At 64.5% G+C, this 56,132-nt stretch carries 48 protein-coding genes (2 of these 48 cut by a window edge); 19 read left to right on the forward strand and 29 right to left on the reverse strand.

Annotated elements, in window-relative coordinates; translation table 11 throughout:
• From ACFY9W_RS15510 to ACFY9W_RS15545, 8 genes are all read right to left on the reverse strand, one after another.
• On the reverse strand, positions 1–1,798 hold the 5' portion of the coding sequence (locus ACFY9W_RS15510; protein ID WP_391131722.1) for a TonB-dependent receptor domain-containing protein. 650 nt of this gene lie to the left of the window's left edge; 1,798 of the gene's 2,448 nt are visible here — the first part of the coding sequence; its start codon is at positions 1,796–1,798; its stop codon lies off the left edge, out of view.
• 140 nt (positions 1,799–1,938) lie between these two features.
• Positions 1,939–4,182, reverse strand: coding sequence for a TonB-dependent receptor domain-containing protein (locus ACFY9W_RS15515; RefSeq protein WP_391131724.1), 2,244 nt, complete (start codon positions 4,180–4,182; stop codon positions 1,939–1,941).
• A 303-nt stretch (positions 4,183–4,485) separates the two neighbouring features.
• Positions 4,486–5,544 carry an ABC transporter substrate-binding protein gene (locus ACFY9W_RS15520; protein ID WP_391131726.1) on the reverse strand — a complete coding sequence of 353 codons (1,059 nt, stop codon included), beginning with the start codon at positions 5,542–5,544 and terminating at the stop codon, positions 4,486–4,488.
• Positions 5,541–6,605, reverse strand: coding sequence for an ABC transporter substrate-binding protein (locus tag ACFY9W_RS15525; RefSeq protein WP_391131727.1), 1,065 nt, complete (start codon positions 6,603–6,605; stop codon positions 5,541–5,543). Before ACFY9W_RS15525 ends, ACFY9W_RS15520 begins: the two co-directional genes overlap by 4 nt.
• A gap of 14 nt (positions 6,606–6,619) precedes the next feature.
• A complete protein-coding gene (locus ACFY9W_RS15530) occupies positions 6,620–7,771 on the reverse strand; it encodes an LLM class flavin-dependent oxidoreductase (RefSeq protein WP_391131729.1) in 1,152 nt (383 codons plus the stop codon).
• 264 nt (positions 7,772–8,035) lie between these two features.
• A complete protein-coding gene (locus ACFY9W_RS15535) occupies positions 8,036–9,886 on the reverse strand; it encodes an ABC transporter transmembrane domain-containing protein (protein WP_391131731.1) in 1,851 nt (616 codons plus the stop codon).
• Positions 9,879–11,654, reverse strand: a complete 1,776-nt coding sequence (locus ACFY9W_RS15540) for an ABC transporter transmembrane domain-containing protein (RefSeq protein WP_391131733.1) — start codon at positions 11,652–11,654, stop codon at positions 9,879–9,881. The genes ACFY9W_RS15535 and ACFY9W_RS15540 overlap by 8 nt, the downstream gene beginning before the upstream one ends.
• Positions 11,655–11,746: 92 nt before the next feature.
• Positions 11,747–12,979, reverse strand: coding sequence for an acyl-CoA dehydrogenase family protein (locus tag ACFY9W_RS15545; protein ID WP_391131735.1), 1,233 nt, complete (start codon positions 12,977–12,979; stop codon positions 11,747–11,749).
• Between the two features lie 366 nt (positions 12,980–13,345).
• Between ACFY9W_RS15545 and ACFY9W_RS15550 the strand changes: the two genes are divergently transcribed.
• The 7 genes from ACFY9W_RS15550 to ACFY9W_RS15580 all read left to right on the forward strand — a co-directional run bounded on the left by ACFY9W_RS15550 (position 13,346) and on the right by ACFY9W_RS15580 (position 21,788).
• Complete coding sequence (locus ACFY9W_RS15550; RefSeq protein ID WP_391131737.1) at positions 13,346–14,407, forward strand: ABC transporter substrate-binding protein; 1,062 nt, start codon at positions 13,346–13,348, stop codon at positions 14,405–14,407.
• Between the two features lie 18 nt (positions 14,408–14,425).
• Positions 14,426–15,157 carry a class II aldolase/adducin family protein gene (locus tag ACFY9W_RS15555; RefSeq protein WP_391131739.1) on the forward strand — a complete coding sequence of 244 codons (732 nt, stop codon included), beginning with the start codon at positions 14,426–14,428 and terminating at the stop codon, positions 15,155–15,157.
• A gap of 167 nt (positions 15,158–15,324) precedes the next feature.
• On the forward strand, positions 15,325–16,512 hold the full coding sequence (locus ACFY9W_RS15560; protein ID WP_391131741.1) for an LLM class flavin-dependent oxidoreductase: 1,188 nt from the start codon (positions 15,325–15,327) through the stop codon (positions 16,510–16,512).
• Positions 16,513–16,522: 10 nt separating this feature from the next.
• Positions 16,523–18,097 (forward strand): ABC transporter substrate-binding protein, encoded by a 1,575-nt coding sequence (locus ACFY9W_RS15565; RefSeq protein ID WP_391131743.1) that lies wholly within the window; start codon positions 16,523–16,525, stop codon positions 18,095–18,097.
• On the forward strand, positions 18,090–19,166 hold the full coding sequence (locus ACFY9W_RS15570) for an ABC transporter permease subunit (RefSeq protein ID WP_391131745.1): 1,077 nt from the start codon (positions 18,090–18,092) through the stop codon (positions 19,164–19,166). Before ACFY9W_RS15565 ends, ACFY9W_RS15570 begins: the two co-directional genes overlap by 8 nt.
• Positions 19,159–19,986 (forward strand): ABC transporter permease subunit, encoded by an 828-nt coding sequence (locus ACFY9W_RS15575; protein WP_391131747.1) that lies wholly within the window; start codon positions 19,159–19,161, stop codon positions 19,984–19,986. The genes ACFY9W_RS15570 and ACFY9W_RS15575 overlap by 8 nt, the downstream gene beginning before the upstream one ends.
• Positions 19,983–21,788, forward strand: a complete 1,806-nt coding sequence (locus ACFY9W_RS15580; RefSeq protein ID WP_391131748.1) for a dipeptide ABC transporter ATP-binding protein — start codon at positions 19,983–19,985, stop codon at positions 21,786–21,788. The genes ACFY9W_RS15575 and ACFY9W_RS15580 overlap by 4 nt, the downstream gene beginning before the upstream one ends.
• 126 nt (positions 21,789–21,914) lie before the next feature.
• Here the strand turns inward: ACFY9W_RS15580 and ACFY9W_RS15585 are convergent, their stop codons facing one another.
• The 9 genes from ACFY9W_RS15585 to ACFY9W_RS15625 all read right to left on the reverse strand — a co-directional run bounded on the left by ACFY9W_RS15585 (position 21,915) and on the right by ACFY9W_RS15625 (position 29,315).
• On the reverse strand, positions 21,915–22,478 hold the full coding sequence (locus ACFY9W_RS15585; RefSeq protein WP_391131750.1) for an NUDIX domain-containing protein: 564 nt from the start codon (positions 22,476–22,478) through the stop codon (positions 21,915–21,917).
• Positions 22,479–22,499: 21 nt separating this feature from the next.
• Positions 22,500–23,246, reverse strand: coding sequence for a GntR family transcriptional regulator (locus tag ACFY9W_RS15590; protein ID WP_016715705.1), 747 nt, complete (start codon positions 23,244–23,246; stop codon positions 22,500–22,502).
• 88 nt (positions 23,247–23,334) lie between these two features.
• Positions 23,335–23,724 (reverse strand): carboxymuconolactone decarboxylase family protein, encoded by a 390-nt coding sequence (locus ACFY9W_RS15595; RefSeq protein WP_023535056.1) that lies wholly within the window; start codon positions 23,722–23,724, stop codon positions 23,335–23,337.
• A gap of 188 nt (positions 23,725–23,912) precedes the next feature.
• The gene (locus ACFY9W_RS15600; RefSeq protein ID WP_391131752.1) at positions 23,913–24,398 is read right to left on the reverse strand and encodes a flavin reductase; all 486 of its coding nucleotides are present in this window, start codon (positions 24,396–24,398) and stop codon (positions 23,913–23,915) included.
• Positions 24,399–24,410: 12 nt separating this feature from the next.
• Positions 24,411–25,892: an aldehyde dehydrogenase family protein gene (locus tag ACFY9W_RS15605; RefSeq protein ID WP_391131754.1), complete on the reverse strand. Its 1,482-nt coding sequence runs from the start codon at positions 25,890–25,892 to the stop codon at positions 24,411–24,413.
• Positions 25,889–26,722 (reverse strand): alpha/beta fold hydrolase, encoded by an 834-nt coding sequence (locus tag ACFY9W_RS15610; protein ID WP_391131756.1) that lies wholly within the window; start codon positions 26,720–26,722, stop codon positions 25,889–25,891. The genes ACFY9W_RS15605 and ACFY9W_RS15610 overlap by 4 nt, the downstream gene beginning before the upstream one ends.
• Before the next feature lie 68 nt (positions 26,723–26,790).
• A complete protein-coding gene (locus ACFY9W_RS15615) occupies positions 26,791–27,387 on the reverse strand; it encodes an amino acid synthesis family protein (protein WP_003256068.1) in 597 nt (198 codons plus the stop codon).
• A gap of 326 nt (positions 27,388–27,713) precedes the next feature.
• Positions 27,714–28,754 carry an LLM class flavin-dependent oxidoreductase gene (locus ACFY9W_RS15620; protein ID WP_172232850.1) on the reverse strand — a complete coding sequence of 347 codons (1,041 nt, stop codon included), beginning with the start codon at positions 28,752–28,754 and terminating at the stop codon, positions 27,714–27,716.
• 75 nt (positions 28,755–28,829) lie between these two features.
• The gene (locus tag ACFY9W_RS15625) at positions 28,830–29,315 is read right to left on the reverse strand and encodes a flavin reductase family protein (protein WP_110743159.1); all 486 of its coding nucleotides are present in this window, start codon (positions 29,313–29,315) and stop codon (positions 28,830–28,832) included.
• Between the two features lie 317 nt (positions 29,316–29,632).
• Here ACFY9W_RS15625 and ACFY9W_RS15630 point away from each other — a divergent pair, with 317 nt between their 5' ends.
• Positions 29,633–31,039, forward strand: coding sequence for a cytosine permease (locus ACFY9W_RS15630; protein WP_391131759.1), 1,407 nt, complete (start codon positions 29,633–29,635; stop codon positions 31,037–31,039).
• A gap of 149 nt (positions 31,040–31,188) precedes the next feature.
• On the opposite strand, the gene ACFY9W_RS15635 is transcribed toward ACFY9W_RS15630, so the two are convergent.
• The 3 genes from ACFY9W_RS15635 to ACFY9W_RS15645 all read right to left on the reverse strand — a co-directional run bounded on the left by ACFY9W_RS15635 (position 31,189) and on the right by ACFY9W_RS15645 (position 36,036).
• A complete protein-coding gene (locus tag ACFY9W_RS15635) occupies positions 31,189–32,814 on the reverse strand; it encodes a methyl-accepting chemotaxis protein (RefSeq protein WP_391131761.1) in 1,626 nt (541 codons plus the stop codon).
• Between the two features lie 161 nt (positions 32,815–32,975).
• On the reverse strand, positions 32,976–34,601 hold the full coding sequence (locus ACFY9W_RS15640) for a methyl-accepting chemotaxis protein (protein WP_391131763.1): 1,626 nt from the start codon (positions 34,599–34,601) through the stop codon (positions 32,976–32,978).
• Positions 34,602–34,833: 232 nt separating this feature from the next.
• Entirely contained in the window at positions 34,834–36,036 is a 1,203-nt protein-coding gene (locus ACFY9W_RS15645; protein WP_391131765.1) for an FAD-dependent oxidoreductase, read from the reverse strand.
• 257 nt (positions 36,037–36,293) lie between these two features.
• Here ACFY9W_RS15645 and ACFY9W_RS15650 point away from each other — a divergent pair, with 257 nt between their 5' ends.
• Positions 36,294–36,833 carry an Rrf2 family transcriptional regulator gene (locus ACFY9W_RS15650; protein WP_391131767.1) on the forward strand — a complete coding sequence of 180 codons (540 nt, stop codon included), beginning with the start codon at positions 36,294–36,296 and terminating at the stop codon, positions 36,831–36,833.
• A gap of 257 nt (positions 36,834–37,090) precedes the next feature.
• On the opposite strand, the gene ACFY9W_RS15655 is transcribed toward ACFY9W_RS15650, so the two are convergent.
• Positions 37,091–38,002, reverse strand: coding sequence for a cupin domain-containing protein (locus tag ACFY9W_RS15655; protein WP_391131769.1), 912 nt, complete (start codon positions 38,000–38,002; stop codon positions 37,091–37,093).
• A gap of 102 nt (positions 38,003–38,104) precedes the next feature.
• On the opposite strand from ACFY9W_RS15655, the gene ACFY9W_RS15660 reads away from it, so the two are divergent.
• The 5 genes from ACFY9W_RS15660 (at position 38,105) to ACFY9W_RS15680 (ending at position 42,594) form a co-directional block, all read left to right on the forward strand.
• A complete protein-coding gene (locus ACFY9W_RS15660) occupies positions 38,105–38,665 on the forward strand; it encodes a carboxymuconolactone decarboxylase family protein (RefSeq protein ID WP_391131771.1) in 561 nt (186 codons plus the stop codon).
• Positions 38,666–38,764: 99 nt separating this feature from the next.
• Positions 38,765–39,829 (forward strand): acyl-CoA dehydrogenase family protein, encoded by a 1,065-nt coding sequence (locus ACFY9W_RS15665; protein WP_391131773.1) that lies wholly within the window; start codon positions 38,765–38,767, stop codon positions 39,827–39,829.
• On the forward strand, positions 39,826–40,647 hold the full coding sequence (locus ACFY9W_RS15670) for an ATP-binding cassette domain-containing protein (protein WP_391131775.1): 822 nt from the start codon (positions 39,826–39,828) through the stop codon (positions 40,645–40,647). The genes ACFY9W_RS15665 and ACFY9W_RS15670 overlap by 4 nt, the downstream gene beginning before the upstream one ends.
• A complete protein-coding gene (locus tag ACFY9W_RS15675; protein WP_391131777.1) occupies positions 40,634–41,839 on the forward strand; it encodes an ABC transporter substrate-binding protein in 1,206 nt (401 codons plus the stop codon). The genes ACFY9W_RS15670 and ACFY9W_RS15675 overlap by 14 nt, the downstream gene beginning before the upstream one ends.
• Positions 41,839–42,594: an ABC transporter permease subunit gene (locus ACFY9W_RS15680; RefSeq protein WP_391131779.1), complete on the forward strand. Its 756-nt coding sequence runs from the start codon at positions 41,839–41,841 to the stop codon at positions 42,592–42,594. Before ACFY9W_RS15675 ends, ACFY9W_RS15680 begins: the two co-directional genes overlap by 1 nt.
• A gap of 111 nt (positions 42,595–42,705) precedes the next feature.
• On the opposite strand, the gene ACFY9W_RS15685 is transcribed toward ACFY9W_RS15680, so the two are convergent.
• Positions 42,706–43,392, reverse strand: coding sequence for a GNAT family N-acetyltransferase (locus tag ACFY9W_RS15685; RefSeq protein WP_391131781.1), 687 nt, complete (start codon positions 43,390–43,392; stop codon positions 42,706–42,708).
• Positions 43,393–43,471: 79 nt separating this feature from the next.
• Positions 43,472–44,413, reverse strand: a complete 942-nt coding sequence (gene argC, locus ACFY9W_RS15690; protein WP_391131783.1) for an N-acetyl-gamma-glutamyl-phosphate reductase — start codon at positions 44,411–44,413, stop codon at positions 43,472–43,474.
• A 216-nt stretch (positions 44,414–44,629) separates the two neighbouring features.
• Between argC and ACFY9W_RS15695 the strand changes: the two genes are divergently transcribed.
• A complete protein-coding gene (locus ACFY9W_RS15695; RefSeq protein WP_391131786.1) occupies positions 44,630–45,511 on the forward strand; it encodes a LysR substrate-binding domain-containing protein in 882 nt (293 codons plus the stop codon).
• 122 nt (positions 45,512–45,633) lie between these two features.
• On the opposite strand, the gene ACFY9W_RS15700 is transcribed toward ACFY9W_RS15695, so the two are convergent.
• A complete protein-coding gene (locus tag ACFY9W_RS15700; protein WP_105948820.1) occupies positions 45,634–45,840 on the reverse strand; it encodes a 4-oxalocrotonate tautomerase family protein in 207 nt (68 codons plus the stop codon).
• Positions 45,841–45,858: 18 nt separating this feature from the next.
• Positions 45,859–46,593 (reverse strand): SDR family oxidoreductase, encoded by a 735-nt coding sequence (locus ACFY9W_RS15705; RefSeq protein WP_391131788.1) that lies wholly within the window; start codon positions 46,591–46,593, stop codon positions 45,859–45,861.
• 124 nt (positions 46,594–46,717) lie between these two features.
• Between ACFY9W_RS15705 and ACFY9W_RS15710 the strand changes: the two genes are divergently transcribed.
• Entirely contained in the window at positions 46,718–47,638 is a 921-nt protein-coding gene (locus ACFY9W_RS15710; protein WP_391131790.1) for a LysR substrate-binding domain-containing protein, read from the forward strand.
• 94 nt (positions 47,639–47,732) lie between these two features.
• On the forward strand, positions 47,733–47,996 hold the full coding sequence (locus ACFY9W_RS15715; protein ID WP_391131792.1) for a hypothetical protein: 264 nt from the start codon (positions 47,733–47,735) through the stop codon (positions 47,994–47,996).
• Positions 47,997–48,309: 313 nt separating this feature from the next.
• On the opposite strand, the gene ACFY9W_RS15720 is transcribed toward ACFY9W_RS15715, so the two are convergent.
• Entirely contained in the window at positions 48,310–48,960 is a 651-nt protein-coding gene (locus ACFY9W_RS15720) for a TIGR04211 family SH3 domain-containing protein (protein WP_391131794.1), read from the reverse strand.
• A 261-nt stretch (positions 48,961–49,221) separates the two neighbouring features.
• On the opposite strand from ACFY9W_RS15720, the gene ACFY9W_RS15725 reads away from it, so the two are divergent.
• A complete protein-coding gene (locus ACFY9W_RS15725) occupies positions 49,222–49,701 on the forward strand; it encodes a VOC family protein (protein WP_391131795.1) in 480 nt (159 codons plus the stop codon).
• 158 nt (positions 49,702–49,859) lie between these two features.
• Entirely contained in the window at positions 49,860–51,206 is a 1,347-nt protein-coding gene (gene dddP / locus ACFY9W_RS15730) for a dimethylsulfonioproprionate lyase DddP (protein WP_391131797.1), read from the forward strand.
• A gap of 157 nt (positions 51,207–51,363) precedes the next feature.
• Here the strand turns inward: dddP and ACFY9W_RS15735 are convergent, their stop codons facing one another.
• The 3 genes in view from ACFY9W_RS15735 to ACFY9W_RS15745 are tightly spaced (at most 1 nt apart) and all read right to left on the reverse strand, a layout consistent with a single transcriptional unit that may run on beyond the window.
• Positions 51,364–52,743: an efflux transporter outer membrane subunit gene (locus tag ACFY9W_RS15735; protein WP_391131799.1), complete on the reverse strand. Its 1,380-nt coding sequence runs from the start codon at positions 52,741–52,743 to the stop codon at positions 51,364–51,366.
• Positions 52,743–55,877: an efflux RND transporter permease subunit gene (locus tag ACFY9W_RS15740; RefSeq protein ID WP_391131801.1), complete on the reverse strand. Its 3,135-nt coding sequence runs from the start codon at positions 55,875–55,877 to the stop codon at positions 52,743–52,745. Before ACFY9W_RS15740 ends, ACFY9W_RS15735 begins: the two co-directional genes overlap by 1 nt.
• A gap of 1 nt (position 55,878) precedes the next feature.
• A protein-coding gene (locus tag ACFY9W_RS15745; protein ID WP_391131803.1) for an efflux RND transporter periplasmic adaptor subunit crosses the window boundary here: on the reverse strand, positions 55,879–56,132 show its 3' portion. It continues 940 nt past the right edge of the window; only the last 254 of its 1,194 coding nucleotides appear in the window; its start codon lies off the right edge, out of view; the stop codon is at positions 55,879–55,881.

A 56,132-nucleotide genomic window follows, 5' to 3' on the forward strand; every position in this document is an offset into this window, starting at 1 on the left:
CGAGGGTGACCGAGGCATTGGGCAGTGGCCGCCACACCAGGCCTACCGAGAAGTTGGTCGATTCTTCAGGCTTCAGTGCCTTGCCGCCAAGCAGCGCCGCTTCCGGGCTGTCGGCGCGCAGGGTGCGTTGCTGAACCTCGACCCAGTTGCCACTGCCCGGCGGTTGCTCCACCACCTGCACGCTGAATGACGACAGCCCGCTCTGCACCAGCGATGGCGCACGATAGCCGGTGCTGGCGCTGGCCCGGGCGGCGATCTGCGGGGTGAAGTCGTAGCGCAGCGACAGCTTGCCGTTGGTGGTGTCGCCAAAGTCCGAATAGTGCTCGCTACGCACTGCCACGCCTGCCTGGAATTTCTCGGTCAGCTGGGCTTCGACATCGAAGTAGGCACCGATCACGCGGCGGTCCAGTGACACGGCATCGACCTGGGTAATGCCCGAGTAGTAGCCAGGGATGCGACGGCCAGTAATGGGATCGATCGTGTTGAACAGTGGGCCGTTGGACCAGCCGGCGGCGTCACCCTGGCTGAGGTCGTAGTTTTCCTGGCGCCAGGCCAGCCCGGCGGAAACGGTCAGCGGCTTGAACAGCCAGTCATTGGCAAAATCGCGGGTCCAGTCCAGGGTCAGGTTGGTCTGGTCGGCTTCGCGGCGGCCGGTGTAGATGGTCGAAGGGCTGGCGGCGCCCCAGCTCGGGTTGATGGCGTCGCGGTCGGTTGAGTCGACGCGGTTGTCGCCGTAGTTCAATGCCAGGTCGAAGTTGCCCAGGGTCTGGTCTTCGAAGCGCAGGCCGCCGGTAACGGCAAAGTCTTCCAGGCCGTAGCGTGTGACTGGCAAGCGGCCGTCCGGGTAGCGCGCCAGGGCCACGCTGCCGTAGTTGTTGCGCAGGGTAGTGGGCGGGTCGAAGAAGTTCTCGGCGTCGGTGTTCTTGTGCGCGTAGGTGGCAAAGCCGTAGGCACTCAGCCCCTCGCTCAAACCCATTTCGGCGTTGGCGGTGAAGTTGTACTGGTCCGAGACATTGCCTGAGCCCCAGCGCCAGTTGCGGTAGCGGTTGTTCTGCTCGCGCGCGGTGTCGATGCTGGTGGAACCGGGGTAGAAAATGCGGTTGTCGTCGCGGGTGTCGCTGGCCGGGTCCTGGCTGCCGGCGTCGAAGGCCAGGGTCAGGAAGCCGTCGTTGGGCAGGGCAAAGCCCTTCCAGCCGCTGAGTTTGCGTTGCAGGCCGTCGCCTTTCTTGTAACCGCCGAAGCGGTAGCCGGCGTTACCGCCTTCGTCGCGTTCCTTGAGCACGATGTTGATCACCCCGGCGATGGCGTCCGAGCCGTACTGGGCGGCGGCGCCGTCGCGCAGGATTTCCACCCGTTCGATGGCCGACAGCGGGATCAGGCTGAGGTCCACGGCTGCCGCGCCGCGGGCGTTGACCAGGCCCTGGCGGGTGACGTTGGCGCTGGTGTGGCGGCGCTTGCCGTTGACCAGTACCAGTACCTGGTCGGATGCCAGGCCGCGCAGCGAAGCACCCTGGGCAATGGAGCCGGCGAAGGCGCCTTGCGGTGACTGCGGGAAGCTGAACGAGGGCGACAGCGCGGTGAGTGCGGCGGACAGGTCACTGGCGCCGGTTTCCTGAAGTTTTTCACCGCTCAGTACGTCGACCGGGGCGGCGCTTTGCAAGGCGGTGACGTCGCTGCGGTGGGTGCCGACCACGACCACCGTGTCCAGGCGGTCGTTGGGTTCGGCGGCGAAGGCGGGCACGGCGAGGCCGGCGATGGCCAGGGCGATGGCGCTGGCCAAGGGGGTGTGGTGGGGCATGGGATGTTCCTGCTGAATGATGTATTGGCAGTGCAGGCCTCATCGCCGGCAAGCCAGCTCCCACAGGTCCCCGAACGTTTCAGGCCTTGTGCTGTACCTGTGGGAGCTGGCTTGCCGGCGATGAGGCCCTGAAGGGCAACTCAGAACCGGCTGGTAACGCTGAGCCCGACGGTGCGCGGGTCGCCGTAGGTGATCACGTACTGCCCGGCGGTGCCGTTGGGCCGGCCATGCACCTGGTAGCGGCGGTCGGTAAGGTTATTGACGAAGCCGGTCACGCTCAGCTTGTCGTCGTGGCTGAACCAGCTCAGGCGGGCGTTGGCCAGGGTGTAGTGAGGCTGGCTGAGGGTGGCGTCGGCGCTGCTCTGGCGGTCGGCCAGGAAGTACTCCTTGTCACGGAAACTCACGTCGCCCCCTGCCACCAGCTTGCCGCCCACTTCCAGCGGGATGGTGTAGTCGGCACCCAGCGACACCACGTTGCGTGGAGAACGCACGAAGCTGTTGCCGCTGTAGTCGCCGGTCACCGCGCCGGTGGTGGGGTTGGTGTTCTTGAAGTCGGTGTACTCGGTGTCCAGGAACGACACCGCCGCACGCAGGTGCAGGCGATCGGTCGGCTGGCCTTCGATCTCCAGCTCCGCGCCCTTGACCTTGCCTTTGGCGCCGTTGGTCAGGGCGGTGGTGAGTACGCCGTTGTTTACCGTCAGCAGGTTTACCTGGATGTCGGAGTAGTCGTAGTAGAAGAGGTTGGCGTTGACGGTGAGGCGGCGGTCGAACCACTCCGACTTCAGCCCCAGCTCGTAGGCATCCAGCTCTTCCGGGTCGACCGTGGTCAGCTGCGCCAGGCTGGTCGACAGCCCGGTGTTGAAGCCGCCCGAGCGGAAGCCGTGGGCGTAGCGGAAGAACACCCGCAGGTTGTCGTTGATGCGGTACTCGGGCGTCAGGTCGTAGGTCCAGGCTTCCCAGGTCTTGTCTTCCTGGCGGTTGCCGTTGGTGCCCACGCCGCCCAGCGGGATCAGCGGGCCATTGGCGGTGGCGCGGGTCAGTTGCACCAGGTCCAGGTCGATGTCCTTTTTCTCCTGGGTCCAGCGCAGGCCCCCGGTGACGCTGAAGGCATCGGTGAAGTCATAGGTCAGGTTGCCGAACAGCGCGTAGCTGTCGGTGCGGTGGTCGTAGCCCATATCGCGCAACGCCGTGGTACCCACCTGGTTCGAGCCGGTGCCGTTTGGCGTCGGCCCTGGGGTGACGATGCGTTGTGCCGAGCTGTCGAGGTCTTCATGGAAGTAATGCGCACCCGCCAGCCAGTGCAGCGGGCGGTCTTCCGGCGAGGCCAGGCGCAGCTCTTGCGACCACTGGCGGTAGCTGTTGTCGGTGATCGACGCGCCGTTGACCTCGTAGGGGGTGTAGTCGGCGTCGCTGGTGGACTTGTTGCGGATGTAGTCGTAGGCGCTGATCGAAGTCAGCGTGTAGTCGCCCAGGTACCAGTTGAAGGTCAGCGAGGCGCCGTCGTGGTCCAGGCGATAGTCCTCGTTGACGTTCAGCGAGATGTCACGGCCATGCGGGCGTTCGTAGCCCACGTTGTAGTAACGGCCCACTGGGAGCGATCCATTGCTGCCGTCACCCTTGAACTGGCGGCTGTGCAATTTGAGCAGAGCGTCCAGGTCGGGGTTGAGCTGGGCCAGGAACTGCAGGCGGATGGCCTTCTTGTTCACGTCGCCATAGGTGTTGCCGTCGAAGTCATTGTTCTGGAAACCATCACGCTCTTCGGAATACAACGCGACGCGCCCGGCCAGCTTTTCATCGACCAGCGCGCCGCCGACAGCGCCGGTGACAATACGCTCGTTCTTGCTGCCAAAGCCGACGGTGCCGTAGCCGTCGGTGTCGAAGGTCGGCTTCTTCGAGATCACGTTCACTGCGCCGGCCGTGGTGTTCTTGCCATACAGGGTGCCTTGCGGCCCACGCAGGATTTCGATGCGTTCCAGGTCGAACAGCGGCCCGCCACCGGCGACAGGGGCGTTGAGGTAGACGTCGTCTGCATAGATGCCTACCGGGAATACCGTTGCCGCGCCGGTGTCGCCGGTGCCCAGGCCGCGGATATACCAACGCGGGCGACCGTCGCCGTCGGGGTTCTTGGCCGAGGCGTTGGGCACGAAGGTGGTGATATCGCCCATCGAGCGCACGCCATCGGCGGTGATGCTGGTGCCTTTGATGGCCGATACGGCTACCGGTACTTCCTGCAAGGTCTGCTCGCGGTGCTGGGCGGTGACGGTGACGGTTTCCAGGGCCGGTTCGTTTTTAGTGTCTTCGTTGGCGGCGATGGCCTGGCTGCCGGTGCCGGCCAGCAGCAGCGCGAGGCTGACCTGGCGGGCGAGTGGATTGAGCTGGTGCATGGTGGATCTCCCCGTATGTAAAGCAGTGTTGGGGAGAGCTAGAGCAGGGACTGTGCCATGTTGTTAACTTATTGAATTAGAACGATTTAATTGGGATTTTGAGAGGGTGTTGCAGATTGCGCAGCAGTGGGTTGCTGGGCGGGTGCTGCTGGGGCAGCAGTGGTTGGGCTGAAATTCTTGGGGCCGCGTTGCGGCCCTTCGCGGGCTTGCCCGCTCCCACAGGTATGGCGCTGGATCAAGGGTATGCACGGTTTCTGTGGGAGCGGGCAAGCCCGCGAAGGGCTGCAGAGCAGCCCCTGTAATTCAAACGGCCAACCGGGAGGTCGAACCGATCACACTCTCCAACACCCGAAAATCAATCCACTCGCGCACATCAAAACGCCCTGGTATGAACCCCCACCTGAACAGGAACTCGGTAAAGTCCTGCAGCGCCTCGATCGAGCGGCTATCCAGCGTCGTGCGCAAGCGGCGGTGTGCATCGTCGCCATAGGCTGCCGCCACCCAGTACTCGCTGGTGTTCAGCTCACGCGCCAGAAAGCGCCGGGTTTCCTCGGGGTTGGCCCAGGCCCATTGCTCGGTGCGCAGCACCGTGTCCACCAGCGTACGGCTGGCATCGAAGTGGTTCTCCAGCAAGTGCCGGTCCACGGTCAGCGTGCGCGGGGTGCCGTTGTTGCTGCGGATCAGCGGGTCCGGGTGGCTGCCGGTGTCGACTACCACGCGCAGGCCGAACTCGTGGGCCAGGTGTACCGCATGCGCGCCCTTGAGGAAGATAGCGTCGATGTCGCCGCGCAGCAGGCCGATCAGCTCGTTGTTGCGGCGGCTGACGCGGCTGGTGTCCAGGCTGACTTCGGCGCCGTACAGGTGCTGCTTGGCATCGTCGCTGTAGGTGCCGCCATAGGGGTAGTCGACCAACTCGACATCGGCCACCGCCAGGCCTTCGAGTTTCAGGGCATTCTCCAGCCCGCGCAGGGCCTGGGCACGGGTGAAGTCGATCTGGACGTTGGCCCACTTGGGTATGCCGAAGCGGCGGTTTTTCAGGTCGCGAATGCTGCGTACGCCGCTTTCTTCGGTGGTGAGGATCAACTGCACCTCGTCGCTCCACGACAGCCCCAGCACGCGTGTTTCGACGCCGCTGGCGTAGGCCCAGATTGCCGGGATGTTGCCGCCATGGCGCACCGAGTTCTGCAGGTGATGGTCGTAATGGGCCTCGCGCACCTCGCGTTCGCTGGACTCGCGTAGCGACTGGATATTGGTGCCGAACGGTGTAAAGGCCTCAGCCAGGCGCCCCGACTGCACGGCAATGCCGAGGCCGGTGGGCACCGGGCTGTGGGTGTACCAGAGGGTTTCCAGGGGCTTGGTCATGGGGTTACGGGTTTCCTTTCCATGGGAATGGGGGCCAGCAGCTGGTCCAGTGGTTGGCGGGTGATCCAGTCGCGTACCTCGAAGCGGTGCGGGATGAAGCGCCAGCGTTTGAGGAAGTCGACAAAGTCCTGCAACGCATCGATGGCCTGTTCGTCCAGGCGCGTGCTCAGGCGCAGGTGGGCGTCTGCGCCATAGGCCACTTGCACCCAGTATTCGCTGCTGTTGGTTTCCCGCGCCAGGTAGCGGCGGGTTTCGTCGGGGTGCTGGTGGGCCCAGCGTTCGGCGCGCAGCACCGAACCGAGCAGCGTGCGCACCACCTGGGGGTGCTGCGCCAGCAGGTGGCTGTCCACCGCCAGGGTGCGTGGCGTGCCGTTGTTGCTGCGGATGAGCGGGTCGGGGTGGCTGCCGGTGTCGATCACCGTGTGCAAGGCAAAAGCGTGGGCCAGTTGCACGGCACTGGCGCCTTTGAGGAAAATCGCATCGACCTCGCCGCGCAGCAGGCCGGCCAGTTCCAGGTTGCGGCCTTCGCTCTGGGTGCTGGACACCGGTGTGCCGGCCACGTTGCGCACCGGGCGGTCGCTGAAGGTGCCGTCGTAGCGGTAGTTGACCAAGTCCATGTCGCCCACTTGCAGCCCTTCGAGCTTGAGGGCATTTTCCAGCCCGCGCAGCGCCTGGGCGCGGGTGAAATCGATCTGTGCCGCAGCCCAGTCGGGCAGGCCAAAGCGGCGGCCCTTGAGGTCTTTCACGGTGTGGATGCCGCTTTCTGGCCGGGTCAGGATCAACTGCGCCTCATCTGCCCACGACAGGCCGATCACCCGGGTGTCACGGCCTTGGGCGCGGGCCCAGATGGCCGGGATGCTGCCGCCGTGGCGTACCGAATTGAGCAGGCTGTGGTCGAAGTGCGATTCGCGCACCGCCTGCTGGTCGGCTTCACGCAGGGACTGTACCTGGGTGCCGAGGCCGGCCAGGTCTTCCTGCAGCCAGCCTTGCTGCACGGCAATGCCCAGGCCGGTGGGCACCGGACAGCGGGTGTACCACAGGGTATCGAGGGGTTGGCTCATGTTCTGGCTCCGGGTCAGGCACTGGCTTGCAAAGGGGTAGGGGTGGCGGCCTTCTGCACCAGCGGCAGCACTTCCTGGCCGATGCGCAGGGCCTCTTCCAGGTGCGGGTTGGCGGCAAGGATGAAGGTGCTGAAACCGGCATCGCGGTATTCGGCCAGGCGTTCGGCAATGTTCTGGTGGCTGCCCACCAGGCCTACGGTGGGGCCGGGTTTGGCCTTGGCGAAACCGGCCCACAGGTTGCGCGCCAGGACCAGTTCATCGAAGCCTTGCAGGCCTTGGTGATAGGCGGCCTGGCGTGCACCACCAACGGAATCCGAACCGGTGATGAAGCCCTTGGCCGAGGCGCTGGCCTTGCCTTCCAGCCGATCGAACTGTTGGCGCAGCTCACGCCAGGCTTGCTCTTCGGTTTCGCGGGCGAACAGGTCGACACGCAAGCCGAAACGCACGGTGCGGCCTTGCTTGTCGGCCAGCTCGCGCACGCGTTCGATGTGCGGCTTGAGCTTGTCGATAGGCTCGGCCCAGTTCAGGTACACATCGGCATGGCGTGCAGCCACGTCCAGCGCGGCATCGGAAAAGCCGGAGAAGTACACGCCCGGTTTGCGTTCGTGTTGCAGGCCCGGCGGCAGGCTGCCGTTTTCCAGCCGGTAGATATCGCCTTCGTAGGAGAACCTGTCCTGCGTCCACAGGCCCTGGATCACATCCAGAAATTCGCCAGTGCGCTTGTAGCGCAGGTCATGTTCCAGGAAGTCGCCATTGGCCCGCTGGCTGGCCGGGTTGCCGCCGGTGATGATGTTCCAGTCCAGCCGGCCACCGCTGAGGTTCTGCAGGATGGCCGCCTGCTGGGCGGCATAGGCGGGCAAGGTCCAGGTGGCCTGGAACGCGATCAGAAAACGGATACGCCGGGTTTCGCGGGCCAGCGCAGCAGCGGCGATCCATGGCTCCGGGCCGGTGGGCAGCAGCGCGCCTTCGAAGCCAGCCAACTCGGCGGCCTTGGCCACCTGGGCGATGTAGTCGATGTAGGTGAAGCCATCGGCCTGGCCATCGGGCAGGCGGCCGGGGGCGATGTTGCCGGGGCGGTGCGCGGGGTTGCCGCGGTTATGGCGGTCGGTGGACAGCTGCGGGCCGTCGGTGCCCAGGGGCAGGCGCCAGAAGAATTCGGTGGTCATGGGGGCTCCTGAAGGGTGTGCAAGTGGGGAGGTAGGTGCAACGGCTGTGCCATGCGTGGCGTAGGGCCTGTGGGCTGGGGTTTTCAGGGTGGGCTTGGGATAGGGTGCTGCTGTGGCAGCAATCGGGCAGCAGTGGATGCTGGGAGAGCAGCATGAGCAGGCCCGGCCCTTTCGCGGGCGAGCCCGCTCCCACAGGTCATGCGCTGCCTGTCAGGCCTGCGCTGTACCTGTGGGAGCGGGCTTGCCCGCGAAGAGGCCGGCAAGTCAGACCTCGATTTCCTCGGGTGCAACCTCACCGGCACTGCGCAGATACGCGTCGTACAGCGCCGCATAAGCCCCACCGCGCCCGATCAGCTCGGCATGCGCCCCTTGCTCCACCACTTTCCCGTGCCGTACCACTGCAATCCGGTCGGCATCGCGAATGGTCGCCAGCCGGTGCGCAATGATGATCGCCGTACGCCCCTGACACAGCCGGCGCAGCGCACGCTGGATGCGCCGCTCGGTATGCACGTCCACCGCCGAGGTGGCTTCGTCCAGCACCAGCACTGCCGGGTCGGCCAGATAGGCCCGCACCAGGCACACCAGTTGGCGCTGGCCATGGCTGAGGTGCGCGCCCAGCGGGCCGACTTCGGTGTGATAGCGTTGCGGCAGGCGCTCCAGCACCTCGTCGGCACCCAGTTCACGGGCGGCGGCTACCAGCTGTGCATCGCTGGCGCCGGGCGCGGCCAGGCGCAGGTTGTCGAGGATGCTGCCGCTGAACAGCACGTTGTCCTGCAACACCACACCCACGTTGCGCCGCAAGTCATGCTGGGCCAGCGCACGCAGGTCGATACCGTCCAGCTTTACAGCGCCTTGCTGCACTTCATAGAAGCGCGTCAGCAACTGCACCAGCGTGCTCTTGCCATGCCCCGAGGGGCCGACGATGGCCAGTACTTCACCGGCACGAATATGCAGGTCGAGCCCGTCGATCACCGGCCGTGGGCTGTTCGGCGCATAGGCGAAACCGACCGCTTCGAAGTCCACCTGGCCTCGCGCCCTGGCCAGGGTATGCGGTGTGGGCGGGTCAAGTACCTGCGCACGGGTGTCGAGCAACAGGAAGATGCGCTGGGCCGAGGCACTGCCGGTGGCGTAGCGTTCAAACAGGTCCGATAGCTCCTGTAGCGGGCCAAGGAACAGGAACACATAGAACAGGCTCTCGGCCACCTGGCCAACGCTCACCTTGCCCTCGGCCAGGCCATGGGCTCCGACCAGCAACAGCACGGCCATGCCGGCGGTGCTGAGCAGTGCGGTGAAAGGGGCGAACCAGCCAGCGCGCAGGCTGCCGCGGATCAGCGCCTGGTTGAAGTCCTCGAGCAGGCGCCGGTAGCGTGCCTGGTTACGCTGTTCCTGCCCGCATTGCTGGATCAGCCGCACCCCGCTCACACTTTCCACCAGGTGCGCGGTGAAGCGGCTGCGTTGCTCGGCCACCTTGGCCCAGTTGCGCTGCGACACCCGCTTGAAACGCCAGGTGGCCAGGGCCAGCAGGGGGACCGTGGCGGCCAGGCTGTAGAAAAAACCGGGCTCGATGCGCCACAGCATTACCGCTGCCAGGCCGCAGCGAAGCAGGGCGCCCAGCAATTCGGGCGGGCCTTGTACCAACAGCGGTTCCAGTGCATCCACATCGCGGTCGGCACGGGAAATGATGCGCCCGGCACGGGTCTGGTCGAAGTAGCTCACCGACAACGCCTGCACATGGGCGAACACCTTGACCCGCAGGTCGTTGAGCACGCCGATTGCCGCGCGCCCGGCCATGAACTGCGACACCCCGGCCAGTAGAAAGCGCGCCAGCCAGCTTGCTGCCAGCCCAACGCCAAGCCATAGCACCAGGCGCTCGTCGAGCAGCCAGTGGTCGGCGCTGGGCACCAGGCCCTTGTCCAGCAGTTCGCGCACGAACCACGGGCGCAGGAATACCGTGAATACCAACAGCAGTTCGATGCCTATTACCGCCAGGATCTGCCCGCGAATGGGCCGCAACAGCGGCAGCAGGCGGTGGAACATGCCCCGGTCCAGCGCCTGGCGGGCCAGTCGTTGCTCGATGTCGATATCGCTGGCGGGGGTGTGCGGCACATCAGTCATGGTCGATCCCCAGCAAGTCACGGTAATGGGCGTTGCTCGCGCACAGTTCGGCATGGCTGCCGCTGGCGCTGATGTGGCCGTTTTCCAGCATCAGCACGCGGTCGGCCTGCAGCAGGGTGGACAGGCGGCTGGTGATCAGCAGCAAGGTCGGGCCCTGGCCGCCTGCACTGTGCAGGTGGCGGATGCTGTGCAGCACCTGGCGTTCGCCCAGGGCATCCAGGGCGCTGGTGGCGTCATCCAGGCAGAGGATGTCGGGTGCACCGAGCAACGAGCGAGCCAGGCACAGGCGTTGGCGCTGCCCGCCGGACAAGGTCACGCCGCGGTCACCCAGCGGTGTGTCGAGACCGTGGGGCAAGCGTTCCAGCACATCTTCGGCAGCAGCCAGGCGTAAACCTTCGCGCAACCGGGCGTCGCTGGCCTGCGGTGCGGCCAGGCGCAAATTGGCGGCCAGGCTGTCGGAGAACAGGAAGCTCTCCTGCGGCAGTACCTGCACCCGGCGGCGCAGGTCGGCCAGGTCGAGGTCGCGGACGTCGTACCAACCGCTGGCGTCGCTGCCAACCTGCACGCTGCCGTGCTCTACCTCGGTCAGGCGTGGCAACAGGCTGGCCAGCAGGCTTTTGCCGGTGCCGGTAGCGCCCACCAGGGCCACGACCTCACCGGGCAACAGGGTCAGCGAGCACCCCTGCAAGACAGGCCGACCAGCCTCCGCTGCACTGACCTGCACCTGGTTCAGCTTCAGCCCCAGCGGCCCGGCAGGCAGGGTGGAATGGCCGGTGAGGATCGCCGGGCGTTCGTCCAGCAGTTGCCAGATGCGTTCGGCACTGGCGCGGGCATCGGCGAAGGTCTGCATCACCCGGCCAATGCCTTCGATACGGAACACCAACGTGGTCGCCACCAGCAGCGAGGTGACCAGCTCGCCTATACCCAGCGCCCCAGCTTCCACGCGGTGGGCGCCGTAGACCAGGATCCACACATGCCCCAACGCCACCACGGCCTGTGGCAGTGGGATGCGTGAACTGGCGTAGGCGAGGGCGGCGCGGGCGTGGCCGGTGAACACCTCAACCTGGCTGGCGAACCGTGCGATGCGCTGGTTTTCCAGGCCAAAGGCCTTGATCACCCGCACCCCGCCGATGCCTTCGGCCAGGTCCTGGCTGACCTGGTCATAGGCAGCGCCCACGGCGCGGTCCAGGCTGACCAGCCGATCGGTCTGAACCACGAACAGCCACAACCCGGCGCCAGTCAGCAGCAGCGGCACCAGGCCCAGCAGTGGGTCGTACCAGCTCAACAAACCCACGGCGGCGATTACCACCAGCGGCGTTTCGATGATTTGCCGCCAGAAAGTGATCAGCGCGTCGCGCACCTTGTCGGCATCGCGGGTGGTGCGGGTGACCAGTTCGCCCATGCCGTGGCGCCAGTGGTAGTCCAAGTGCAGGCGCTGCACCTGGCTCAGTATGCGTTCACGCAGCCGCGTGAGCAGGGCCTGGCTTAGCACCAGCGACAGCACGGCAGCAGCGTATTGCAACAGGCCGCGGCCCAGGGCGATGGCCAGCAGCAGCCACAACCAGTGCCAGGCCACGCTAGCGTCCAGGCTGCCATCGGCCAGGCGCAGCACGGCGCGGCCGGCGCTGACATCATCGACCGCATGGCCGATCAGCCACTGCTGCCAGGCCAGGCCGAGGTTGCCGGCAATGTACAAGGCTGTGACCAACGCGAAGCGCCAGGGCATTTCGCGATAAATGACCAAAGCCCGAAGAAGCGGGTGGTTCATGTGGATGCTCGATCAGAATGCGACACCGCCCCTTGTGGGAGCGGCCTTGCGTCGCGAAAGGGGCGCAAAGCGCCCCCCGTCCAAACGCCGTTTCAACGGCGGGTAGCGCCCTGGTTTTCCTTGGCATTGAGCACCGCCGTGTACTCCCCCGGGTCAGCCCCGTTCAGGTAGTAGTTGCCCACGTTGTGCAGCCGCCAGCGGATCGGGTCGTGGGTGGTGTGTACCCGGGCATTGCGCCAGAAGCGGTCGAGGTTCCATTTGCTCAGTGAAGCGCTGGCCCCCAGCAGCGAGAACAGGTCGCTGGAAATCTTCAGCGATGCCGCATCGGAATGCGCGCGGGCAGTGGCCACCGACAGGATCAGCTCATCCTGCAGGGCCTTGTTCTCCGGGTCGCGCTCATGGTCGTCGAATACCCGCGCCGCCTCACGCAGCACCGACTCGGCACCGCGCAGCGCCACGGCGTATTCGCCGATCTGGCGAATCACATGGGGTTCGTCACTGGCGCGCTCGACACCGCTTTCCACCCAGGCCCGGGCATGCTCGCGCAGGTACTCGACAGCCGCTTGCAATGCGCCTGCGGCGATGCCGGTGTCGATGGCGGCGTGGAGGATCTGCGGGAAGGTCAGGCCAGTGCGTTTCATCGGCCCGCTGCGGCGGGTGAGGTAGCGTTCGTCGAGTACGATGTTGTCGAAGTTGACCGTGCCGCTCACCGAATTCTGCTGGCCGAAGGCCTGCCAGTCATCGACCAGGGTCAGCCCAGGGGTGTCGCGGTGCAGCAGTACGCCGACGCCGCCGTCTTCGCTGGCGGCGGTCAGCGAGATCCACTCGGCCAGGTAGGAGCCGGTGGAGTAGAACTTGCTGCCGTTGAGCACCCACTGGCCATCGGCGCGGCGCTCGACACGGGTCTTGAGGGCGAACTTGTTCTTGCCGCCGACTTCGGCCAGGGCGTTGCCGAAGCGCTTGCCGGCCAGCACGTCGGCGATCAGGCGGTCGCGTACATCATCCGGGTAGCCAGTGAAGATGCCGCGCAACATCACATTGTGAATCTGCAGCAACTGACCGACGCCGCCGTCGGCGGTAGACACCAGGCGCACGGTTTCGACAACGGTCTGCACCGAGGCACCGAGGCCGCCGAACCGGACAGGTACCGCGATGGCGGTCAGGCCGCTGCTGGACAACAGTTCGGCCTGGCGGTGGGGGAGTTGGCCATTGTTGCGCGGGTCGGCGGCCAGTTCGGCGATTTGCGCGGCGACCTGGCGGGCGGTTTCGATGGCTTCGGTTTCGCTGGTCAAGCGGCGGGCGGGGGAGGGTTCTATGGCGCTCATGTGGGGTCTCGGTCTTGTCTGAAAGGGCCAGTGCGCCTGCTTCGCGGGCTCGCCCGCTCCCACAGGAACCAGGGTTGCGCAGGTCCTTGTGGGAGCGGGCATGCCCGCGAATGGCCACACCGCGGTCCCAAGCCCCTGAGCAATATCTTTGCCACCCCTGTCCAGGCCCCATTCTGCGTGGCTTGCGCAACCTTTTGCTGCCCCAGCAGCAGCCACCCTGCTGATCTGGCAGCACCCCGCCCGCAATCTTGCTCCCAGCCAAGCACCCAGCCCCTTGAAGCGATAGCCAATCCCACGCAAATCAAGGCCTCCAGCGGTTGGCACGCACACTGCAATGGTGCTTGCACGACGCCCAAGGAGCCCCCCATGTCCCTCGTAACCCCCACCGCAAAACGCCTTGCAGACGACCCGTCCGCCCTGGAGCGTATCTGGTTCACGCGCTGCCCCGTGCCCACCGCCTCAGGCATCGCCTACAAGCTCGGCTGGCTGGAGCAGGAATTCGCCGCCGACGGCCTGCCGGTCTCGACCTTGCAGGAGGCCCGCCAGCTGGGCCACCACCACTACGATCACCAACTGCCCGGGCTGTTCCGCGAAGGCGGCAACGTACCGGCGCTGGCCGCACGGGCAGCAGGCTCGCCCAGCCGGCTGATCGGCCTGACCTGGATCGAGGAGTGGCAAACCATCCTGGTCCGCCCGGACTCGGGCATTCGCAGCGCCGCCGACCTGCGTGGCAAGCGCCTGGCCTTGCCGGCCTGGGGCGACAGCCGCCCCGGCAGCATTGCCCGCGCCATGAGCCTGCATGGCTACAAAGGTGCCCTGGCCTCGGCTGGCTTGCACCTGGATGACGTGCAACTGGTGGAAGTAGCGTTGCTGGACCAGGCCGATGCTGCCACCCCGCAGCTGGGTTTACAGCGGCTGTGGTCGGGCCTTGAGTACCTGGCGCGCGGTGAAGTCGATGCGGTGTACGTGAAGGGCGCTGCGGCGGCCGATGCAGCACGCCGGCTGGGCCTGGTGGTCGGCGTCGACCTTGACCTGCTACCCGACCCGCGCCACCGCATCAACAACGGCACGCCGCGGCCAATCACCGTGCACCAGCGCCTGCTCGACAACCATTTCGACCTGGTGGCGCGCTTCCTTGCGCAAACCTTGCGTGCCGCCGAGTGGGCAGCCGGCAACCGCGCCGCGCTCAACAGCATCCTTGAAGAAGAAACCCGCGCGGGTAGCCAGGGCGTGGCCGAAGCCTACCGCGGTGACTTCCACACCACGCTGGCGCCGGACCTGTCCGCCCAGCGCCTGGCCTTCCTCGGCACACAAAAAGATTTCCTGTACCTGCACGGCTTCCTCGAAGCCGATTTCGACATCGCCGACTGGGTCGACCCGCGGCCTCTGCAAGCTGCCCATGAACTGCTGGCCCAGCGCCGCGCCTGACCTGACTGGAGACTGAACATGACCGTACTGACCAACGAACGCCCCGTCACAGCCGAACTGCAAGCCTTCATCGAGCAGGTGGTTGCCGAAGCCGAAGCAGCTTTCAGTGTTTTCCGCGAAACCAACACCATTACCGCCAACGGCACGGTTGGCTTCATCGAGCGTGTCCCCGGTGAAGAACTGCTGGTGTCGGTGAACTACGGCGGACCGTGGAACCATCGCAAGCCGTTGCAGGCCACTGTCACTGACTTTGCCGGCAACGTCATCGTCGGCAAGGGTAAAGGGGGGCTTGGGCGTTATACCAAGCTGTTCCAGACCCACCCCGACGTCACCACCGTGTCGCACGTGCATAGCCCGTATCTGGGTGCCTGGGCGCAAACCCACCGCACCTTGCCGTTCCACTACGTGCCGGTGCAGCGCTACCAGCTGGCCCGTGAGCTGCCGGTGTACATCGACCGGCGCCAGGCAGAGGTGGATTTCATCCTCGACAAGATTGCCGAGAACCCGTTCAACCTGGCAATCCTTGAAGCCAATGGCGGCGCCACGGTGTGGGGCAAGCAGGGCCTGCGGGCCACGGCGGAGTTCATCCTGTTGCTGGAGGAGGGCGCGCAGATCCAGTTGCTGGCTGATGCCCTGGGTGGGTCGCGGCCTTACGGGCCAGGGGTGCTGACCCAGCAGTGGAAGATGAGCGGGCTGTATGACCGCGCTACCGAGCTGGGTCTCGTTCCAGGCATTGATCGGCGTAGCTGATCAGAACGCCGGGGGCGCTGTGCGCCCCTATCGCGACACAAGGCCGCTCCCACAGGGTACGGCGTTCGCAGGTCCTTTGTGGGAGCGGCCTTGCGTCGCGATGGGCTGCGCAGCAGCCCCAAGGGCTTGCAGGTAAACCTCTGATTTGAAACAAGGACCCCACCGCCATGGCAGTAAAAATCCTCTGGTACCTCACCACCCCCGACGGCCCCTATCCCTGGGAGCCTGAAGGCCGCTGGCACACCGATTTCGAACACCTCAAGCAACTGGCCATCGCCGCCGACCGCCTTGGCTTCTACGGTTCGCTGCTCGGCTCCAGCCCCAACGAAAGCCTGGCCGTGTCGGCGGCGTTGATCGACGCCACCCAGCGCCTGCGCTTTTTGGTCGCCCAGCACCCTGGCGAGCTGTCGCCAGCGGTACTGGCCAAATGGGCGCTCACCTTCGACCAGTTCTCCAATGGCCGCTTGCTGTTCAACGTGGTCAACGGCAATGACGCAGGCCTGGCCACCTTGGGCGTGCATTACCCGCACGATGAACGCTACGACTTCAGCCTGGAATACTGGCGTGCCTTCCAAGGCTTCTACGCGGGCGAAACCGCTGGCTACGACGGCCGCTACGTCAAGCTTGCACCCCGTTCGCCAGCCGCCGCCCATCACCCGCTGGGCGGCTGGCACCCACCCAGGCAAAAGCCCGGCATCCCGCTGTGGGGGGCCGGCACCTCGGCACCGGGTGTCGCCCATTCCGTGCAGTTGCTGGATGTATACCTGAGCTTTGCCGATACCCCGCAAAAGCTCGGTGACAAGTTCCGCCGTGTAGCGGCCGAAGCCGCCAAGGTCGGCCGCGAACTGACCTACGGCACGCGCTTGCAGGTGATCGTGCGCGAAACCGAGGAAGAAGCCTGGGCCCATGCCGAGCGCCTGTTGCAACGCACCTCGCTGGCTACCGCGCGCGCGGCCATCGAGCGCCAGTTGCCTGCGGGGCAAACTTTCGACAGCTACGTCAGCGACGACCCGCGTATCCAGCGTAACCTCGACAGCATCCGCGCCGGCCGCCTGCCCACGGCCCGTGAGCTGGAAATCTACCCCAACGTCTGGCTGGGCCCGAGCCTGTTCGGCTTCAACATTCTCGGCCCGGCTGCTGGCACCTACCTGGTCGGCAGCGCCGAGCAGGTCGCCGAGCGCATCCGCGAATACGAAGCCCAGGGCACGTCGGCGTTCATCCTGTCGGGCTTCCCGCTGATCGACGAGGCGCACCGGGTGGCCGACCTGTTGTTCCCGCTGCTGGACCTGGACCACGGTTTCGAGGTGCCGCGCCTGGGTGCGGCCAGCAAGCCGCTTGTGGCACAGCCGGCATAAGGAGAGGGTGATGAGCGAGCTGTTTTCGCGCCGGGTGTTTCTCGGCAACAGCCTGGCCGTGGGTAGCGGCCTGCTGCTCGGCGGCGGGCTGCTCAGTGGCTGCGACAGTGGTACACCGGCAGCGGCCAGTGCGGCGCTGCCAGGTACGCCAGTGCACGGTGGGCGCTTGCGGGTGGGCATTATCGACGGCGACCAGGCCGGCAACCTCGATGCGCACAAACCGGTAGGTGGCGGCATCATTCGCGGGTGGGCGCTGTACGCCAAGTTCTGGGAATGGAATGCCGATGTCAGCACGCGCCTGGCGCTGGCCGAGTTTGCCGAGCCGAATGCCGATGCCAGCGCCTGGACCATTCGCCTCAAGCCGGGGCTGGAGTTCCACCACGGTAAAAGCATCACGGCCGACGACATGCTGTTTTCGATCCTGCGCCTGACCGACCCGCAACTGGCTTCGCCGTTCGCCGGGCTGGTCGGCGCAATCGATCGGCAAGCCCTGCGCAAGCTGGATGAGCGCACCATAGAGATCCGTTTCAAGCAGGGGCAGAGCTTCTACCCGCTGGATGAAACGCTGATCAGCTTTGGCGGCATCGTGCCCACCGACTACCACCCGGTGACCAACCCGGTGGGCGCTGGGCCGTACCGGCTGAAGCGCTTCATTCCGGGCCAGCGCTCGCTCTATACCCGTTTTGAAAATTACTACAAACCCAACCGCCCCTATGCGGACGAACTGGAAATCATCGAGTTCAAGGACCAGGTGTCGCGTGCCGCAGCCCTCAGAGCCGGCCAGATCGACGTGGCCAGCGGCGTGCAGGCCGAGCATAGTGCGTTGCTCAAGGCCGACCCGCGGCTGCGGCTGTATGCCTCGCCGACCACCTCGTTCACCGGCTTCAACCTGAACCTGGCCAAGGCGCCGTTCCAGGATGTGCGTGTGCGCCAGGCGTTTCGCCTGCTGGCCGACCGGCAGGAGCTGGTGGCGCGTGGGCTCAATGGTTTTGGCCGGGTGGCCAACGACCTTTATTCACCCCACGACCCCACCTATAACCATGCCATTGCCCAGCGCCCGTACGACCTGGACCAGGCCCGCTCGCTACTGCGCCAGGCGGGGCATGAGGATTTGCGCGTCGAACTGACCACCACGCCGGGGCCTGGTGTAAACGCGGCACTGGTGTTTGCCCAACAGGCGTTGAAGGCCGGGGTGCAGGTGAAGGTCAACCAGGTGGACGGGTCAGTCTTCAACGGCCCGCAACGCGAGCAATGGCAGCTGTCGCCGGGCTCGACCCCGGCGCGTGGCTTTCTCGCCACGGCGTTGCATAACGATGCGCCACAGGCCATCTACAACCGCAGCAACTTCCACGACCCGCGCTTTACCCAGCTGTACCAGCAGGCCCTGGCTCAACCCGACCTGGCGCAGCGCAAGGCACTGGTGCATGAAGCCCAGACCATCCAGCACGAACGCGGCGGGCTGCTGATCTGGGGGTTTTCCGATGTGCTCGATGCCGCGTCGGCCAAGGTTGGCGGGCTCACTGCGGAACAGACCACCTTCGCCTCCTGGCGCTTCGACGAACTCTGGTTGAACCCTGATGCCTGATACCCGACACACATCCCGCACGCCGGCCTGGCTGGCCTGGTTCATCGGCCGCCTCGGTTACGGGCTGCTGACGGCCTGGGTGATCAGCCTGGTGGTGTTCATCGCCACCCAGGCACTGCCCTCGGACCCGGCTCGGGTGATCCTGGGCCCGGATGCGCCGCTGGAAAGCATCCTCACCCTGCAACGGCAACTGGGCCTCGACCAGCCGATCCTGGTGCAGTACCTGCGCTGGCTGGGCGCGGCGCTACGCGCAGACCTGGGCATTTCACTGGACTCGCAGGTGCCGGTGGCGCAACTGCTGTTTGGCCGCCTGGGCCACACCCTGGCTTTGCTGGCCGGGGTGCTGGCAGTGGTGGTGCCGGTGGCCTTGCTGCTGGGTGTAAGCCTGGCGCTGCGGCGCGACAGCCGGCTGGACCGCTGGGGCTTGTCGGCGTTGATCCTGCTCAAGGCCACGCCGGGTTTCTTGCTGGCCATCGGCCTGGTGCTGTTGTTTTCCATGCCCGGCATGACTTGGCTGCCGGCGGTGTCGATCCTCGACCCGCAGTTGCCATTGTGGCGGCAGTGGCCATCGCTGGTGCTGCCGGTGCTGGCCCTGAGCCTGACGGCGCTGCCGTACCTGACGCGCATGGTACGTGCCTCGATGATCGAGGCGCTGGAGTCCGAGTATGTGATTGCGGCGCGCCTGCGCGGTATCCCGGAGCGCCGCATTGTATGGCGGCACACGTTACCCAACGCCCTGACCCCGGCGATCCAGGGGGTGGCGCTGACCCTGCGCACCTTGGTCGGCGGTGCGTTGCTGGCTGAGGTCATCTTCAGCTTTCCGGGCATTGGCACCGCGCTGAACGCGGCAATCCAGATGCGCGACCTGCCGATGATCCAGGGTGTGGTGCTGGTCATCACGCTGGCGGTGGTACTGATCAACCTGCTGGCCGACCTGCTGACCGTATTGCTTACCCCCAAGCTACGCACCGCACGCCGGGTGCGAATGATCCTCCGTGTTCGGCGGGGCATTCGCCCGTGGTGGCGCCGTGCGCGCAGCACCCCTGCCCAGGAGGCAACCCATGATTGAATCCCGTTGGCTGGCCGACCCGCAGGTGCGGCGCGGCGCTGTGATTACCTTGCTGCTGGCGCTGCTGGCCGCATTCGGCCCCTGGCTGGCACCGCATGCGCCTACCGCGATGGTCGGGCCGGTGTATGGCCCGCCGGTTGCCGGTGCACCGTTGGGGTACGATTTTCTTGGCCATGACCTGCTGTCGCGGTTGCTCAGCGGCGGCCTGTCGGTGCTGTGGATGTCGGTGGCAGCGGCCACCCTGGCATTGCTGGTCGGTGGCAGCCTGGGCTTGTTGGCCGGGTTCTCACGCAGGCGCCTGGACCAGGCGATCAGCTGGGCGGCGGATGTGTCGCTGGCGTTCCCGGACCTGATCCTGGTGCTGCTGATCGTGTCCATGCTCGGCCGGGCGCCGTGGCTGATCGTGCTGACCGTGGCCATTGCCTTCACACCCGGGGTCATTCGACTGGCCCGTGGCAGCGCGGTAGCGGTGGCCGGGCAGGAGTTTGTCGAGGCGGCGCAGATGATGGGCTATCCGCGTTGGCGCATCCTCTTTCAGGAAATCCTGCCGAACATTCTCACGCCGCTGTTGGTGCACTTCGGCAACATGCTCACCTGGGCGGTGGGCATGCTGTCGGGCCTGAGCTTCCTGGGCTACGGGGTGGCACCACCCGCTGCCGACTGGGGGCTGATGATCAACGAAAACCAGGCCGGCCTGCTGGTGCAGCCCTGGGCCGTACTGGCGCCGGCGCTGCTGATCGGGGTGTTTGCCTATGGCACCAACATCCTGGCCGAAGGCATCGGCCGGGCCAGTGCACGGGTTGGGGAGAAGCAGCCATGAATGCGCCGTTGAAGCGTACGGGTGAAGTGTTGCGGGTCAGTGACCTGCGGGTGGAGCTGGCCGGGCAGGTGGATGTGCTGGCCGAGGTTTCCTTCAGCCTGGCGGCGGGGGAAATCGTGGGCCTGGTTGGCGAGTCCGGTTCCGGCAAGACCACGTTGGCCACGGCCTTGCTGCGCCATGCCAGGCAGGGGGCGCGCATTGCCGGGGGGCGCGTTGAGGTGGCAGGGCAATCGCTGCTTGAACTTGAAGGCGAGGCATTGCGCCTGGCCCGTGGCGGGCTGGTCGGCTACGTGGCGCAGGACCCGGCCACGGCGCTGAACCCGGCGCTGCGGCTGGGGGCCTTGCTGCGTGAAACCCTGTTGGCGCACCAGCCCAGGTTGTCGAGGCAAGCCGTGCGCCAGCGCATCGGCGAAACCCTGGTAGATGTGGGCCTGCCCGATGATGACGCGTTCCTGCGGCGCTTCCCGCACCAATTGTCTGGCGGGCAGCAGCAGCGGGTGATGCTGGCGTTGGCGTTTGTCCTGAAGCCGAAGCTGATCGTGCTGGACGAACCCACCACGGCACTGGATGTGACCACCCAGGCGCATGTGCTGTACACCCTCAAGGGCCTGTGCCGCGACCAGGGCGTAGCGGCGCTGTACGTCACCCATGACCTGGCCGTCGTACGCGGCCTGGTCGACCGGGTGATGGTGATGTATGCCGGGCGGCTGGTGGAAGTGGCCGGGCGCGAGGCGCTGTTCCGCACGCCAGTACATCCCTACACCCGCGCGTTGCTCGCGGCCATACCCGACATTGCCCGGCGCCTGCCCTTGCAGGCGATTGCCGGGCATGCGCCAGCACCGGGGCAGCGGCCGGATGGCTGTGCCTTTGCCCCGCGCTGCGCCCGGCGGCAGGCGCAATGCGCGGTGATCGAGCCGTCGTTGCTGGCACATGCACATGGCCACCAGGTCGCGTGCCTGGTGCCCCGGCAGGATGCCGTGGCCTTGGGCGATGCGCCGATCGATACGGTGGCAACAGCGGGTGACGTGCTGTTGGAGGTGCAGGGCCTGGATGTCGCCTATGACCGCCAGGTGCTGTTCGATGTGTCGCTGCAGGTGCGCCAGGGTGAATGCCTGGCATTGGTCGGTGAGTCCGGCTCGGGCAAGACCAGCCTGGCCCGGGCCATTGCCGGGCTTGGCGAGAACGTGCAGGGGGCGCTGCGCTACGCAGGGCAACCCTTGGCTTTTGCCGCCCGACAACGTGATGCGCAGCTACGGCACCAGATCCAGTATGTGTTCCAGAACCCCTACCGGGCGTTGAACCCACGGCAAACGGTCGGGCAAACCTTGAGTGCACCGTTGGCGCACTTCTTTGGCGTGCGCGGCAGAGAAGCCCGGCAGCGGGTCGAGGCGGTGCTGGCGCGGGTATCGTTGCCGGCACGGGTGGCGGACCTTTACCCGCAGGGGCTTTCTGGCGGTGAACGCCAGCGTGTGGCCATTGCCCGGGCGTTGATTTGCGAACCGAAGTTGCTGGTATGTGACGAAGTCACCTCGGCGCTGGATGTGTCGGTACAGGCGTCGATCCTGACGCTGCTACGGCGCTTGCAGGGCGAGGGGCTGACGTTGCTGTTCGTGACCCACGACCTGGGCGTGGTGCGGGCGATTGCCGACCGCGTGCTGGTGTTGCGCCAGGGGCGGGTGTTGGAGCAGGGCAGTGCCGAGCAGGTGCTGGACCGACCGGCTGATGCCTACACCCAAGGGTTGGTGGCGCACATGCCGAGCCTTGATGGGGATGGCACCGGCTACGCCGGTGTTCGCGGCTAAAGCCGCTCCCACAGGTACTGCATAAGCCTGAGGCCTGCGCGGTCCCTGTGGGAGCGGGCATGCCCGCGAAGAATCCTGCGCGGTATATGGCACTGGCTGAAGCCGTTCCTGCAAGGCGTGGGCAGGTCAGCGAATGAAGTGCACCTTGCCCGTGTCATCATTGCCCATATAGATGCCATACACACCGGCCTGCCGCTCCAGGATATAGCGCTCCAGGATTTGCCGGATCGCCGGGTAGTAGATCTCGTCCCAAGGGATTTCGTCCGGTGCGAAGAACTTGTACGCCAACGTCTCCGCCCCGTACTGCCCGGTTTCTTCGGTGGCGATGGCGCGGAAGATGATGTACACCTCGCTGATTTTCGGCACGCTGAAAATCGAGTAGGGCGAGACGATATCGGCCCGTACGCCGCTTTCTTCCCACACCTCGCGCAGTGCCGCCTGCTCGGTGGTCTCGCCCGCCTCCATGAACCCGGCCGGCAAGGTCCAGGTGCCCGGGCGTGGCGGGATGGCGCGCTGGCATAGCAGGTACTTGCCATCGCGCTCGATGATGCAGCCGGCGATGATCTTCGGGTTGACGTAGTGGATATAACCGCAGCCGGTACAGTGCAGGCGTTCGTGGGTGTCGCCTGTGGGAACGCCCCGGGCTAGTTCCGTGGTGCAGTGCGGGCAGTAGCGCGGGGCGTTGGGCATGATCAGCGGCCTATGCGGTTCTTATATACGTGGATCCTTCAGGGCCAGGGGCTCGACCATGTCGCGCACCTTGGCATTGTCATCCTGCTTCTGGCGCAGGTAGTCCAGGGCTACCTTGGCGGCAGCGCGGACGTGGTCGACCGAGGCCTGGTGGGCTACCAGCGGGTCGCCACCCTTGATTGCCTCGACGATCTTTTCCATTTCGCGGTTGCTGGCGCCACGGCGGTTTTCCTGCGACACCGAGGTAGCACGCAGGTAGCTGATGCGTGCCTGCAACTGGCGCAGCTGCTGGGCCGCCACCTGGTTGCCGGAGCCTTCCAGCAGCACATCGTAAAAACCTTGTACCGAGTCCAGCACCTGTTGCAGCTCGCCTTCTTCGAGGGCTTCGCGGTTGACTTCCAGTGCACGCTCCAGGGCACGGATGTCCTTGGCCTTGGCATTGAGGGTGAACAGCTGCACGATCAGGCCTTCGAGCACACAACGTAGCTCGTAGATGTCGCGGGCGTCTTCCAGGGTGATGATGGCGACGCGCGGGCCCTTGGCGTCGGCGAACTCCACCAGGCCTTCGGACTCCAGGTGGCGCAGGGCTTCACGCACCGACGTTCGGCTGACGCCGAGGCGGTCGCAAAGGTCGCGCTCGACCAGGCGGTCGCCTGGGAGCAGGTGGAAGTTCATGATCGCGGCGCGCAGCTTGTCGAGCACGATTTCACGCAGGGTAACGGGGTTGCGGTTGACCTTGAAGCTGTCGTCGAGTGGCTGGCGTTTCATCAGGTGCGCTCTTTAAGAGGCTGTTGCGCCAACATCGCGGACCGCCCCGAACCGAGGCGTTCCATGCAGTGGTTCGAACAGCCCGTTGTTAACGGGTTGACTCCGCATCGGCTTCGGCAAAGGCTTCACGGGCCAGGCGGAAGCTGTCTACCGCCGCAGGTACGCCGCAGTAAATGCCGACCTGGAGCAGAATTTCGCGAATCTGTTCACGGCTCAGGCCATTGCGCAATGCGCCGCGAATGTGCAACTTGAGTTCGTGGGGCCGGTTGAGCGCGGAAATCATGGCCAAGTTTATCATGCTGCGCTCTTTGAGCGACAAGCCTTCGCGGCCCCAGACATGGCCCCAGCAGTATTCGGTGACCAGTTCCTGCAATGGCTGGGTGAACGCGTCGGCGTTCTGGATCGAGCGGTTGACATAGTCCTCGCCCAGCACCTGGGTGCGGATCTGCAAGCCTTTCTCGTACTTTTCATTGCTCATGTGCAGTACTCCGGAATAAAACAGGGGCCGCAACCGAGGGTGAGACGATTAGCGCGGCCCCCAAAAACAGGGTTATCGGCGTTGGCTTCTTCGCGGGCTTGCCCGCTCCCACAGGTAGTGCACAAGTTTCAGCAACTGCGCGATCCCTGTGGGAGCGGGCGAGCCCGCGAAGAAGCCAATGCGGTGTATCAGGCCAGCGGCGGCAGGGCGCCCAGCTTGCCCTTGTGGTAAACCATCGGCGTTACCGGCTGCTCGGGCAGCACCAGGTTCTTCACCGCACCCACGATGATCGCGTGGTCCCCGCCGTCATACTCGCGCCACAGTTCGCATTCGATGATCGCCGTGGCCTTCGTCAGCAGCGGGTTGCCCAGCTCGCTCAGGTGCCAGTCGATGCCTTTGGCCTTGTCCTTGCCCTTGCCGGCAAACGCATACGCCTCGGCGGTTTGCTCGGCAGACAGCAGGTGAATCGCGAACTGCTTGCTGTCACGCAGGATCGGGTAGGTGTCGGAGGCGTAGTTGGGGCAGAACAGCACCAGCGCCGGGTCGATCGACAGCGCGCTGAAGGCGCTGGCGGTGATGCCGACGATGGCGCCGTCGGCGTCCAGGGTGGTGACCACTGTGACGCCGGACGGGAAGGAGCCCATCACGTCTTTGTAGATGCCGGGTTCGATCATCTCGTGTTCCTCTTAACGCATCACGAACGGGTCGGGCATGGGCGCGGTGGACAGGTTGATCCACACGGTCTTCAGCTCGGTATAGGCCAGCACCGAATCGATGCCGCTCTCGCGGCCGTAGCCGCTGTTCTTGAAGCCGCCGATCGGTGCCATGGCCGACACGGCGCGGTAGGTGTTGACCCAGATGATCCCCGAGCGCACGTCGCGGGCCAGGCGGTGGGCACGGCCCAGGTCGCGGGTCCAGATACCGGCGGCCAGGCCGAACTGCGAGTCGTTGGCCATTTCCAGCGCCTGTTCCTCGGTCTTGAAGCGGATCACCGCCGCAACCGGGCCGAACACCTCTTCCTGCATGATGGTCATCGAGTTGCTGTCGCACTCGAACAGGGTCGGCTCGTAGAACCAGCCTTCACCTTCGACCTCGGCACGTTTGCCGCCCATGTGCAGCTTGGCGCCTTCAGCCTTGGCCGCAGCGACCAGGCCTTCGACCACGGCCAGTTGCTGTGCGGTGGCCATCGGGCCCATTTCGCTGGCGTCATCTTGCGGGTTGCCGATGCGAATGCGCTTGGCACGGGCGATCAGGCGCTCGACGAATTCGTCGAAGATTTCGTCCTGCACCAGCAGGCGCGAGCCGGCCACGCAGCTTTGCCCGGAGGCGGCATAGATGCCGGCCACGGCGCCGTTGATGGCGCTGTCCAGGTCGGCATCGGCGAAGATGATGTTCGGCGACTTGCCGCCCAGCTCCAGCGACAGCTTGGCGAAGTTCTCGGCGCTGCTGCGTACCACGTGGCGGGCAGTGGCCGCGCCGCCGGTGAAGGCGATCTTGCGCACCAGCGGGTGGCGGGTCAGCGCCGCACCGGTGCTTGGGCCATAGCCGGTGACCACGTTGACCACACCCGCCGGGAAACCGGCCTCAAGGGCCAGGCGGGCCAGCTCGAGGATGGTCGCCGAGGCGTGCTCGGACGGCTTGAGCACGATGGTGTTGCCAGCGGCCAGGGCAGGGGCCAGCTTGATCGCGGTGAGGTACAGCGGGCTGTTCCATGGAATGATGCCCGCCACTACGCCGATCGGCTCGTGCACGGTGTAGGCGAACAGGTCGGGCTTGTCCAGCGGCAGGGTGCCGCCTTCGATCTTGTCAGCCAGGCCTGCGGTGTAGTGGAAGAACTCTGGCAGGTAGCCGACCTGGCCGCGGGTTTCGCGGATCAGCTTGCCGTTGTCGCGGCTTTCCAGCTGGGCCAGGTGCTCCTTGTTTTCGGCAATCAGGTCACCCAGGCGACGCAGCAGCTTGCCGCGGGCGGTGGCGGTGATGCTGCGCCATTCCTTGTTGTCGAAGGCACGCTGGGCGGCTTGTACGGCCAGCTCGACATCAGCTTCGTCGGCGTCGGGCAGTTGCGCCCAGGCCTGGGCGGTAGCCGGGTTGAGGCTGTCGAAGGTCTTGCCGCTCTGGGCATCGCGCCATTGGCCGTCGATGCACATCTGGAAACGAACGAGGGTCATGCAACAATCCCCTTGGCGGATTCGGTGAGGGTGCGGGCTTGCGCGAGGAAGTCCAGCAGCATCTTGTTGACTTCACGCGGTGCTTCTACCGGCATCATATGCCGTTGCTCGGCGAGGACCACACTGTGCGCACCCGGAATGCTGGCGGCGAGCTGGCGGGTCATGGCCGGGGTAGAGCCCGAGTCGAGTTCGCCGGTGGCGATCAGCGTCGGCACCTGGATGCTGCCCAGGTCGCCTGCGCGGTACATGTCCTGGGTGGCGAACAGCGAGTATGTGGTGTGGTAGCCCTGCGGGTCGTTGCTCGCCAGCACCTGGCGAATGGCGGCGACCTGCGCCGGGTTGGCAGCCTTGTATTCACGGCTGAACCAGCGGTCCAGGGCAGCATCGACGTTGGCGTCGGGGCCCAGCTCCGCCGCCTGGGCAGCGCGGGCAATAACGCCGGCACTCTGCTCGGGCGTGCGGTTGAACACGCTGTTGAGCACTACCAGGGCAGCCAGGCGCTGCGGGTAGTTAAGGGCAAATGCACGGGCAACCAGGCCGCCCATGGAGAAGCCGATCACGGTCGCTTGTTGAATTTGCAGGTGGTCGAGCAGTTCGGCGAGCTGGGCGGCATAGCCTTCCAGGCCGATGTCGGCAGCCGGCAGGGCGCTTTGGCCGTGGCCGAGCATGTCGTAGGCGATGACGCGGTAGTCGTTGGCCAGGCCAACGATCTGACCGCCCCACATTTCCTTGTTCAGGCCCACGCCGTGGATCAATACCACGGGTTGGCCCTGGCCGACGGACAGGTAGCTGGTGCCGGCAGGTGTGTGTTCAGCGACAGGCTGAATCATGGAGGGCGCTCCTTGAAGGTCGGGCGCGGCGGGTAAGCACGCCACGCCCCGGCCCGTCTTGGTTGTTGTTATTGAGCGTTGGCCTTTTCGGCAGCCAGTTCTTCCAGGTCGATGTAGCGGTTGCCGATGCGCGGGTGCAGGCGGCCACCGTCGGCAGCGCCCAGGACCACGACGATTTCATCGGCGCGCGGGGCGTCTTCGATCTGCATTTCCAGGGTGATGTAGTGCGAACGCAGGCCTTCGTCGTCCTTTTGCATCATCGGGATCTGGATCGAGGTGCCCGGCCCGCCGCGTTTGTTGGTGAAGCTCAGGTAGCTCTTGGCCTGTACCGCTTCGCGGTAGTGGTTGCCAAAGCGCAGGGTGTGGATCACCGCCGAAGCGTGCTCGATTTCGCCATCGGCACCGACCACGGCAGCCTTGCCGTAGGCTTCGATCTTGTCGGCACCGCCGATGGCGGCAGTCAGGCGCTCGACCATCAGTGCACCCAGCTCCGAGCAGTTGGCGCGGATTTCCGGCTTCAGATCTTCAACAAAACCGCGACCGGCCCATGGGTTCTTGATCACGACGGCCAGGCCGACCATGGTCACCGGCTTGTCGGTGGCCTTGCCGCCTTCGATGCGGGTCTCTTCGGAGTAGGTGACGATCTTGCGGATTTCGAAACTCATGGGTGGCTCCTGGTGAGGGTTATCAGCTCTTGTTGTCTGATGGTATACCATAATATTTGTTGTGCAAGAGGGTGCTGGAAATTTCTCTTGCGAGGGGACGAAAGGTGGCGTGATGCCTTGATTTCTCGATTACCTGTACTGGCCTCTTCGCGGGCTTGCCCGCTCCCACAGGTACAGCGCACAGCTTGAAATCTGTGGTGGCCCTGTGGGAGCGGGCAAGCCCGCGAAGAGGCCGGCACAGGTTTCACAAAAAAAAACCCGCTCACGCGGGCCACAGGGGCCCACGAGAGCGGGCTGCGTCCCGCAATGTTTCAGGCAAAGGGAATTCAGGCGAACGCCGGCACCACTTCCTTGATGAACAGCTCCAGCGACTTCTTCTTCTCGGCGTGGGGCAGGCTGTTGTCGCACCAGAAGCTGAACTCGTCGACGCCGAGCTCCTGGTAGTACTTGATGCGTGCGATGATTTCTTCCGGGGTGCCGATCATGGTGTTCTTGCGGATGTTCTCCAGCTGGAACGCCGGCACTTCGGCAAACTTCGACTCCGGGCTTGGCTCAAGGAAGCCATTCACCGGCACGGTCTTGTTGCCGAACCAGGCATCGAAGGTGCGGTAGAAGCGCGAGATGGCCTGGGCGCCGACCTTCCAGCCTTCCGGCTCGGCCGGGCTGTGCACGTGGGTATGGCGCAGCACCATCAGTTGCGGGCGCGGCACATCCGGGTTGTTGTCGAGGGCGGCCTGGAACTTGTTCTTCAGGTCCAGCACTTCTTCGTCACCCTTCATCAGCGGGGTAACCATGACGTTGCAGCCGTTGGCCACGGCGAAGTTATGCGAATCCGGGTCGCGGGCGGCGATCCACATCGGCGGGGTGGCGTTGAACGGCTTCGGTACGCTGGTGGAAGTGGGGAACTTGTAGACCTCGCCATCGTGGGCGTAGTCGCCTTCCCACAGCTTGCGCACTACCGGCACCATCTCGCGCAGCGCCTTGCCGCCGTCGGTGGCTGGCATGCCATTGGCCATGCGGTCGAATTCGAACTGGTAGGCGCCACGGGCCAGGCCCACTTCCATGCGTCCGTTGCTGATCACGTCGAGCAGGGCGCATTCGCCCGCCACGCGGATAGGGTTCCAGAACGGCGCGATGATGGTGCCGGCGCCCAGGCGGATTTTCTCGGTGCGTGCGGCCAGGTAGGCCAGCAGCGGCATCGGGCTTGGCGAAATGGTGTATTCCATGGCGTGGTGTTCGCCGATCCACACGGTGCTGAAACCGCCGTCTTCGGCCATCAGGGTCAGTTCGGTCAGGTCTTCGAACAGCTGGCGGTGGCTGACCTGTTCATCCCAACGTTCCATGTGCACGAACAACGAAAATTTCATGTGGCTTTCCTCAACGCTTGAAAGGGGCTGGCGCCAGGCAGGGGTGGCGCCAGTTGACTCGATTCAGAATAGGCTTCAGGCAAAGGCCGGCAGGCTGGCCATCTTGCCGCGGCAGTACACCATCGGCCGGGGCGCTTCGGCAGGGACGATCAGGTTGTGCACCTTGCCGACCATGATGGCGTGGTCGCCACCTTCATATTCACGCCACAGTTCGCATTCGATAACCGCGGTGGCGCCGGCCAGGATCGGGTTGCCCAGTTCGCTCAGGGTCCACTCGATGCCGCTGGCCTTGTCCTTGCCCTTTTTGGCGAAGGCATAGGCTTCTGCCTGCTGCTCACCGGAGAGCAGGTGAATGGCGAAGCGCTTCTGCTTGATCAGCACAGGGTAGGAATCGGAGGTGTAGTTGGGGCAGAACAGCACCAGCGGCGGGTCCATCGACAGGGAGGAGAAGGCGCTGGCGGTCAGGCCGACAACCGAGCCGTCGTCGTCCAGGGTGGTGATGACGGTAACGCCGGAAGGGAAGGAGCCCAGGACGTTCTTGTAGACGGTTGCGTCGATCATCTCGTGTACCTCTAAAAGGCTGCGGTGGTCCGCGGTTTTTATCGTTGATGTGTCTGATGGTATACCGTAATACCTATTTTGCAAGCGGAATTTTCAACCCTGATTTTTCACGATGAACGGCTCAAGGCCACGTAAACCGTGGCCTTGAGCCGTGAGGCGGATTGTCGCAGGGGTTTTGCGAGCGGATCAGTGGTGGTTTTTTCGTGCGGATCAGTGTTGTCAAAAGTTTGGAATACCATAATATGGTCCGCAGCTGAGAGGCCGCCCTGGATGCGGTTTCCTTACAAAGATAAAAACGACCTTTCGAGCTGATACCTATGTCCCAACCGTCATCGCAACACCAGTTTGTCGAGAATCACACGGTCGATTACGTTCCACCTGCCGAGCGCCACGGGAAGGCGCGCGACCTGTTTACCCTCTGGTTCAGTACCAACATTGCGCCACTGCCCATCGTGACCGGCGCCATGGTGGTCCAGGTGTTCCACCTGAACCTGTTATGGGGGCTGATCGCCATCGTGCTGGGCCATCTGGTCGGGGGCGTGGTCATCGCCCTGGCTTCTGCGCAGGGACCGCAGCTGGGCATTCCACAGATGGTGCAGAGCCGTGGCCAGTTCGGCCGCTACGGCGCCTTGCTGATCGTGTTCTTCACCGCGCTGATCTATGTCGGCTTCTTCATTTCCAACATCGTCCTGGCCGGCAAGACCATCCACGGCATTGCCCCGAGCATGCCGATGCCGGGCGCGATTGTGATCGGTGCGCTGAGTGCCACCGCCATTGGGGTGATTGGCTACCGCTTCATTCATATCCTCAACCGTATCGGTACCTGGGTGATGGGTTCGGCGCTGCTGGCCGGCTTCATCATGATGTTTGCCCAGGCGCTGCCGGCCGACTTCTTCAGCCGTGGCGCGTTCAACTTGTCGGGCTTCATCGCCACTGTGTCGCTTGGCACCATCTGGCAGATCAGCTTCTCGCCGTACACCTCTGACTACTCGCGTTACCTGCCGCGGGAAGTTGGCATCGCCAAGCCGTTCTGGGCGACCTACTTCGGCGCTACCCTGGGCACCATCCTGTGCTTCAGCTTTGGTGCGGTAGCGGTGCTGTGCGTGCCGGAAGGCACCGACGCCATGGATGCGGTTAAACAGGCTACCGGCTGGCTGGGGCCGATCCTGATGGTGCTGTTCCTGCTTAACATCATCAGCCACAACGCCCTCAACCTGTATGGCGCGGTGTTGTCGATCGTCACTGCGATCCAGACCTTCATGGCCGACTGGACGCCGAGCATCAAGGTGCGGGTGATCCTGGCATCGGTGATCCTGGTAGGCTGCGGGATGGTCGCACTGAACGCTTCGGCGGACTTCATCGGCCAGTTCATCGGCCTGATCCTGGCGTTGCTGCTGGTGCTGGTGCCGTGGGCGTCGATCAACCTGATCGACTTCTACCTGATCAAGAAGGGGCAGTACGACATTGCGTCGATCTTCCGTGCTGATGGCGGTATCTATGGCCGCTTCAACCATCACGCGATCATTGCTTATGCTTGCGGCATCCTGGTGCAGTTGCCGTTTGCCAATACGTCGCTTTATGTAGGGCCGTACTCGAACATTGTCGAAGGGGCTGATCTTTCGTGGCTGTTCGGCTTGATCGTGACGGTGCCGCTGTACTACTGCCTGGCGACTCGCGGCAAGGCTGGCGAGAAGGCGGGGCGGGTTGTGAGTGTTAATGACTGATAGAACGTAGTTGCAGTAATGGGGGCTGCTTTGCAGCCCATCGCAGGCAAGCCAGCTCCTACAGGTACAGCGCAAGCCTTGGCCTTGGCGCAATCTCTGTGGGCTGGCTAGCCTGCGATGGGCCGCAACGCGGCCCCAGCTATTTCAGATCAAACCTTGAACTGCGCCACCATGCCATTCAGGTCCACGGCAAGGCGCGACAGATCCTGCGCCGCCGCACTGGTCTGGTTGGCCCCCGCCGATGTCTGCATCGCCAGATCACGAATGTTCACCAGGTTGCGGTCCACCTCCCGCGCCACCTGCGCCTGCTGCTCCGAAGCACTGGCAATCACCAGGTTGCGCTGGTTGATCGACGCAATCGCTTCGGCAATCACTTCCAGCGCCTGACCAGCACCTTGCGCCACATCCAGCGTGCTGGTGGCACGCCCCTGGCTGCTGTGCATTGCCGTCACTGCCCGCTCGGTTCCATTCTGGATACCCGCGATCATCTGCTCGATCTCCGCTGTGGATTGCTGGGTGCGGTGGGCGAGGGCACGCACTTCGTCCGCCACCACGGCAAAGCCACGGCCCGCCTCGCCGGCGCGAGCCGCTTCAATGGCGGCGTTGAGCGCCAGCAGGTTGGTTTGCCCGGCAATCGCGCCAATCACATCCAGCACGCGGCTGATCTCGTTGGCATTGCTGGCCAGCTGTTCGATCTCGGCCGAAGTGCCGGTCACGTCAGCCACCAGGTGCTGGATGGACGCCAGCGCCTGATTGACCCGGTCACGGCCGTCGCGGGTGGTCTGGTCGGCGCCTTTGGAGGCATCGGCAGTGCTGACCGCATTGTTCGCTACCTCTTCGACGGCGGCGGTCATCTGGTTGACGGCGGTGGCCGCCTGGTCGATCTCGGCGCTTTGCTGGTGCAGGCCACGGCTGGTGTCTTCGGTGACGGTGTGCAGTTCTTCCGAGGCTGAAGCCAGTTGGTCGGACGAGGCGGCGATCTTGCGCAGTGTGTCGCGCAGGTTTTCCTGCATGCGGCTGAGGGCACGCAGTAACAGTGCCGGCTCATCCAGGCCAGTGACCTGTAAGTCGTGGGTAAGATCACCCGATGCAACGCGTTCAGCCACCTTAACGGCGTCGGCCAATGGCCCCACGATACTGCGGGTCAGCAGCGTGGCGATTGCCGCCAAGGCCAGCATGATCACGGCAAGCGCGTAGAAAGTGATCCGATAAGCCTCGCTGGCCGCATCACTGGTTCGCTGGGTGGCTGCATAGGCGCCTTTGCTGTTGAACGCGATGAGATCACGCATGGCAACCATCATCTGCTCGGCATGGACATTGAGCTGGCTGGCGATCAGCTGCCGGGCAGCATCCACCTCGCCAGCCAGGATCTTTTCGGCGACCTGTGACTGAACGAGATTGTAATCGCCATAAGCGGCGGTGAACGCGTCGAACCGGATGCGCCCGGTGGGGGTGACGACGGTCTGTTCATAAGCATGAATATCATCGCGCAGGCCCTGATTGGTCGTCTTCAGCGATGCCAAGGTACTGGCACGGCCTTGCGCGTCCGGCTCCAGGGCGCTGCGCAGAAGCAATATCCGGGCTTGGCCCAGGTTGGTGCTGACATCCCCCAAGGAGACAACGGCCGGCATCCAGCCGCCCCGCACATCTTCAGACGCGCTGTCCATGCGCTGGGTTTCGTACAGGGATACAAGGCCCAGAGCCAGTACCATCAAACCCAGCAGAGCGAACAGGCAGGCTGCCCGTTTGCCGATCTTCATGTTCCTCAACTGCATGCAAAACTCCGTGACAGGCATGATGTCCATGGCATTTCTACCATTAGACAAATTGTCTACAGATGATTGCATGGTGCTATCAGGGTTGCCAGTCGGGGTAACCCTGAGTGGGGTGAGGCATTATGTCGCGCTGGGCTGCAGGCAGCTCCGGCATTGTCAGATCAAACCTTGAACTGCGCCACCATGCCATTCAGGTCCACGGCAAGGCGCGACAGATCCTGCGCCGCCGCACTGGTCTGGTTGGCCCCCGCCGATGTCTGCATCGCCAGATCACGAATGTTCACCAGGTTGCGGTCCACCTCCCGCGCCACCTGCGCCTGCTGCTCCGAAGCACTGGCAATCACCAGGTTGCGCTGGTTGATCGACGCAATCGCTTCGGCAATCACTTCCAGCGCCTGACCAGCACCTTGCGCCACATCCAGCGTGCTGGTGGCACGCCCCTGGCTGCTGTGCATTGCCGTCACTGCCCGCTCGGTTCCATTCTGGATACCCGCGATCATCTGCTCGATCTCCGCTGTCGATTGCTGGGTGCGGTGGGCGAGGGCACGCACTTCGTCCGCCACCACGGCAAAGCCACGGCCCGCCTCGCCGGCGCGAGCCGCTTCAATGGCGGCGTTGAGCGCCAGCAGGTTGGTTTGCCCGGCAATCGCGCCAATCACATCCAGCACGCGGCTGATCTCGTTGGCATTGCTGGCCAGCTGTTCGATCTCGGCCGAAGTGCCGGTCACGTCAGCCACCAGGTGCTGGATGGACGCCAGCGCCTGATTGACCCGGTCACGGCCGTCGCGGGTGGTCTGGTCGGCGCCTTTGGAGGCATCGGCAGTGCTGACCGCATTGTTCGCTACCTCTTCGACGGCGGCGGTCATCTGGTTGACGGCGGTGGCCGCCTGGTCGATTTCCGCGCTCTGCTGGTGCAACCCACGGCTGGTGTCTTCGGTGACGGTGTGCAGCTCTTCCGAGGCCGAAGCCAGTTGGTCGGACGACGCGGCAATCTTGCGGATGGTATCGCGCAGGCTCTCCTGCATGCGGCTCAGGGCACGCAACAGCAAGGCTGGCTCGTCGCGGCCGGAAGCGCGAATTTCCCGGGTAAGGTCGCCGGTGGCGACACGTTCGGCGACCGCCACGGCATCGGCCAGCGGCACCACGATGCTGCGGGTAAGTGCGGTGGCAATGGCGGCCAGGGCGAACATGATGACCAGCAACGAGGCGATGATGGCGGTGAACGCTTCGTCGGCTACGTCACTGCTGCGCTGCGAAGCATCTTCGGCGCCCTTGCTGTTGTAGGCGATCAGGGCGGTCATGGCCTTCATCATGCTGTCGGCGCGCTGGGTAAGCGGGCCGCTGATTTGCTGCTTGGCTTCGTCCATGCGGCCTGCGGCGATGTCCTGCAACACTTGCAGTTGCAGGTTGAGGTACTGCTGGTACGCCTCATTGAAGGTGTTGAACAAGGTGCGGTCGTCGGCCGCGATGATGGTGTCGGCGTAGTCCTTGAGGCCGTCCTTGAGTTCGGTGTTGATGCCGTCGAGCATCTGAATGTTCCGTGCGCGCTCGGCAGGGCTGTCGTCCAGTGCTGCACGCAGGGTGACGGCGCGGGCGCGCCCCAGGTTGCTGCTGATGTCACCCAGGGCTACCACGGCGGGCATCCAGGTGACCAGGATTTCGTCGGTGGCCTTGTCCATCTGGCGGGTTTGGTAGAGTGCGATAAGGCCCATGAACAGGACCAGGACGCCCAACAGGGCGAATACGCTGGCAGCGCGAATGCCGATCTTCATATTCCGTAACTGCATGGAATGCTCCTTGACGGTGGCGTGCAGGCGTCAGGAGCTTGGTCGGTAAGCCGGGTCACCGGAATGGCGCCAGGCTCTTGATGCGCTGCGGATTAGTAGTTGTGCCTCACCCTCTTGAATACTTTTTTGGTTTTAATGATGCCATATGGCCATCATTGTTGAACAGTCCAACAATGTAACGGCATGATTGACAAAACCGCCATTTGTTGACGGTTTTGTCAGGATTTTGCTGTTAAACGATGGCAATCATCGGATCGGCAGCGGCCAGGGCCACGGCGCGATCAGCCGCTGGCGGGTAGATCCACACCGAGTTGATCTGGCGTTTCAGGTTCTTGCCTTCCTGGCCCTGAAGTTTCAGTTCCCGCTCCCAACCTTCGCTGTATGCCGCGCCCCATTCGCCCAGGTCCAGGCAGGTAACGTACTTTGGCTGGCGGTAAACAACCGGCGCCACCCCGAGCAGATCGGCCATGGCATTGTTGCCACTGTGGCGGCCCATCGGAATGGCATGCTGGCAGGTCATCAGGGCGTGGTTGCCGATCTCGTCGACGGCTGCCCAGGCGGTATCACCGGTGGCATAGATGTGCTGCTGGCCCACCACTTTCAGGTGATCGTCGACCTTGAGCCGGCCGAAGTTGTCACGCTCGCCGGCAACCTGCGCGGTCAGCGGGCTGGCCTTGACGCCGGCGGTCCAGATTACGGTGTCGCTGGCGATGTACTCGCCGTTGTCCAGTGTGACGCCCCCGGCATCTACAGCCACCACCGAGGTGCCGGTCAGCCACTCGGCGCCCGCCTGTTCACTGGCTGCAACGATCGATGGGGTGATGCCGGCGCCAAGTGCAGCACCGACGTGGGTGCCACGGTCGATCACCAGTACCCGTACTTCAGCATCGCTGCCAAGGATGGCGCGCAGGCGGACCGGGATTTCCGTGGCGGTTTCGATGCCCGTGAAGCCACCGCCGCAGACCACCACGGTATTGCGTGCCTTTGATGCGGGGAGGGCGGCCAGCCCGACCAGGTGCTGCTCAAGTTTCACAGCCGACTCCATCTGGTCCACATCAAAAGCGTGTTCGGCCAGGCCCGGAATCGCCGGGCGTGCCACCTGGCTGCCAGCGGCGAGGATCAGGCGGTCGTAGGCAATTTGCTGACGCTGGCCATCGACATCGGTGTAGCTGACGCTGCGGCCTTCGGCATCGATGGCCTGCGCATTGCCGGTAATGAAGCGCACACCGACTGCGTCGAACAGTTCACCTACCGGTGCCTTCAGGCTGTGCACGTCGGCCTCGTAGAAGCGCGGGCGAATGCGCAGTTCCGGCTGCGGGGCGAGCACGCTGATGCTCAGGTCGTCGCGCTGGGCCTGGTCCAGCAGGCGGGCGGCGCTCAGGGCGCTCCACACACCGGCAAAGCCGGCACCGATGATCAGGATGTTCGATTTCATGTAGGTGCTCCGCAAGGTTCGAAGAGGGCTCCGAGGGCGGGTAGGTGCCGCTCGAATAACTGCGACTCTATTGGTCGTAGTTAAAGCGTGCAAGTCTTTTTTCAGAAACGGCGCAGCATCGCACCGCTGTTTCTTGCCTACGGTATCGGTATTTAGCGGCTTTAAGCCTTTGAATGAACCGACAAACGGCAATGCCCCGCTTTGCGATAGGTGTTCAATCGGCGTATTATTTGCGACAAGATTGGTCGGAGATTGATATGTCGCTCTACAGTGCTGGCGTCGAATACGGCATCCATTGCCTACTGTTCCTGGTGGACGAACGTGGTGATTCGCGCGAATCCAGCGTGCGCGACCTGGCAGAGTTGCAAGGTGTGCCCCAAGAGTACCTGGCCAAGGTGTTCACCAAGCTGGCCCGCGCCGGGCTGGTCGCGGCCACCGAGGGTGTTCGCGGCGGTTTCCGGTTGGCGCGGCCGTCGGACGAAATCACGGTGCTGGATATCGTCAATGCCATCGACGGGCCGAAAAAGATTTTTGACTGCCGTGAGGTGCGTGAGCGTTGCAGCCTGTTTGACGGCTCACCACCTGGATGGGCGATTGAAGGCACCTGTGCGATCCATGCGGTGATGCTGGGGGCGCAAAAGCGCATGGAAGAGGCATTGGCCCAGCAGACCATTCTGGACCTGGCGCGGCGGTTCGGGCGCAAGGCGCCGGCCGAGTTCGGGCAGCAGGTGAATAGCTGGATGGGGGAGCGGCGGGAAGGTAAAGGCGCCGGGGATATCCCGGTCAGCCCAGTCTGATGTGCTGCCTGCACCGGCCTCTTCGCGGGTGAACCCGCTTTCATAGAACTGCGCATCACTTACTGATTTAGCAGGGACCCTGTGGGAGCGGGCGTGCCCGCGAAGAATCCAACGCGGTGTATGGCACCGGCTTCGCCGGTGTTCGCGGCGGTTCGACGCCTCGACGCGCCCGCTCCCACAGGTACAGCGCAGACTTCGGGCAGTGCACTAACCCTGTGGGAGCGGCTCGCGAAGAGGGCGGCGCAGGAAGAACGCTTTCAGCGCCCCTCATGCTGCCGCCGATAAGCCCCCGGCTGCACCCCCACCGCTTTGGCAAACGCCCGGGTAAACGCCGCCACCGACTGATACCCCACCTGCGCGCCCACCTGTTCAACAGTATTCCCCGCCCGCAGCAACTGGCTGGCATGGCGCATGCGCAGCGCCAGCAGCACTTGCCCTGGCGATTGCCCGGCCAGTTCGTTGAACCGTTTGAAAAACGCCGACCGCGATAACCCCGTGCAGGCGGCCATGCTCTCCAGTGTCCAGGCTTGCCCCGGTTGCTCGATCAACTGTTCCAGCAGCCCGGCAAACGCCGGCTGGCGGGCGAGGGCGACCAGCCCGCCCAGTGACTGGCCGGCATTCACCTGCTGGCGTAGCACATACAGGAACAACAGGTGCGTCAGCCGCTCCAGCAACGCCTGCGACGGGCCTGCGGCACGTCGGCACTCCTCCAGGATCAACGCGAACAGCGCCCGCGCCGCACTGCCGGAGGGCTCGTCGGCGCGCAGCAAGATCCAGTCAGCCAGGCCCTCGACAATCAGAGAGGACAGGCCGCTCTGGAAGTGGAAGAAGCCGCAGACCAGCCCAACCCCGTCGCTCGCCTCGCTATCCAGTGCCTGCATGGTTTGACGCGGCTGAGCACAGGCGTCTACCGGGTCCTGGTCGCTGGACAGGCGATAGGCCAGGTCGCGCAACAGGAACACCGCATCTCCCTTTTCCAGCAGTACCGGCTGCGGCTGGCCGTCGATGTGCAGCCAGCAATGCCCTTGCACCACCAGGTGGAAGCTCGCACGGCCCATGCCCTGGGTGCTGGCGTGCCAGCCGCCGCAATAACGGCCCACATGGAACAGGCTGGCATCCAGCTCCAGGCCTTCTAATAACCAATCGACAAGGTGGCTGGACGAAATCATCTAATGCAAACACTCACGAGCAAGGAAAGGCGACTGATGAATATGGAGGGTAATTCTTATAACCAACAGACTGTAGTGACACCCATCAAAGGAGACCACTGCATGTCCTCGCGTATTACTTTACACACGCTGCAGAGCGCCCCGGAAGCGGCACGTCCGTTCCTCGAAAATGCGCAGAAAAACTCGGGCTTCATCCCCAACCTGTTGGGTGTACTGGCCAATGCCCCGGCGGCGCTGGAAACCTACGTGACCGTTTCGGCGCTCAACGGCAAGTCCGAATTGAGCCTGGCTGAACGCGAAGTGGTGCAGCTGATTGCCGCCACCCAGCATGGCTGCGACTTCTGCGTGGCCGGCCACACTGCCGTGGCGTTGAACAAGGCCAAGCTGCCACAAGAGGTGGTCGATGCCCTGCGAGCCCGTGGCGAGCTGCCCGATGCCCGTTACGAAACCCTGGCTGCATTCGCTCGCGAAGTGATCGCCACCCGTGGCAATGTCAGCGAAGCAACTTACCAGGCTTTCCGTGAAGCCGGCTTCAGCGAAGGCAACGCACTGGAAGTGATTCTTGGGGTCAGCCTCGCAACCCTGTGCAACTTTGCTAATGTTTTCGCCCAGACGCCGCTCAACGACGAGCTTGGCAAATACCGCTGGCAGCCTTCGGCGTAACCCACGTGTGATAGCGGCCCTGACGCGGTCGTTGTAGGGGCGGCCTTGTGCCGCGAATGGGCCGCAAGGCGGCCCCGGCGTTCCCAAAGGAGCAAGACCATGCAAGATTGCGCATTTCGACACTGGCTGGATGCCAATGCCGAGGCCATCGACCGGGGCCTGTGCGAACCGCAGCAGGTGCTGGCACAGATCGCCGAATCACAGCTGCTGCGTATCGGTGTCGATCCGGCCTTGGGTGGCACCGGCGGGCAAGTAACCGACGCGGTCGAGGCGATTGCCGCCATCGCCAGCCGCTCGTTGGCTTCAGCCTTCGTCTGCTGGGGCCAGCGTGCCTTTATCGAATACCTGTTGCACAGCCCCAACCAAGCGCTGCGTGAGCGCTTGCTGCCACGCCTGCTGACCGGCGAACTGGCCGGCGCCACCGGGCTGTCCAACGCCATGAAGTTCCTGTCTGGCATCGAAGCGTTGCAGGTGCGCGGTCGCCCTGCAAGCGATGGCTGGAACCTGGAAGGGCGCCTGCACTGGGTAACCAACCTGCGCAAAAGCGGTTTTGTGGTGGCGGCGGCTATCGAAGACGAAGCCGGTGGCGCACCGTTCATACTGGCCATTCCTTCCGAAGCCCAGGGCCTGGAGCGCTCCGATGACCTGCAACTGATGGGCCTGCAGTCGAGCAACACGGCGGCACTGGCCTTCCACCAGGTGCCGTTGGCGCGTGACTGGCTGCTGCACGAGAACGCCCGCGAGTTCCTGCCGCGGGTGCGCCCGGCGTTTCTGGCGCTGCAATGTGGCATGGCCATCGGCCTGGCGCGACGGGCACTGGAAGAGGTTCAGGGACACCTGCATGGCCGTGCCTCGTTCCTCGACGAGGCACGCCAGGTACTCAGCGAACGCCTGGAAAACACCGTGAGCGAGCTCAAGCAGGGCTTGCTCGATGGCCGCTTCCAGCAGCAGCCGGCAGCCTTGTTCAAGCTGCGCATCACCCTGGCCGAAAGTGCCGCCGATGCCGTGCAGCTGGAATTGCAGGCCAGTGGTGGCAAGGCCTACCTCAGCGAGTATGGCGAAGGGTTTGCCCGCCGCTGGCGTGAATCGGCCTTCGTACCGATCGTCACGCCCAGCCTGGTGCAATTGCGCGCCGAACTGCAACGCCAGGCGGGCGCGGCATGAGTCCAGTGTTGCTCGAAGCCCGTGATATCAGCCTGGGCTACCCGCGCGAGGGTGGCTGGCAGCAGGTGCTGGCGCAGTTCGACCTGCAACTGGCGCCGGGCGAGGTGGTAAGCATTCTGGGCCCCAGTGGCGTGGGCAAGTCCAGCCTGCTGCGGGTGCTGGCGGGCCTGCAAGCGCCCCGGGGCGGCAGCGTGACCTTGCACGGCCAACCGCTGGAGGGGCCGCACCCACGGCTGGCGGTGGCCTTCCAGGACCCGAGCCTGCTGCCTTGGCTGAGCCTGGAGAAAAACGTCGCCTTTGGCCTGGACTTCGCCCGCCAGCCCAGGCTGGCTGCGGCCGAACGGCGTGCGCGCATCGACCATGCAATTGCCGCCGTGGGCCTGGCCCACGCCCGTGGCCAATACCCGGCGCAATTGTCTGGCGGCATGGCCCAACGCACCGCGCTGGCCCGCTGCCTGGCCCGTCAGCCCGAAGTACTGCTGCTGGACGAGCCCTTCGGCGCGCTGGATGAAGTGACCCGGGCCGACATGCAGCAACTGCTGCTGCAACTGATCGCCACCCACAACACGGCGGCGGTGCTTATCACCCACGATATCGACGAAGCCCTGCTGTTGTCCGACCGGGTTCTGCTACTGGGTAACCACCCGGCGCACATCCTCGGTCAATGGCACATCGACCTGCCGCAACCGCGTACCCACCGGGTTGAGGAACTGGGTGTGTTACGTATCGAAATCCTCAAAACCCTTCGGCGGGCAAGCCGCACAGTCGAACCTACCCCAACCCCGTTGCCCTCGGAGGCTGTCCATGTGCATGGATGACTGCTGCTCTTCTTCTTCGCGTCGCGATTTCCTCAAGCTCGGCGCCATGCTCACGGCCGCGGGTGCGCTGCCGTTGCTCTCAAGCCTGCAAGCCCGTGCCGCTTCCGAGCCGGACGCACCCGTTCGCATTGGCTACCTGCCGATCACCGACGCCACGCCTTTGCTGGTGGCGCACAATAACGGCCTGTTCGAAGCCGAAGGCATCAAGGCCGAGCGCCCGGTGCTGCTGCGCAGCTGGGCGCAGGTGATCGAAGCGTTCATCTCGGGCCAGGTCAACGTCATCCACCTGCTTTCACCCATGACGGTGTGGGCGCGCTACGCCAGCAAGGTGCCGGCCAAGGTGGTGGCCTGGAACCACGTCGGTGGTTCGGGCCTGACCGTGGCCCCGGACATCACCGACATGAAGCAACTCGGCGGCAAGACGGTGGCCATCCCGTTCTGGTATTCAATCCATAACGTGGTGTTGCAGCAGATGCTCAACGACAATGGCCTGACGCCAGTGTCGAAACCCGCCAACGCGCCGCTGGCCGCCACCGAGGTCAACCTGCTGGTGCTGCCGCCCTCCGACATGCCGCCAGCCTTGGCCAGCAAGCGCATCGCTGGCTACATTGTCGCCGAGCCGTTCAATGCCCTGGCCGAAAACCTCAAGGTTGGCCGCGTGCAGCGTTTTACCGGCGATGTATGGCGCAACCACGCGTGCTGCGTGGTGTTCATGCACGAGCACGACCTGAACAACCGCCCGGAGTGGTCGCAAAAGGTGGTCAACGCCATCGTCAAGGCCCAGCACTGGACCCGTGATCACCGCGCCGAAGCCGCGGCCTTGCTGTCCAAGGCCGGCCCCAACAAGTACACGCCTCACGAGCCAGCTGTGCTGACCAAGGTGCTGGCGCCGGCCGCCGAGGACCGTGCCGGCTACATTGCCAGTGGCGCCATACGCCATCAGCAGTGGGATGAAAAACGCATCGACTTCCAGCCGTACCCGTTCCCCAGCTATACCGAAGAGCTGGTCAAGCGCCTGAAAACCACCTTGATCGAAGGCGACAATGCGTTCCTTGCCGGGCTTGACCCGGCGCAAACTGCTCGCGACCTGGTCGACGACCGCTTCGTGCGCAATGCCATTGCTGCGGTCGGTGGGCCGTCGGTGTTCGGCATTGCCGACAATTTCGAGCGTAGTGAGGAGTTTGCGGTCTGATGCGCACGTATGTGGTACATGCCGGCCTTGGGCTGGCCGGGTTGTCGGGGTTGTTGCTGTTGTGGTGGGCCGGGGTTGCCGTGTTCGGCCAGGCCGACGGCCTGTCTGCACGCTTTTCGCCGGCTGCTACCCTGGCCAGCCTGGTCGAGTTGCTGGGGCAGGGCGAGGTCTACGGGCATATCTGGGTCAGCCTCAAGCGCATCCTGGTCGGGCTGCTGCTGGCATTGCTCATCGGCGTGCCGCTGGGCTTGCTGGTGGGCAGTTACCGGCACCTGGAGGCGGCGACCACGCCAGCGTTCCAGTTCCTGCGCATGATCTCGCCGCTGTCGTGGATGCCGGTGGTGGTGATGTTGATGGGCGTGGGTGACCAGCCTATCTATTTCTTGCTGGCGTTCGCTGCGTTATGGCCGATCCTGCTCAACACGGCGGCCGGGGTGAGGCAGCTGGACCCACGCTGGCTGCAACTGAGCCGCAGCTTGAGTGCCACGCGCTGGGAAACCCTGTGCAAGGTGATCGTACCGGGGGTGATCGGTCATGTGCTGACTGGCGTGCGCCTGGCCATCGGCATTCTGTGGATCGTGCTGGTGCCGTGCGAAATGCTTGGGGTGAGTGCGGGGTTGGGGTATTTCATCCTCGATACGCGTGACCGGCTGGCGTATTCCGAGCTGATGGCGATGGTGCTGTTGATTGGTGTGCTCGGGTTCATGCTCGATGCACTGGCGCGTGGGTTGCATCGGCGTTGGGTGCATGGCTGACGGGCCAGTGGGGCTTCTTCGCGGGCTTGCCCGCTCCCACAGGTACTTCACCGCCCTTGGGCCTGATGGTATCCCTGTGGGAGCGGGCGAGCCCGCGAAGAGGCCCTCGGATCAATGCACAGTCTTGCGCTGCCGCACACATTCCAGCGCCTGTCCGGCGAGTTCATCCAGCCGCTCATCGCGCATCTGTTCCGCGTCGATCATCGCATCTTCACCCTGCTGGTTAAGCAGGTAGGTATGAATCTGCAGCACTTCTGGCGTCTGGTAAATCGGCGCAATGTCCAACCGACCGATCAGCGCACCACTGGCCTGCCCGGTACTGCTCATCAGTACCTGCGGCCCATTGGCGGCCACCACTTGCATGCCCATCGCTTCAAACCATGGCACCTGACTGGCAAAGGCATTCAGCTCCACACAGGCATGGCGTGCTTGCAGGTCACCCAGCAGGGCGCGCGCGATGCCCTGGCGGCGATGGCTGGCGCGTACGGCAAGAAATGCCAATGCGCATGCCTGCTCATCGTCCTCGGCCGGCAGCGACAGGGCAAAGCCCAGCAACTGGTCCGGCGCTTGGGCATCCAGCGCCAGGGTCAGCGCCACGGCCAGGCCGCGGGTGCCGTCCAGCGCTTGCAGGTACTGGTGCACCTCCATGCCGACGCCGTACTGGTACAGCGGGTACAGCGGGTTGTCGGCGGTGATGGCAACACTGCTCAGTTCGCCGACATTGTGGATGACCAGCTCGCGGATCTGGTTCTGGAAAGATTCGGGCGGCACGCTGTCGAGGCGGCTCAGGATGAACATCGGGGACGGGCTCCGGCGGTTGGGTATACAGCCCGCGCCAGGCTGGCGTGGGCTGCACAGTTTAACCGGTTTTGTCGTATCAGCCTTGCACCTGTATTGCACCGAGCATCAGGTTAAGGTTTTGCACCGCCGCCCCCGAGGCGCCTTTACCCAGGTTGTCGAACACTGCCGTGAGCAAAACCTGGCCATGTTCGGGGTTGGCATACAGCGCCAGGCGCAGGTCGTTGCTGTCGTTCAGTGCCTCGGGGTCGAGGTTGGCGGCTGCACCTTGCTGATGCAGTGGCATCACCTGGACGTGGCGGGCGCCCTGGTAGTGCTGTTCAAGGCAGGCCTGCAACTGTTCAGCGCCGACCTGGTCGGGCAGCAGGCGCAATTGCAGCGGGATGCTCAGCACGATGCCCTGGCGGTAGGCCCCGTAACCGGGCATGAACACTGGCCGCGCCGACAGCCCGGCATGCTGCTGGATTTCGGGCACATGCTTGTGCGCCAGTTCCAGCCCATAAAGTTGCAAGGTCGGCGCCTTGTCGGCACCCGCCTGTTCGTGGCGCTCGACCGCGGCGCGGCCACCGCCGGAGTAGCCGGAAATGGCATGGATGCCCAGCGGGTAGTCGGCCGGCAGCAACCCTGCGTTGACCAGCGGGTGTAGCAGGGCAATGGCGCCGGTGGGGTAGCAGCCCGGGTTGCTGACACGCTTGCTTTGGGCGATGCGTTCGGCTTGCTGCTCGTCGAGTTCCGGCAGCCCATAGACCCAACCCGGGGTGGTGCGGTGCGCGGAGCTGGCGTCGATTACCCGCACTTGCGGGTTATGGATCGCCGCCACGGCCTCGCGCGCGGCATCGTCAGGCAGGCACAGCAGGGCAATGTCGGCGCTGTTGATGGCCTCTCGGCGGCGCTGCGGGTCCTTGCGCTCGGCTTCGGGCAGGGTAAGCAGGCGCAGGTCGCTGCGGCCTTGCAGGCGGGCATGGATCTGCAGGCCGGTGGTGCCTTGGTCGCCGTCGATGAAAACAACAGGGGTGTGCATGGTCGGGGTCCGGTCGGGGAGGGATGACCTATGCTCGCCGATGGCTCTGGTAATGAAAATTTGAATATGATGATCGATATGTTCAGGTTTACTGAATAAGTTTCTCTGCGCCGGCCCTTTCGCGGGTAAACCCGCTCCCTCAGGCACGGCACCGTTTATGAGATTGGTGGTGAGCCTGTGGGAGCGGGTTCACCCGCGAAAGGGCCGGAACAGACCATGCGCGAAATCAGCCTCGACCGCCTGCGCACCCTGGTGGTCATCAGTGACCTTGGCTCCTTCGCCGAGGCCGCCCGCCAGCTCAACCTGGCACCGCCCACCATCAGCCTGCATGTGGCTGAACTGGAAGCGCGTGTCGGCACGCCATTGCTTAGCCGCACCCGCGGCCAGGTGCGTCCTACGGCCATTGGTGAAACGCTGCTGGCCCGTGCCCGGCGCCTGCTGGCCGACGCTGATCTGGCCCTGGATGAAGTGCGCCGCCAGGTCGAAGGGTTGACTGGCCGGGTACGCCTGGGGGCATCCACCGGCGCCATCGCACACTTGCTGCCACAGGCGCTGGCGCACCTGCGAGCAGAGCATCCGGGGATTGATGTGCAGGTGCAGGTGCTGACGTCCCAGGCATCACTGGTGCGTTTGCGTGAGGGCACACTGGATATCGGCCTGGTGGCCTTGCCGCAGGTGGCCGGCAAAGGGCTGACCGTCACCCCCTGGCGGCGCGACCCGATCCTGGCCTATGTGCCGGCCGACTGGCAGCCGCCTGCCAAGGTCACGCCGGCCTGGCTTGCTCAGCGGGCGTTGATCCTCAACGACAGCAGCACTCAGTTGTCGCGGGTGACAGGGGAATGGTTTGCGGCAGCCGGGTTGTACCCCGAGCCGCGCATCGAGCTGAATTACAACGATGCGATCAAAAGCCTGGTAGGGGCAGGGTACGGGGCGACGCTGTTGCCGCAGGAAGGCGAGGCGGCCGAACTGGACCGGCGCATTGCGCGCCGGCCTCTGCGGCCTGGGTTGTGGCGGCAACTGGGCATCGCCTGCCGGGAGGGGCAGGTGGAACGTGCCACGGGGTATGTGTTGCAGGCGTTGGAGCGGTTGCGGCAGTGAGGGCCCTGGGGGCCGCTTTGCGGCCCTTTCGCGACACAAGGCCGCTCCCACATTGTTCGGCGTACGCAGGCCCTTGTGGGAGCGGCCTTGTGTCGCGAAAGGGCTGCAGAGCAGCCCCCGGTTCAACCTCGCTCGCGTGCCCGCACCACGGTCACCGTCTCCCCACCCACCCCCCAGTTATCGGTAGGCACCTCTTCGATCACCACAAAGGTACTGGCCGGCGGCTTGCCCAGCACATCCTTCAGCAGGCGGGTCGTTCCCTCGATAAGCTGGCGCTTGTGCTCGGCAGTAACCCCTTCATCGGTCACGCGAATATGGACATAAGGCATGGTTGTACGCTCCTCAGGTCAGTGCCAGGTGCCAGCGGTACTGCCGCCATCCACCGGCAGGATTACACCACTGACAAAGCGTGAATCGGCCAGGTACAGCACGGCGTCTACCACATCCTGCGGCGTGCCGGTGCGGCCACTGGGCGACAACACGCCCATCCCCTGCACAGTGTCGCCATGCAGCGGTGTTGCAATGATCCCCGGCGCCACGGCATTCACCTGCACGCCGCTGGCTGCCAGTTCCAGCGCCAGGCCCTTGACCGCCTGGTTCAGGCCGCCCTTGACCAGCACCGGCAGCAAAGCTGGCACGCGCGTGTCCGGTTGCAGTGCAATGGACGCGGTGATGGCGATGATCTGCCCGTGCCCCTGTTGGCTCATGATCCGCGCCGCTTCCTGGGCCGGATAGAAAAAGCCCTTCAGATTGGTGCCCACCAGGGCGTCGACATCGGCCTCGCTGTAGTCGGCAAAGGGTTTGGCAATGAAGATGCCGGCGTTGTTGATCAGGATGTCCACGCGGCCAAAGGTGTGCAGGGCGGTGCTGAACAACCGTTGCGCGGTGCCAGCCTCGGCAATGTCGCCGGCCACGCCGATGAAGCGCGAAGGGTGGCCGAGCCGGGCGGCGGCCTGATCCAGGCGGGCCTGGCTACGGGCATTGCCGACCACGTTGTCACCGCGTTCGAGGAAGGCCTCGGCCAGGGCGAACCCCAAGCCGCTGGAGGCCCCTGTGATGATGACGGTGCTTGGCTTGTTCATGTGCGTGCTCTCCAGTGAAATGAGCCATTGGCTCGGTGTGACGCCACTGTAGGCCGCCATCAGCACTTGAAAAATGAGCCGCAGGGCATTTCAATCGATACATCATGTAATCAATCGAGCCGCCATGACCCGCCATTTTGATGACTTGCAACTGGGCAGCCTGGAGCTGTTCTGCCTGGCCGCCGACAGCGGCAGCTTTACGGCGGCTGCTACGGAGGCTGGCGTTACCCCGGCGGCGGTCAGCCGCAGTGTGGCGCGCCTGGAGGAACGCCTTGGCGTGCGCCTGTTTGTCCGCACCACGCGGCAGATGCGGCTGTCTGCAGCAGGCCAGGCCTATTACCAGCAATGCCGGCAGGCGCTGGGGCAACTGGTCGAAGCCGAGCGCCAGGTAACAGGCGGGCAGCTAGAGCCAAGCGGCCGCTTGCGCATCAGTGCGCCCACGCCCTATGCGCACCACAGGCTGTTGCCGTTGCTGCCGCGCTTTCGCCAGCGCTATCCGCAGGTACAGGTGGATGTGCATGTCAGTAACCGTAACGTCGACTTTGCCGAAGAGCCATTCGACCTGGCCATCCGTGGTCGCGAACCGGCCGACTCACGCCTGGTGGCGCGCCGTCTTGAAGATGCCGAACTGGTGGTGGTTGCCACCCCGGGTTACCTGGCCCGTGCCGGCATACCGCTGGTGCCGCAGGACTTGCAGCAGCACGAGTGCATTCAGTTCGAAATGCCCAGCAGCGGCCGCCGCCCGCCGTGGAGCTTTCGCCAGGATGGCCGCCAGGTTGAAATCGAAACCCAAGGCGCATTTACCTGCCTGGGCGACTTCCTGGCCACGGCTACGCTGGTGCGCCATGGCGGCGGGTTGATGCAGGCCTACCGGTTTACCGTGCAGGACGCACTGGCCAGCGGTGAACTGGTGGAAGTGCTTGCCGAGTTTGGCGGCACGGCACGCCCGTTCATGTTGATCTACCCGCATGCCCCACACATACCGTTGCGGGTGCGGGTGTTCATTGATTTCCTGTTTGCCGAAGGGGCACGGCAGCCCGGCTGATCCAAGGCGCAGGGGCGCATGGCCGACTATGCTGTTTGCTGCGTCGAGCCAATCTCATCTCGATGACCCTTCCGATTTCCCAGGAGAACACTCCATGAAGTCCATCGTACTGCTGGTGATTGCTTCTGTGTTGAGTTTTGCCGCCCATGCCGACCCGGCAAGCAACTGTGCAGCCAAGATCAAGGAACTTGAGGATTTCCACAAGGCCAGTGGCCAGGCGATGCATGGCGGTATGGCCCATGACTTCAAGGTCCACATGCAAAATGCCAAGGATGCCCAGAGCAAGGGTGACTATACCCAGTGCCAGGCCTCGGCGGACCAAGCCAAGACTATCTATAACAAGGCACGTAGCAAGTAAGCCCTTGCCAGTCATTCGTAGGTAAACCCGCTCTCATAGAACTGCGCATCACTTACTGATTTAGCAGGGACCCTGTGGGAGCGGGCGTGCCCGCGAAGAATCCAACGCGGTGCATGGCACCGGCTGCGCCGGTGTTCGCGGGCGCGCCCGCTCCCACAGGGTGCGCGGTGTACCCGGCATCAGTTCTCTGCGCGATAGCGCAGCCCAATGGGCTGGGCAATCTCCCACAGGTACTACACAGTTTTCAAAAACAGTGAGATCCCTGTGGGAGCGGGTTCACCCGCGAAGAGGCCAGCGCAGGGTGGCCAAGCTGTCAGAACCAGCGATCGTTCTTCTTCCGCCCGCGCGTCAGCGCCGGCAAGATCAACCCTGCCAGCAACCCCGCCCCGGCAATGCTGCCGCCATACACCATGTAGCGCATCATCACCTGCTTGTTCTCGTCACCCAGGCGGGCCTGGGTATCGCGCAGGTCCGATTGGCTCTGGTCAAGCTGCTCGCTCAACGCCTTGTTGCGCGCTTCCAGTTCGTCGTTCAGCTTCTTGCGTGAATCCAGGGTTTCCTGCATGCCCTGCACGCGGTTCTTCCAGCTGTCGTCGATGGTCTTCAACTGCCCGGTCAGCTCTGCCACCTGGGCATCGAGCTGCGGCAGGCGCTCGTTCTGCCCCGGCACGGCCTGCAGGTCATTGCTGAGGATCCACACCACGTCGCCATTCTGCCCGCGCACCTGGCTGTAATTGCCTTGGCTGCCGACCAGGGTCAGTTTCTGCCCGGACTTGAGGGTGCCGACAATGCGGTGGCCATCGGTCGGGCCGCTGCGCACGTAGGTGCTCAGGCTGTCGCTGACCCAGCGTGCGTCACTGGCGGGCTCTTCGGCGTGCACGGGTAGGGCGAGGGCTACCAGGGCGGCAATCAGGCCACCGCGCAGGGCAGGGAGGGCGGAAGCAGTTGGGCGGGAATCGGGCATGTTGGGTCTTCGCTGAAACAGGACAAAAGTAGGCCCGGTGACTGGGCCGATGAACCGGTCGGTGAGTTGACCGTCAGCGAATGACCGTTTTTTTGTCAGCAGGTTCACTGCCTGATGTCGGAAATGTCTGCAGGATGTTGCAGGACCCGACCCAGAGCGCTTCCTTGCAGATGATGTTCTGGCGCTGCGTATGGGGTGCTTTTTGGGGGGCAAGGCTGCGACTAGACTCAATGGCTCCACACCTTCTCATGGAGCAAGGCCATGACTGCCAAGAACACCATCTGTCTCTGGTACGACAACGATGCCGAGCAGGCTGCCAACTTCTACGCCAGCGTCTTCCCGAACAGCGAAGTGCTCGCGCTGCACAAGGCGCCAAGTGATTACCCCTCGGGCAAGGAGGGCGATGTGATCACCGTGGAATTCACCGTCATGGGCATACCCTGCGTAGGGCTCAATGGTGGCAAGGCCTTCACGCACTGTGAGGCGTTCTCGTTCCAGGTCAGTACCGAGGACCAGGCTGAAACCGACCGCTTGTGGGATGCGATTGTCGGTAACGGCGGCGAGGCTAGCGTGTGCGGCTGGTGCAAGGACAAATGGGGGATTTCCTGGCAGATCACCCCTCGCATCCTGATTGAAGCCATCGGCCATCCCGACCGCGCGGCGGCCAAGCGGGCGTTCGATGCCATGATGCAGATGGGCAAGATCGACGTGGCGACAATCGCGGCGGCCTTGAAGGGGTGACCCCTGCGCTATGGCTTGGCCTTTCATACGCTGCGGTTATCTGTTTGCCCTGGAAAATATCGCTTATCGAGCCGTGCCGCTGTTCCTAAACTCAGGTGGCGGCCCCCGGTTCAAACGCTGTTTTCCACACAACAACAACCAACGGAATACCGCCAGCCATGATGACATCGCCGTTCTCGATCCCTGCGCATACCCGCCGTATCGACCCTTCGCGCCAGCGCGCTGCCGCGCTGAAGGCCGATGGCTCTGTGGATGACAATGACCGCACCGAAATCGGCCCTACGCCGTTGGCCTTCGCCGAATGGGCCGCGCTTGGCCTGCAGGCGCCGCATTTGCCAACCCTGCGCGAATACCGCCTGCAACGCATTCGTGAACAGCTGGTGGCCCGTGACCTGGGCGGCATCCTGCTGTTCGACCCGCTGAACATCCGCTACGCCACCGACACCACCAACATGCAGCTATGGACCACCCATAACCCGGCCCGCGCCTGCTTCGTCGCCGCCAGCGGCCATGTGGTGCTGTGGGACTTTCATGGTTGCGACCATTTGTCTGCGCATTTGCCGCTGGTCAGTGAGCTGCGCAGTGGCGCATCGTTCTTCTACTTCGAAACCGGTGACCGCACCGACGAACACGCCCGGCGCTTCTGCGCCCAGGTGGACGAACTGCTGCGCACCCACGCCGGCAATAATCGCCGCCTGGCCGTGGACCGCATCGAAGTGGCTGGCCTGCGTGCGCTCGATGCCTTGGGCGTGCAGGTGCATAACGGCCAGGCAGTCACCGAGTTCGCCCGGCTGATCAAGGGGCCTGACGAAATACTGGCCATGCGCTGTGCGGTGGCCTCTTGCGAGGCCTCGGTTGCCGAAATGCGCCAGGCCATGCGTGCGGGTGCTACCGAGAACGATGTCTGGGCAGCGCTGCACAGCGGCAATATCCGCCGCGGTGGCGAATGGATCGAAACCCGCATCCTCAGTTCCGGGCCACGCACCAACCCCTGGTTCCAGGAGTCAGGGCCCCGGGTGCTCAGCGATGGTGACCTGTTGTCGTTCGACACCGACCTGATCGGTGTGTACGGCATTTGCGTAGACATGTCGCGTAGCTGGATCTGTGGTGGCCTGCAACCCACGGCCGAGCAGAAGCGCCTGTACCGGATCGCCCACGAGCATATCCACTTCAATGCCGGGATGGTCAAGCCTGGCGTGCGTTTCACGGAACTCACCCGCAACGGCCACCGCCTGCCCGAAAGCTGCCGCGAGCAACGCTATGGCGTTATGTTCCATGGCGTGGGGCTGTGCGACGAGTACCCGTGCATTCGTTACCCGGAAGACCTTGAGTCCTATGGCTACGAAGGTGAGCTGCAGCCGGGCATGGCGTTGTGTGTGGAGGCGTATGTGGGGGAGGTGGGTGGGCGTGACGGCATCAAGCTGGAGAACCAGTTGCTGGTGACCGAGGACGGGTATGAGCTGTTGACCCATTACCCGTTCGAGGAAAGCTTCCTGCGCGATTGATTGTTACAGGACAGAAGATTTTCTGAAGGTGGCCAGGATCCCTGTGGGAGCGGGCGTGCCCGCGAACACCGGCGCAGCCGGTGCCATGCACCGCGTTGGATTCTTCGCGGGCGCGCCCGCTCCCACAGGGGGTATGCGTCGGGTCAGGCTTGAGGCTTCAACCTTGCCACCCCCCACCCAATACCCTGTACAACGTCACCCGGTTCTGCTGCTCGGCCAGCTCCAGGCTGATCAGCGTCTGCTGCGCCGAGTACAGCGACCGCTGCGCATCCAGCACCTCCAAAAAGCTCTCCGACCCTTGCTTGTACAACGCCAGCGACAAGTCATAGCTTTTCTCGGTGGCCTTGGCCAGGCCACGCTGGGCATCCAGCCGCTCATTGATGTGCCCCCGTACTGACAACGCATCGGCCACTTCACTAAAGGCGGTCTGCAAGGTCTTTTCATACGTGGCCACCTCGATCTCGCGGTTGACCTTGGCCGCATCCAGTGCCGCCCGGTTGCTGCCGGCATTGAAAATCGGCAGGTTGATTGACGGTGCAAAGCTCCAGGCGCGGCTGCCGCCACCAAACAACCCGGCCAGCTCGCTGCTGGCGCTGCCACCGCTGGCGGTCAGGGTGACGCTGGGGAAGAACGCCGCCCGCGCCGCGCCAATGTCGGCATTGGCGGCTTTAAGCGTGTGCTCGGCGGCCAGGACGTCCGGGCGCCGCTGCAACAGGCTTGAAGGCAGGCCAGCCGGCACGCCGACCAACAGCGCCGCATCCAGGCGGGCATCGCCCGGCAACAGTGTGTTGTCCAGGCGGCGGCCCACCAGCAACTCCAGGGCATTGCGGTCCTGCTCCACCTGGCTTTGGTAAGTGGCTACATCGGCCCGTGCCGACTCCACGGTACTCAGCGCCTGCGCCAGGCTCAGGCCAGACTCGCCACCCAGCGCGTGGCTTTGCTGTACCAGCGTGTGGGTTTGCTGCTGGCTGGCGTAGGTTTGCCGGGCCAGTGCCAACAGTTGCTGGTCAGCAGCCAGGGTCATCCACGCACTGGCCACTTCGGCCACCAGGCTGATCTGCGTGCTACGCCGTGTCTGCTCCAGCGCCAGGTAGTCTTCCAGCGCAGCGTCCTTGAGGTTGCCGAGGCGGCCGAACAGGTCCAGCTCGTAACTGCTTACACCCAGGCCGACACTGTACTGGCTGCTGACCGCGTTGCTGCCATCGCTTACGCTGCGCTGGCGTGTGCCATCTGCCGTGGCGGAAACGGACGGGAACAGTGCCGCACGCTGGATTCGGTATTGCGCACGTTGGTACTCGACGTTCAATGCCGCCACCCGCAGGTCACGGTTGTTGGCCAAGGCCAGGGCCACCGTTTCGCGCAGGCGGGTATCGACAAACAAGGCCTGCCAGGCAATGTCGGCGCTATTGCTGCTGCTGGCCGTGGTGCCCGGCCATTGCCCGGAAACAGGGGCGGTCGGGCGTTGGTAGTCCGGTGCCAGGTTGACGCAACCGGCCAGGGCCATCATCAGCACCAAGGGAAGGGGGGGCAGGCGCATCAGGCTTCTCCTGCAACAACGTCAGTGCGTGGGGCGTTGCGGCGTGCGGCCAGGCGCTGCACCAGCACATAGAACAAGGGGATGAAGAACAGGCCGAGCACGGTGGCGGCAAGCATGCCACCCAGCACGCCGGTACCGATGGCCTGGCGCCCGCCGGCACCGGCACCGCTGCTCAGGGCCAGCGGCAGTACGCCGAGGATGAACGCCAGCGAGGTCATCAGCACCGGGCGCAGGCGAATGCGTACGGCCTCCAGGGTGGCAGCCAGCAGGTCCTGGCCGCGTTCGTAGCCTTCCTTGGCGAACTCGACGATCAGGATCGCGTTCTTCGCCGCCAGGCCTACGGTGGTCAGCAGGCCGACCTGGAAGTACACATCGTTGTCCAGGCCGCGCAACCCGGTCAGCACCAGCGCGCCGAGGATGCCCACCGGCACCACCAGCATCACCGCGAACGGCACCGACCAGCTTTCATACAGCGCCGCCAGGCACAGGAACACGAACAGGATGGAAATGGCATACAGCAACGGCGCCTGGTTGCCCGCCAGGCGTTCCTGATAGGACTGGCCCGCCCAGGCATAGCCAATGCCTTCCGGCAGTTGCGCCATGACCTGCTCGACCGCCGCCATGGCGTCGCCAGAGCTGACTCCGCTGGCCGGTTCGCCAACCAGTTCGTACGCGCCAAAGCCATTGAAGCGCTCCAGCAGCGGCGAGGCCGTGCTCCACGAGGTGCTGGTGAATGCCGACAACGGCACCATGGCATCGCTGTCGTTGCGCACGTACCAGGCGCCGATGTCCTCGGCCAGCATGCGTTTGTCGGCCTCGCCCTGCAGGTACACCTTTTTCACCCGCCCGGCATCGACGAAGTCGTTGACGTAGCTGCCGCCCATCACCGTGCTGAGGGTGGCGTTGATGTCACTGGCAGCGACGCCCATGGCACCGGCCTTGCGGTCGTCGATGGCAACGTTCAGCTGGGGCGTGTCTTCCAGGCCCTGGGCCCGCACATTGGCCAGGCGCGGGTCCTGGGCGGCAAGGGTGATGAACTGGTCGCGCGCCTTGAGCAGCTCGGCGTGGCCCAAGCCTGCCAGGTCCTGCAACTGCACGTCGAACCCCGAACTCTGGCCCAGGCCCTGAATGGCCGGCGGGGCCATGACGAATACGTTGGCGTCGAGAATGTTCGACAATGCCATGTTGGCCCGACGTGCCACCGCGGCGGCGCTGTGCGCTTCGCCCTGGCGTTCGCTCCAGTCCTTCAGCTTGATAAAGCCGCGCCCCGAGTTCTGCGCGTTGCCGCCATTGCCCAGGCCGCGCACGGTCAGGATCGAGGCCACTTCCGGTTGTTGCAGCATGTAGGCCTGCACCTGGCTGCTCACCGCTTGCAGGCGCTCGTCGGTGCCACCCACCGGCAGGGTCATCTGCATCATCAGCATGCCCTGGTCTTCTTCGGGCAGGAACGCCGATGGCAGTTTCTGGAACATCAGCGCTACACCGCCCAGCACCAGGGCGTACACCAGCAGGCCACGTAGTGGCCGCGCCAGCACCGAACCTACGGCCTGCTGGTAACGCCAGGACGTGCGCTCGAAGTGGCGGTTGAACCAGCCGAAGAAACCGCGGCGCGCTTCGCCATGGGCTGAAACGGGTTTGAGCAGGGTGGCGCACAGCGCCGGGGTGAGGGTCATGGCCACCAGCACCGACAGCGTCATTGCCGCCACCAGGGTGACCGAGAACTGCTTGTAGATCACCCCGGTGGAGCCACCAAAGAACGCCATGGGCACGAACACCGCCGACAGCACCACGGCAATGCCGACCAGCGCGCCACTGATTTCGCCCATCGACTGGCGCGTCGCCTCGCGTGGGGGCAGGCCTTTTTCAGCCATGATGCGCTCGACGTTTTCCACCACCACGATGGCGTCGTCCACCAGCAGGCCGATGGCCAGCACCATGCCGAACATGGTCAGGGTGTTGATCGAGTAGCCGAGCAGGGCCAGCACACCAAAGGTGCCCAGCAGCACCACCGGCACGGCGATGGCCGGGATCAGCGTGGCGCGCAGGTTCTGCATGAACAGGTACATGATCAGCACCACCAGGGCGATGGCCTCGAACAGGGTCTTGACCACCTCCTCGATGGAAATCTTCACGAATGGCGCGGTGTTGTAGGCCACTTCGCTGCGCAGCTGCAGCTTGCTGGGGAAGAACTGCTCCAGCTCGGCAAGCTTGGCCTGCACCGCCTCGGACACGTCCAGCGCGTTGGCGCCGGTGGCCAGGCTTACGGCCAGGCCGCCGGAGGGGCGGCCGTTGTGTTCGGCGACCACGTCATAGCTTTCGCTGCCCAGCTCCACACGGGCCACGTCGGCCAGCGTCACCACCGCGCCCACGCTGTTGTGCTTGAGCACCAGCTCGCGGAACTGCGCGGCGGTCTGCAGCTTGCTGCGGGCGTTGATGGTGGCGTTGAGCTGTTGGCCGGCGCGGGCGGGCAGGGCGCCCAGCTGGCCGGCGGAGGTGTCGACGTTCTGCGCCTCCAGGGCGCTGCTTACGTCCGATGGCATCAGTGCGTACTGCTTGAGCTTGTCCGGGTCGAGCCAGATGCGCATGGCATAGCTCGACCCCAGGGTGGTGACCTGGCCGACACCGCTGACCCGGCTGATCTGGTCGTACAGGGTGCTGGAGATGAAGTCGCTGATGTCGGTGGCGCTGACATCGGGGTTGTCCGACACCAGCGAGAGAATGATCAAAAAGTCGCTGGCCGAGTTGTGAATCTCGATGCCTTGTTGCTGCACGGCTTCGGGCAAGCGTGCCTTGGCTTGCTCCAGCTTGGTCTGCACCAGCATCTGCGCGGTGTTGATGTCGGTGCCGGCCTCGAAGGTGAGGGTGATTGAGGCACTGCCCGCCGAGCTGCTGCTGGACGACATGTAGGTGAGGCCGTCCAGGCCGGTCATCTGCTGCTCGATCACCTGGGTTACCGAGTCTTCCATGGTTTTGGCCGAGGCGCCGGTGTAGGTGGCGCTAAGGCTGATTTGCGGCGGGGCGATGTTGGGGTATTGCGCCAACGGCAGCTGGAAGATGGCCAGGCCACCACCGAGCATCACCAGGATGGCGATGACCCAGGCGAAAATTGGCCGGTCGATGAAGAAACGTGCCATGTCATTCGCCTCGCTTGCTGTCGTTGCGGGCGGTCAGGGCGTTGCCCTGTACCTGGACTTGCTGGCCGACGCGCACCTTTTGCAGGCCCTGTACGATCAGCTGGTCACCGGCAGCCAGGCCCTGGCTGACCCACCAGCGGTTGCCCACCGCACGGGCCAGGGTCAGCTCGCGTTGCTGCACCTTGCCATCGACCACCACCAGGGCGGTGGCGTCGCCACGTTCGTCGCGGCTTACGCCTTGTTGCGGTACCAGGA

The organism is Pseudomonas sp. NPDC008258, assembly GCF_042956345.1.
Taxonomy (GTDB): Bacteria; Pseudomonadota; Gammaproteobacteria; order Pseudomonadales; family Pseudomonadaceae; genus Aquipseudomonas.

Bases quoted from the DNA above. Each gene is read 5' to 3' on its own strand.
- ACFY9W_RS15515 (WP_391131724.1), bottom strand. From the start codon at position 4,182: ATGCACCAGCTCAATCCACTCGCCCGCCAGGTCAGCCTCGCGCTGCTG.
- ACFY9W_RS15520 (WP_391131726.1), bottom strand. From the start codon at position 5,544: ATGACCAAGCCCCTGGAAACCCTCTGGTACACCCACAGCCCGGTGCCC.
- ACFY9W_RS15525 (WP_391131727.1), bottom strand. From the start codon at position 6,605: ATGAGCCAACCCCTCGATACCCTGTGGTACACCCGCTGTCCGGTGCCC.
- ACFY9W_RS15530 (WP_391131729.1), bottom strand. From the start codon at position 7,771: ATGACCACCGAATTCTTCTGGCGCCTGCCCCTGGGCACCGACGGCCCG.
- ACFY9W_RS15535 (WP_391131731.1), bottom strand. From the start codon at position 9,886: ATGACTGATGTGCCGCACACCCCCGCCAGCGATATCGACATCGAGCAA.
- ACFY9W_RS15540 (WP_391131733.1), bottom strand. From the start codon at position 11,654: ATGAACCACCCGCTTCTTCGGGCTTTGGTCATTTATCGCGAAATGCCC.
- ACFY9W_RS15545 (WP_391131735.1), bottom strand. From the start codon at position 12,979: ATGAGCGCCATAGAACCCTCCCCCGCCCGCCGCTTGACCAGCGAAACC.
- ACFY9W_RS15550 (WP_391131737.1), top strand. From the start codon at position 13,346: ATGTCCCTCGTAACCCCCACCGCAAAACGCCTTGCAGACGACCCGTCC.
- ACFY9W_RS15555 (WP_391131739.1), top strand. From the start codon at position 14,426: ATGACCGTACTGACCAACGAACGCCCCGTCACAGCCGAACTGCAAGCC.
- ACFY9W_RS15560 (WP_391131741.1), top strand. From the start codon at position 15,325: ATGGCAGTAAAAATCCTCTGGTACCTCACCACCCCCGACGGCCCCTAT.
- ACFY9W_RS15565 (WP_391131743.1), top strand. From the start codon at position 16,523: ATGAGCGAGCTGTTTTCGCGCCGGGTGTTTCTCGGCAACAGCCTGGCC.
- ACFY9W_RS15570 (WP_391131745.1), top strand. From the start codon at position 18,090: ATGCCTGATACCCGACACACATCCCGCACGCCGGCCTGGCTGGCCTGG.
- ACFY9W_RS15575 (WP_391131747.1), top strand. From the start codon at position 19,159: ATGATTGAATCCCGTTGGCTGGCCGACCCGCAGGTGCGGCGCGGCGCT.
- ACFY9W_RS15580 (WP_391131748.1), top strand. From the start codon at position 19,983: ATGAATGCGCCGTTGAAGCGTACGGGTGAAGTGTTGCGGGTCAGTGAC.
- ACFY9W_RS15585 (WP_391131750.1), bottom strand. From the start codon at position 22,478: ATGCCCAACGCCCCGCGCTACTGCCCGCACTGCACCACGGAACTAGCC.
- ACFY9W_RS15590 (WP_016715705.1), bottom strand. From the start codon at position 23,246: ATGAAACGCCAGCCACTCGACGACAGCTTCAAGGTCAACCGCAACCCC.
- ACFY9W_RS15595 (WP_023535056.1), bottom strand. From the start codon at position 23,724: ATGAGCAATGAAAAGTACGAGAAAGGCTTGCAGATCCGCACCCAGGTG.
- ACFY9W_RS15600 (WP_391131752.1), bottom strand. From the start codon at position 24,398: ATGATCGAACCCGGCATCTACAAAGACGTGATGGGCTCCTTCCCGTCC.
- ACFY9W_RS15605 (WP_391131754.1), bottom strand. From the start codon at position 25,892: ATGACCCTCGTTCGTTTCCAGATGTGCATCGACGGCCAATGGCGCGAT.
- ACFY9W_RS15610 (WP_391131756.1), bottom strand. From the start codon at position 26,722: ATGATTCAGCCTGTCGCTGAACACACACCTGCCGGCACCAGCTACCTG.
- ACFY9W_RS15615 (WP_003256068.1), bottom strand. From the start codon at position 27,387: ATGAGTTTCGAAATCCGCAAGATCGTCACCTACTCCGAAGAGACCCGC.
- ACFY9W_RS15620 (WP_172232850.1), bottom strand. From the start codon at position 28,754: ATGAAATTTTCGTTGTTCGTGCACATGGAACGTTGGGATGAACAGGTC.
- ACFY9W_RS15625 (WP_110743159.1), bottom strand. From the start codon at position 29,315: ATGATCGACGCAACCGTCTACAAGAACGTCCTGGGCTCCTTCCCTTCC.
- ACFY9W_RS15630 (WP_391131759.1), top strand. From the start codon at position 29,633: ATGTCCCAACCGTCATCGCAACACCAGTTTGTCGAGAATCACACGGTC.
- ACFY9W_RS15635 (WP_391131761.1), bottom strand. From the start codon at position 32,814: ATGCAGTTGAGGAACATGAAGATCGGCAAACGGGCAGCCTGCCTGTTC.
- ACFY9W_RS15640 (WP_391131763.1), bottom strand. From the start codon at position 34,601: ATGCAGTTACGGAATATGAAGATCGGCATTCGCGCTGCCAGCGTATTC.
- ACFY9W_RS15645 (WP_391131765.1), bottom strand. From the start codon at position 36,036: ATGAAATCGAACATCCTGATCATCGGTGCCGGCTTTGCCGGTGTGTGG.
- ACFY9W_RS15650 (WP_391131767.1), top strand. From the start codon at position 36,294: ATGTCGCTCTACAGTGCTGGCGTCGAATACGGCATCCATTGCCTACTG.
- ACFY9W_RS15655 (WP_391131769.1), bottom strand. From the start codon at position 38,002: ATGATTTCGTCCAGCCACCTTGTCGATTGGTTATTAGAAGGCCTGGAG.
- ACFY9W_RS15660 (WP_391131771.1), top strand. From the start codon at position 38,105: ATGTCCTCGCGTATTACTTTACACACGCTGCAGAGCGCCCCGGAAGCG.
- ACFY9W_RS15665 (WP_391131773.1), top strand. From the start codon at position 38,765: ATGCAAGATTGCGCATTTCGACACTGGCTGGATGCCAATGCCGAGGCC.
- ACFY9W_RS15670 (WP_391131775.1), top strand. From the start codon at position 39,826: ATGAGTCCAGTGTTGCTCGAAGCCCGTGATATCAGCCTGGGCTACCCG.
- ACFY9W_RS15675 (WP_391131777.1), top strand. From the start codon at position 40,634: ATGTGCATGGATGACTGCTGCTCTTCTTCTTCGCGTCGCGATTTCCTC.
- ACFY9W_RS15680 (WP_391131779.1), top strand. From the start codon at position 41,839: ATGCGCACGTATGTGGTACATGCCGGCCTTGGGCTGGCCGGGTTGTCG.
- ACFY9W_RS15685 (WP_391131781.1), bottom strand. From the start codon at position 43,392: ATGTTCATCCTGAGCCGCCTCGACAGCGTGCCGCCCGAATCTTTCCAG.
- argC (WP_391131783.1), bottom strand. From the start codon at position 44,413: ATGCACACCCCTGTTGTTTTCATCGACGGCGACCAAGGCACCACCGGC.
- ACFY9W_RS15695 (WP_391131786.1), top strand. From the start codon at position 44,630: ATGCGCGAAATCAGCCTCGACCGCCTGCGCACCCTGGTGGTCATCAGT.
- ACFY9W_RS15700 (WP_105948820.1), bottom strand. From the start codon at position 45,840: ATGCCTTATGTCCATATTCGCGTGACCGATGAAGGGGTTACTGCCGAG.
- ACFY9W_RS15705 (WP_391131788.1), bottom strand. From the start codon at position 46,593: ATGAACAAGCCAAGCACCGTCATCATCACAGGGGCCTCCAGCGGCTTG.
- ACFY9W_RS15710 (WP_391131790.1), top strand. From the start codon at position 46,718: ATGACCCGCCATTTTGATGACTTGCAACTGGGCAGCCTGGAGCTGTTC.
- ACFY9W_RS15715 (WP_391131792.1), top strand. From the start codon at position 47,733: ATGAAGTCCATCGTACTGCTGGTGATTGCTTCTGTGTTGAGTTTTGCC.
- ACFY9W_RS15720 (WP_391131794.1), bottom strand. From the start codon at position 48,960: ATGCCCGATTCCCGCCCAACTGCTTCCGCCCTCCCTGCCCTGCGCGGT.
- ACFY9W_RS15725 (WP_391131795.1), top strand. From the start codon at position 49,222: ATGACTGCCAAGAACACCATCTGTCTCTGGTACGACAACGATGCCGAG.
- dddP (WP_391131797.1), top strand. From the start codon at position 49,860: ATGATGACATCGCCGTTCTCGATCCCTGCGCATACCCGCCGTATCGAC.
- ACFY9W_RS15735 (WP_391131799.1), bottom strand. From the start codon at position 52,743: ATGCGCCTGCCCCCCCTTCCCTTGGTGCTGATGATGGCCCTGGCCGGT.
- ACFY9W_RS15740 (WP_391131801.1), bottom strand. From the start codon at position 55,877: ATGGCACGTTTCTTCATCGACCGGCCAATTTTCGCCTGGGTCATCGCC.